Below are 57,223 nucleotides of genomic sequence, written 5' to 3'. Positions count from 1 at the left end.
TCGCGGATCGCCTTGCCGCGGTGAACCGGTCCTTCACCGAGGCGGCCGACGTCTGGACGCCCGGCACCGGTTTGAAGCCGTATCTTTCGGGACGGATCGCACAGCTCGTGCATATCGCCGCGGCCGCCACCGCGGACGAGCGGCTGCCGCTGGCGCCGCAATCGCTTGATCTCGCGCTGTCGGCGTTGGCGTTTCAGTTCGTCAACGATCTGCCTGGACTGCTGGTGCAGGTTCGCCGGGCCTTGCGCCCTGATGGTCTGCTGCTGGCGGCCATGATCGGCGGCGATACGCTGACCGAGCTCAGGCAGAGCTTCGCCGCCGCCGAGGCCGAATGCGAGGGCGGCGTATCACCGCGCGTCGCGCCGTTCGCCGATCTGCGCGACGTCGGCGGTCTGCTGCAGCGTGCAGGCTTCGCGCTACCCGTCACCGACGTCGACCGCGTCGTGGTCCGCTATGCCAGCGCGCTCGGCCTGATGCAGGATCTCCGCCGCATGGGCGCGACCAACAGCCTGGTCGAGCGCCGTCGCACGCCGACGCGCCGCGCCACCCTGCTCCGCATGGCCGAGATCTATGCCGAGCGCTTCGCCGATCCCGACGGCCGCATCCGCGCCACCTTCGATATCATCTGGCTGTCAGGCTGGGCCCCGCATGAGAGCCAGCAGAAGCCGCTGAAGCCGGGTTCGGCGACGGCGAGCCTCGAGGCGGCAGTGAAGCGGAGCCCTCGCGCGGGAGCGGATGAATAGCCACTCTCGTCATCGCCGGGCTTGACCCGGCGATCCATCCCTCTTGAAGAGTCCGAAATGTAGATGGATGCGCGGGTCAGGCCCGCGCATGACGCGTGAGCGTGAGGCTATCGCCGCGGCTCACATCAACAAGTCGATCAGATGCGGCAGCAGCGGGATGTCCGCGGGCGGCATCGGGTAGTCGCGCAGCTTGTTGGGCCGCACCCAGGCCAGTTGCTGGCCCTCGCGCGCGGTCACCAGGCCTTCCCAGCGCCGGCAGATGTAGAGCGGCATCAGCAGATGGAACGTCTCATAGGCGTGGCTGGCGAAGGTCAGCGGCGCGAGGCAAGCTTCGCGCACGGTGATGCCGAGCTCCTCGTCGAGCTCGCGGATCAGGCTGGCTTCCGGGCGCTCGCCGGGCTCGAGCTTGCCGCCGGGAAATTCCCAGAGGCCCGCGAGCGCCTTGCCGGGCGGCCGCTGCGCCAGCAGCACGCGATTGTCGGCGTCGACGAGCGCGCAGGCGACCACGAGCGTGAGTTTCAGGTCGGGCATGGTCCGATCGGGTTTCGAGAGGGATGGGCCGGTCCGAGAACCAGGCGCGCCTGTTGAGGGAGTTTTAACCTAGGCCGTTTTGAGCCCCGTTTCCACGGTTGAAATAAGCCAACCTTAATGGCCGCCCGCGTATTTTCACGGGTGAACGCCGTGACCCCCTCATGGTTCGTTAGGCATCATTCATGCGAATTGTATCCAGCCTGCTTGCCCGCCTTCGCCGCGACGTCAGCGGCAACGTCGCGGTGACGTTCGCCATCGTCTGCGTTCCGCTGATCACGGCGGTCGGCTGCGGCGTCGACTACAGCCGCGCCAACCAGATGCGCGCCAAGCTGCAGGCGGCGGTCGACGCCGCGTCGGTCGGCGCGGTGTCCCGGACGGCGCCGGCCTTCATCGCCGCGGGCGCGATGACCTCGGACGGGGTGATCGCCGCCGGCAATGACGACGCGGCGAAGATCTTCAACGGCAACATGTCCGGCACATCGGGCTATACGCTGACCAGCCTGACGCCGGAGGTGAAGAAGGCCGGCTCGGTGCTGAGCGCCACCGTGTCGTTCTCGGCCACCGTGCCCATGATGTTCATGAACATCGTCGGGTTCAAGACCATGACCCTGAACGGCTCGTCGACGGCGAAGGCCTCGATGCCGCGATACATCGATTTCTACCTGCTGCTCGACAATTCGCCGTCGATGGGCGTGGCGGCGACGCCGGCGGACGTGACCAAGATGGTCAATGCGACCTCGGACAAATGCGCCTTCGCATGCCACGACTACAACGACTCCAACAACTACTATAATCTCGCCAAGACGCTCGGCGTGACCACCCGGATCGACGTGCTGCGCAGCGCCACCCAGCAGCTGATGGACACGGCGCAGCAGACGCAGACCTATACGAACCAGTTCCGCATGGCGATCTACGATTTCGGCGCGGCGTCGAAGACGATCGGATTGCGGGCGCTGTTCTCGCTGTCGTCGAGCCTGTCCAGCGCCAAGAGCGCCGCAGGCAACATCGACCTGATGGGCGTCTACGGCAACAACGACTCCTACACGGCCGACAAGGATACGCCATTCACCACGGTGTTCCCCGCCATCAACAACGAGATCTCGACGCCGGGCGACGGCACCACCGGCTCGCCGCTGAAATACCTGTTCTTCGTCTCCGATGGCGTCGCGGACGAGAGCAACGCCGCCTGCCTGAAGCCAAAGGCCAGCGGCAATCGCTGCCAGTCGCCGATCAATCCGGCGCTCTGCACCACGCTCAAGAACCGCGGCATCAAGATCGCAGTGCTCTACACCACCTATCTGCAGCTGCCGACCAACAGCTGGTACATGAGCTGGATCGATCCCTTCAACAAGGGGCCGTTCGGCCCGTCGCCGAACAGCGAGATCGCGCAGAAGATGCAGGCTTGCGCCTCGGACGGGTTCTATTTCGAGGTGTCGCCGACGCAGGGCATCGCGGAGGCGATGAAGGCGCTGTTCCAGAAGGCGGTCGCCGACGCACGGATCGCGAGCTGATCGACTCGGCCCCCGGAAGCGCGCCGGCATCTGCGCGCTTCCTGGCCGCGGTCGGTTGCGGAATTAGGATCGGTAGTCGCCGTTGATCGCGACATACTCCTTGGTCAGGTCGCAGGTCAGCACGCGGTCGCGGCCCTTGCCGAGCCCGAGCGCCACCTTGATCTGCACCTTCTGCGCCTTCATCGCCTCGGAGACTTCCGTCTCGTCATAGGCCGGATCGCGCGCACCCTTCGATGCGACGCGGATGCCGTTGAAGGAGATCGAGAGCTTGTCGCGGTCGGCCGGCTCGCCGGCCTTGCCGACGGCCATCACGACGCGGCCCCAATTGGCGTCCTCGCCGGCGATCGCGGTCTTGACCAGCGGCGAGTTGGCGATCGACATCGCGATTCTGCGCGCCGACGGCTTGCTCTTGGCGCCCTCGACGATGATCTCGACCAGCTTGCGGGCGCCCTCGCCGTCGCGCGCGACCTGCTCGGCGAGGTCGGCCAGCACGGCATTGAACGCCTTCACGAACGCTTTCGCGCGCGGATCGCTGGCGCGGCTGATCTTCGGTGCGCCCTTCGCCGCGGCGGTCCCGGTGGCGAAGGCGAGCAGCGTGTCGGATGTCGAGGTGTCGCCGTCGATCGTCACCGCGTTGAAGGTGTCCTCGACGCCGGCCTTGAGCAGGGCCTGCAGCGCGGGTGCCGAAATCGGCGCATCGGTGAAGATGAACGACAGCATCGTCGCCATGTCGGGCGCGATCATGCCGGCGCCCTTGGCCATGCCGTTGATCGTCACCTTGGCCTTGCCGAGCTTGACGGTCGCGGTCGCGACCTTCGGGAAGGTGTCGGTGGTCATGATGGCGCGCGCCGCGCCCATCCAGTCCTCTGGGCTGGCGGTGCCGGCGAGCCCCTCGAGCACGCCGTCGAACTTGGTCGCATCCAGCGGCTCGCCGATCACGCCGGTCGAGGCGAGAAAGATCTCGTCCTGCTTGCAGCCGACCGCCTTGGCGGCGATCGCCGCCGTCAGCGCCGTCGACTGCTTGCCTGTCTTGCCGGTGAAGGCGTTAGCGTTGCCGGAGTTGACCACCAGCGCGCGCGCCTTGCCGCCCTTCAGCTTGGCCCGGCACCATTCGACCGGCGCCGACGGGCATTTCGACAGCGTGAACACGCCGGCGACGGCGGTGCCGGGATCGAGCAGCGCCAGCAGCACGTCGGTGCGGTTCTTGTAGCGGATGCCGGCCGCCGCGGTCGCGAGCTTGACGCCCGCAACGGCGGGCATGTCGGGGACATCGGTGGGGGCGAGCGGGGAGACGGCTGAGGACATCGAGGGCTTCCGGCAGGAATGAGCGGGAAGCGCTCTGTATCATCTCGGTCGTCGTTGTGGGAGTGGATGTCACTGCACCCACTGCTGTCATCCCGGCGAACGCCGGGATCCATAACCACAGGGTCCAGTTGGGAGCCCCGGTATCGGCCACGTGCCTGTTTCAAACATCACGCGGTATGGGTCCCGGCTTTCGCCGGGACGACACCATTTATGACGCGACCATGTCGCGCCTCAAGCCAAGTAGCCGAGCCGCTTACTTCTTCGCCGGCTCGGCCGGCTTCGCCTCCGCCGGCTTGGCGGCGTCGCCAGCGGGCTTGTCCAGGCGCTCGATCTTGGCGGTCTCGCGCAGCTTGCCGACATAGTCGGCCTGGGCCTTGCGGGTGACGTAGGTCTCGATCTGGCTCTTGACCTGGTCGAACTCCGGCGGCTTGCGGCTGCGCTTTTCCTCGACCTTGATCACGTGCCAGCCGAACTGGGTCTTCACCGGGTCCGAGATCTTGCCCGGCTCCATCGCGAAGGCGACGTTGGCGAATTCCGGCACCATCTGCTCCTTGGTGAAGAAACCGAGATCGCCGCCGTCCGAGGCGCCGGGGTCCTTGGACTTCTTCTTGGCGAGTTCTGCGAAATCGGCGCCCTTGGCGAGCTCGGCCTTGACGGCCTTGGCCTCGTCCTCGGTCTCGACCAGGATGTGGCGGGCGTGCACCTCCTGCTCGCCGCCGATCTGCTTGGCGGCCTCCTCGTAGACCTTCTTCATCGCGTCCGGCGTGGTCGCGGCCTTGCCCTCGCTGGCAAGCAGGCTGTCCATCAGCAGCCGGTTGCGGGTGAAGGCGAGGCGCTTCTTGAACTCCTCGCTGTCGGCGACCTTCTTGTCCTCGGCCGCCTTGGCGACCAGCTTCATGTCGATCAGGAACGACAGGACGTTCTCGTCCTTGGTCGCCGGATCCATCTGCGCGAGGCTCTGTCCGAGCTCCTCCTCGGCGAGCGTCACGTCGCTCTTGCGGATCTCGGCGCCGTTCACCTTGGCCAGCACCGGGTTGGCATCGTCGGCGGCGCGTGCGGGCGCGGCAAGCAGGGACAACGCGAGACTTCCGGCGAGAGCGGTGGCAAGGCCGAGGCGCAGGCCGGTTTTCGTAACCGGGAACGACGTGGTCATGGAAAATCCTTGTTGAGAAGAGGGGGCTCGAGGGGGGAGGCCTCAGGGCGGCCGGGACACTCGCCCAATCGCCGTGCCTTGGCAACGCGAAAAGTCTGTCAATTTCGTGAAATCGGCGACAGGTGGGCGGCGACGGCCCGGCTGTCGGGCGCCGTTGACAACGTTCCCCCCCAGCCATATCTCTCCCCGGTCGCTTCAAGGGCGATAGCGCTTATTTTGCTGCGTTTTTGGCCGTTGAACCCTGGTTTGCCTGTCTCCCACTCATCTGGCGGACGCCGCCCGGCGCCGAAGGTCGAGGCTGGCGCGGGTGCTGCGGTGCATCACGTCGGGAACAGCAAACCCAAACCATGAGTTACGGCTGCAACGCAGACCCATAGAGGCAGGATTTCAGCAATGATCGGCGCGCTCGCCCGTAAGCTATTCGGCTCCGCCAACGACCGTCGCGTCAAGGGCTATCAGTCCCGTGTCAACGCCATCAATGCGCTGGAGCCGGAGCTCGCAAACCTGACCGACGAGCAGCTCAAGGCGCGCACCGAGGAGTTCAAGAAGCAGCTCGCCGAGGGCAAGACGCTCGACGACATCCTGGTCCCGGCCTTCGCCACCGTCCGCGAGGCCTCCAAGCGCACCCTCGGCCAGCGCCATTTCGACGTCCAGCTGATCGGCGGCATGGTGCTTCACGAGGGCGACATCGCCGAGATGAAGACCGGCGAAGGCAAGACGCTGGTGGCGACGCTCGCGGTCTACCTGAATGCGCTGGCCGGCAAGGGCGTCCACGTCGTGACGGTGAACGACTACCTTGCCCGCCGCGACGCCGGCTGGATGAGCCAGATCTACGGCTTCCTCGGCCTGACCACAGGTGTGATCGTGCACGGCCTCGACGATGCCGAGCGCAAGGCGGCCTATGCCTGCGACATCACCTACGGCACCAACAACGAATACGGCTTCGACTATCTGCGCGACAACATGAAGTACCGCCTGGAGGACATGGTCCAGCGCGGACACTTCTTCGCGATCGTCGACGAGGTGGACTCCATCCTGATCGATGAAGCGCGCACGCCGCTGATCATCTCCGGCCCGCTCGACGACCGCTCGGAGTTCTACAACACCATCGACACCTTCGTGCCGAAGCTCGACAAGTCCGACTACGAGGTCGACGAGAAGCAGCGCACGGTGACGCTCACCGAAGCCGGCATGGAGAAGATCGAGACCCTGCTGCGCGATGCCGGCCAGCTCAAGGGCGAGTCGCTCTACGACGTCGAGAACGTCTCCGTCGTCCACCACATCAACCAGGCGCTGCGCGCGCACACGCTGTTCACGCGCGACAAGGACTACATCGTCCGCGACGGCGAGGTCGTGATCATCGACGAGTTCACCGGCCGCATGATGCCGGGCCGGCGCTATTCCGAAGGCCTGCACCAGGCGCTCGAGGCCAAGGAGCACCAGCCGGTGCAGCCCGAGAACCAGACGCTGGCCTCGATCACGTTCCAGAACTACTTCCGCATGTATGCCAAGCTCGCCGGCATGACCGGCACGGCCGCCACCGAGGCCGACGAGCTGTTCGACATCTACAAGCTCGAGGTGCTGGAGATCCCGACCAACCTGCCGGTCGCACGTCTTGACGAGGACGACGAGGTCTACCGCACCCAGCAGGAGAAATACGCCGCGATCCTGGCCGAGATCGAGCGGGCGAACTCCCGGTTGCAGCCGGTGCTGGTCGGCACCGCCTCGATCGAGAAGTCGGAAGTGCTGGCCGCCTATCTCAAGCAGCACGGCTACAAGCAGATCGACTTCGGCAGCGAGCGGGCGCTCGACAAGCTCTATGCGGCGGCCCGCGCCGGCAAGCCGGCCAAGCTGTTCGCGGTGCTGAACGCGCGCTTCCACGAGCAGGAGGCCTATATCGTGGCCGAAGCCGGCGTGCCCGGCGCGATCACGATCGCGACCAACATGGCCGGCCGCGGCACCGACATCAAGCTCGGCGGCTCGCTCGAGATGCGCCTGCAGCAGGAGACCGCCGGGATCACCGACGAGGCCGAGAAGGCCGCCAAGATCGAGCAGATCAAGGCCGACATCGCCCGCTTCCGCGAGATCGTGCTGAAGGCCGAGGAGACCGTCGAGATCGAGCCCGCCAAGGGCTCCAAGCCGGCCAAGACCGTGACCAAGCCCGGCGGCCTCTACATCATCGGCTCCGAGCGCCACGAATCCCGCCGCATCGACAACCAGCTGCGCGGCCGCTCCGGCCGCCAGGGCGATCCCGGCCGCTCGAAGTTCTTCCTGTCGCTGGAAGACGATCTGATGCGGATCTTCGGCTCCGACCGGCTCGACAGCATGCTGACCCGCCTCGGCCTCAAGGAAGGCGAGGCCATCATCCACCCCTGGATCAACAAGGCGCTGGAGAAGGCGCAGCAGAAGGTCGAGGCGCGCAACTTCGACATCCGCAAGAACCTCCTGAAGTTCGACAACGTCCAGAACGACCAGCGCAAGGTGATCTTCGACCAGCGCGTCGAGCTGATGCAGGACGAGAGCGTGGTCGAGACGATCACCGACATGCGTCACGCCTTCATCGACGACCTCGTCGCCAAGCACGTGCCCGAGCATGCCTATGCCGAGCAGTGGGACGTCGCCGGCCTGAAGGAGGAGCTGAAGCGTGTGCTCGACATCGACCTGCCGGTCGACGAGTGGGCGAAGGAAGAGGGCATCGCCGACGAGGAGCTGCTCAAGCGCATCGAGACCCATGCCGACGAGCGCATGGCCGCCAAGGTCGCGCAATGGGGCCCCGACGTGATGCGCTACGTCGAGAAGACCATCCTGCTGCAGACGCTCGACCACCTCTGGCGCGAGCACTTGGTGATGCTCGACCATCTGCGCCAGGTCATCGGCCTGCGAGGCTACGGCCAGCGCGATCCGCTGCAGGAGTACAAGTCGGAAGCCTTCACGCTGTTCGAGGCCATGATCGCGCATCTGCGCGAGGCGGTCACCGCGCAACTGATGCGCGTCGAGATCGTGCCGCCGGAGGAGCAGCAGCCGGTGCTGCCGCCGATGCAGGCGCACCACGTCGATCCGAACACCGGTGAGGACGAAATGGCCTTCGCCAACGTCTCCGTGGTGCCGTCCTCCGGCGTCGCTCCGGTCCCGGCCGAAGCGCGTAACCCGAACGACCCCACCACCTGGGGCAAGATCGGCCGCAACGAGGACTGCCCCTGCGGCTCGGGGAAGAAGTACAAGCACTGCCACGGCAGGTACGCTTAAGCGCGGACTGAGGCCGTCTCTCCATCGTCATTGCGAGCGCAAGCGAAGCAATTTCAGAGTCTCGCAATCAGCTCTGGATTGCTTAGCAACGCTCGCGTTGACGAATAATTCGTTCTGGGTTGGAATGGATGTCGAAGCCTGCCTAAGGAATGCGTCATAAGCCCTTGTGAAGGGCCACGAGTAGCGATGCGGCAGCAACCATCAGCGAGATTATTGAAGTAAGAGCTGCGATCCTGAGGGCGGAAGCTTGTTGGGTCTGCTGAGCTGCCTTCTCTGAAACCAAACGAAGAAGAGCGAATAGATCTTCAGTATTGAGCGGGGGGCGTTCCTGCTCTTCGTCAGCAACGACGAATCGAGAATGTCTCAAATGAAGTGAGTAGAGCGGTTCTCCATGATCTCGCGACACGCCTCTCGACTCTCGAAAGAGCCCTTTGAAGGTCCTTAACACACCGCGCACCGCATCGACATTCTCTATCGATAGATCTTTCGCAATGCCTTTCGGTTGGCGAGCTGGCCACTTGTTCACTGCAAGATGGGTGACTACCGCCATTAAAGTTTCGTAGTTCGCCGCGTAGTCGGGTCGTTGCATGATCCGTCAACTCACCAAAGAAGATTACAGAGGCCTCCGCCGAATATTGGCGGAGGGAGTCCGATCGCTGGAATACTGTGCAGTGGGGTCCTGCGGAGCTTGACTTGCCGGCCAACCGTTGGGTCCCAATCAATGCTGCGATCTACACTGCCATAAACTCTAACTCTGCCAGCAACAAGTCATGGAAGGTCAACAGTCGCGCTGCTGCGTCGCGTGCTTGCTCGTGGCATCAGCTGAGTTCGGATCAGGCGGCCTTCACCACCTCAACGCGCGCGCCTTCCGCAATCGTCCGCGGCGCCGCGTTCAACTGCTCGATGGCGAATCCCGCGGCCTTCTTGTAACCGGCCATGAACGCCTCGCGCTCGGCCGGTGGGATGACGTCGTCGATGTTGGTGAAGGTGCCGCCGCAGCGCTCGTCGACCAGGTTGAGCAGGCCGAACGGGCCGGCGCCGCGGTTGCGCAGGATGACTTGCGAGATCGGGCCGCACAGCTTGTCGTCATAGGCCGCGAGCGCGGCTGGCGTGACGCCGTGCGCCAGCAGCGAGGCGCCGAGCACGCGGGCGTCGACGATGGCCTGGCTGGCGCCGTTGGAGCCGGTCGGATACATCGCATGCGCGGCGTCTCCCATCAGCGCCACCGGGCCGTCGACCCAGGTCGGCACCGGATCGCGGTCGATCATCGGGTTCTCATAGGCGCCGTCGGCGCCGGCGATCAGCGCGGGCACGTCGAGCCAGTCATAGGTCCAGCCGGCGAAATGATGCGCGAACTCCTTGACTGGCACCTGGCGGAACCAGCCGGTCTGCTTCCAGCCCTCGGTGTTGTCCATCGTGACTTCCGCGATCCAGTTGATCAGCGCCAGCCCCGTTTTCGGGTCGGGATGCGAGATCGGATAGACCACGACGCGGTGGCGATGGGTGCCGAGGCCGACGAAGGACGATCCCGTGCGCATCGGCTTCGCCCAGGTCACGCCGCGCCACATCACGGCGCCGCCCCAATGGATCGGCGGCTGGCTGGGATGCATCTGGGCGCGCACCGCCGAGTGGATGCCATCGGCGCCGATCAGCAGCCGCCCGCGCGTCTCGATGCGCGATCCATCGGCATGCTCGATGCGGGCCGTTACCGATCCGTCCGAGTTCTTCTCGTAGCCCGCAACGCGGCTGCCGAGCCGCACGCTTCCAGCGCCGGCGCGTTCCACCAGCCGGCTGTACAGCAGCATGTGCAGCTTGCCGCGATGCACGGCATATTGCGGCCAGTCATAGCCGGCGAGCAGGCCGCGCGGCTCGGAATAGATGTCGTTGCCATTCAGCCCGACCAGCGCCCATTCGCGCGCGGGCACGCCGACCTGGTCGAGATCGTCGGCCGAGATGCCGAGGTCATACAATTCCCGCACCGCGTTGGGCTGCAGATTGATGCCGACCCCGAGCGGCCGCATCTCGCGCACGCTCTCGTAGACGATGCAGGGCACGCCGATCTGCTGCAATGTGAGTGCGGTCGCGAGGCCGCCGATGCCGCCGCCGGCGATGAGGACAGGAAGGTCGGTCATGGGCATGGTCCGTCGCACGTGAACTCGAAAGCAGAACGCGAAAGGAGGGGCAAAGGGATGCAGGCACGGCGCTGCTGCGCGTGCGGATCGCCTCCCTTCGATCCGTCCTTGGCCAGCGTTGTCGGCTGGTCCGATGGTGAAAGGCCTAGTTCAGATGCCCGGCGGAGACAAGGGGAATGGGCATTCCGCGCGGCCGTGGTAGGCTGGTGCCATGCACCGTCCCACCCTGTTCCTCACCGCCGCTCTGTTGCTGCTCGAGCTTGCGAGCCCTGCCATGGCCTTTGACATCGAGGCCCATCGCGGCGGGCGTGCGCTGTATCCGGAGAACACGCTGCAGGCCTTCAAGATGTCTCTGGCCTTTCATGTCGACACGCTCGAGCTCGATGTCGGCGTCACGAAGGACGGCGTGCTGGTGGTCTCGCATGAGCGACGGCTCAATCCTGATCTCGCCCGCTCCCCCGATGGCAACTACGTTGCGCCGCCGGGGCCGCTGCTGATCGATCTGCCGCTTGCGGAGGTGCAGTCCTACGATGTCGGCCAGATCCGTCCCGGCAGCGACTACGCCAGGCAGTTTCCCGAGCAGCAGGTGATCTCCGGGGACGTCCCGCCGCCGCGCATTCCGACCCTGAAGCAGGTCATCGATCTCGTCAGGGGCTCGGGCAAGGATCGCGTGCGCCTCAACATCGAGACCAAGCTCGATCCAGCGCTTCCCAATGAAGCGCCGGACCCCGAGCGGTTCGTATCCCTGCTGCTCGGCCTGATCGAGGCCGAGCACTTCACCGACCGGGTCATGATCCAGTCGTTCGACTGGCGCACCTTGCAACTGGTGTAGCAGCGCGCGCCAAGGATCTCCACCGTCTATCTGTCACGGCACAGCGGCAAGACGCCCACGGTGTCGCCGACCGAGGCGACGCGCTGGACCGCGGGCTTCAACCCCGCCGATCACGGCGGCTCGCTGCCGCGGACGATTCACGCGGCCGGCGGCAAGGTGTGGTCGCCCTTTTTTACCGATGTCACGCCGGAGCTGATTGCCGAGGCGCATGCGCTTGGCCTGGAGGTCGTGGTCTGGACGGTCAATAAGCCCGCGGACATGGCGCAACTGATCGATGACGGCGTCGACGGCATCATCTCCGACCGGCCGGATGTGCTGCGCAGGGTTGCTGCCGACAAGGGGGTGGCAAATCCGACAGGCGAGCTGCGGCTGCAATCGACGAAGCCAAAGGCGCATCCGGAGTAGCGGAGCCGAGAGTTCTCACGCGTCGGGGTGAGGCGCCGCCGCGCGGGGGATACTTTGTTGTCCGATCTTTCGTCACTCCCCCTGACTGCACGTTCGATGCATCCGGACACCCAAGCACCGTTCGGGTCAGCCTGGTCAAGCCACCAGCCGTTTGGTCATGAAGAGGCTGAGCGGATCGAGTCGGTAGATCCCGAACGGCCCGCAATCCTGATAGCCGGAGCTGCGATAGAGCTGGATCGCCTGCGGCTGTCTGATGCCCACTTCGAGGCTTACGCGGCCAAGCCCGCGACCTTGGGCCTCGTCTTCCAATGTCATGAGGAGCCTGCGTCCGAGCCCACAGCCGCGGGCGGTTTCGCGGACGAACAATCGCTTGATCTCGGCATGTCCTGGGCCAATGAGCCGAAGGGCGATCGATCCGAGCAGCGTCCCGTCACGGCGGGCGGCAAAAAATGCGGCTCCGGGCACCGAGAGCGCGTGGGCATCGACGGGATGATTGCTTTCAGCAGGGTATAGCGTCCGCAGATAGGCATTGGCCTCCGCGATGAGGTCGGCGACATCAGCCTGTCTGGCATCTTCGATCGCGATGGTGATGTCGGTTGGGTTCATCGTCTCTGGCCTGGCAAACGTGACGAAACGCGTCAGCATCGTGCCAGAGCACCACCGTCCCGATCAAATGCCGAGACGGCTGTCTCACGCCGAATCGCGGCTCACCCCATCACCACCTCGTGCCGGATCACGAACGGCGCCAGCAAGGTGTGCACCTCGTTCTCGACCGCCTCGCGGGTCTCCGCAGGCACGTTGCGCAACGTCACCGTCGCGATGCTGCCGTGGCTGCCGTGCGGGCCGACCTTCACACTGCAATCGATGCCGCGGTCGGTGACCTGCGACAGCACCTTGGTGAACACGCGCGTCGCCGCGTCCCAGCGCAGCTGCGGCTTGAACACCTTGCCCACGCCCGTCACCGGCATCGGATCGATCGGGATGATCTGCACCGGCACTGCGGCGCGCTCCGGCGTGCGGGCGCGTACCCAGTCCTCCAGCTCGCCCGGCTGCACGGCGGCGCCCGGCTTGAGCTGGACATAACCGATCGGCAGCTCGCCGGCATAGGCGTCGGGTTGGCCGACCACGGCGGCGAAGCCGACCGAGGGATGCTGAAACAAAATCTCCTCGATCGGCGCCGGATCGATGTTGTGGCCGCCGCGGATCACGAGGTCCTTGGCGCGGCCGGTGATCCAGAGGAAGCCGTCGGCGTCGAGCCGGCCGAGATCGCCGGAATTGACCCAACGGCCGTCGACGAAGGCGCCCTTGTTGTGGGTATCGTCGAGATACCCTGAGAACACGCCCGGCCCGGCCATGATGACGACGCCGATCTCATCCGCCGCGCAGTCGCGCTCGTAGCGCCCGTCGGCATCGAGCTTGACGATGCGCACCTGCGCATAGGGCAGCGGCAGGCCGACCGAGCCGAGCCGGATCGGCTGGTCCGGATAGGCCATGGTGTGCACGCTCGCAGTCTCGGTCATGCCATAGACTTCGATCACCGGCAGCTTCAGCTTGTCCATGATCGCCTGTCCGACCGCGACAGGGATGGCCGAGCCGCCGCCCGCGGCATAGCGCAGGCTGGAGATGTCGGCCGCGCCTTGCGGCACCGCCAGCGTCGCCGCCAGCACCGTCGGCACGCTCGACAGCGTCTCCGGCTTGAAGCGCTCGACCAGGCCCCAGATGTTGCGCACCGCATTCGGGTTGCGCCAGCCGGCACCGGAGAGCACGACGAGGCTGCCGCCCGCGGAGAGGGTCTGCAGCGCCTGCGTCAGTGATCCCCCGACATGGAATAGCGGCATGCCGAACAGCAGCGTCCCGCCGGGCTTGGCTTTCAGGACCAGGTTGATGCCCCAGGCCTGGTAGACTTGGTTGCCATGGCTGTGCCGCACCAGCTTCGGCGTGCCGGTGGTGCCGCCGGTGTGGAAATAGGCCGCGGTATCGCTGGCCTTGATCTGCCGGCCGCTGACGAGGTGATCGCCCGGCTGCGGCTTGATCAGGTCGTTGAAGGCGTGGATGCCGTTCGCCGGATCACCGCCGCCGCCATGGACCTGCACGATCGCCTTGAGGTGTTTGAGGCTGCCTCGGACCTTCTCGACCTTCTGCCAGATGTCGGTGCCGGGCAGGGGGCCCAGCGCCACCAGCACCTTGGTCCTGGCGGCATCGAGAATCTCGGCGATCTGGTGCGGCTCCAGCAGCGGGTTGACCGGGTTCGCGATCCCGGCGGCCTCCGCGCCGAACAGCGTCACGAAGGCGTCGGGCACCAGGGGCAGCATGAAGCTGACGACATCGTTGGGGCCGACGCCGAGCGCATGAAACATGTTCGCGGCCTGCGTCACCCTGGCGACGAAGTCGCGATAGGAGATCACGACCGGCGCGTCGGCCGGGTCGGCATTCTGCAGAAACTGGATCGCCGGCGCGTCCGGATTGGCGGACGCCCCACATTTGAGCGCCTCATAGGTGCTCTGCGCCGCGATCCGTTCGCTGTACGGCGTCTGCTCGAAGGCGCGGATGTCAGCCGTGCTGGCGAATGTCGGATAGTCGCTGCCAATGGCGCGATCGAGCAAATGAATGCCCATGGCCTGTCCTCCCTCTGGCGTGTCCTCGTCCGGCCGGACGACGGGTCCAACCGGGATCGCGCGCGGGCTCTGTTGGCGGCCCGTTCGTCGCGATCGTCACAGGACAGGATGAGGGAGGATTCGTCTTGCGTCTATCCCGGCGTTGCCGGGGCGAGCAGACACATTTGCCGCAGGCGGGATGCGGTAGGGTGGGCAAAGGCGCGTCCACCGGTGCTGCTCCGCGGTATGCAGTCAACGCGCCGTGCCCACCGTCCATCGGCGTGCTCGGTGTGCAATGGTGGGCACGGCGCGAGAGTCAGTCTTAGTCAAATCAGTAGCTCGGCGCGCCTTTGCCCACCCTACAGCAGCCGCTCAGCTCGCCGCGTCGATCAGATTCTCCAGCAGCCGCTTCAGCTCGCCGGTGGCCTTGTCGCCGTAATTCTCCAGGATGTGCGCCTCCTGGCTGGCGGCGAGCGAGTTCAGCCGCTTGCACAGCGCCTTGCCATGATCGCTGATGAACATCAGCACCTTGCGGCGGTCATGGGCGTCCTGGCGGCGGTAGACCAGCGAGTCCGACACCATGCGGTCGATCATCTTGGTCAGGGTCGGGTGGTTCAGCAGCACCGCGTCGGCGAGATCGCCCATCGAGTGCCCCTCGCCGTCCGAGAGCACCTTGAGGATGCGCCACTGCTCGACGGGCACGCCCTCGGTGCTCAGGCGCGACTCCAACTGCCGGTTGATCTCCCGGTTGGCTTGCGCGAGCAGGTAGGCGAGATGCTCGGTGAGGGGGGTGTTGGGATGGGGCGGTTTGGCCACGGTGAATTTCGCTTGCGGTCCCGACTTGAATGAATGTCCGGCAGTTGCTGCCCGATCTATATGCATCCCAATTCTTGAACATTCAACATTTTCGAATAGGATATTTGCCGAACACGTGCTGATTTTGACGGCGTATGACCGCCGGTCCACAATGGGCCAGACACGGTTGCGGCCAAGGAGTGGGTGTGCTCTCGACAGGATCTGTCACGGCCGGGCGTCTCCGTCTGCCGCCATCCCTGCTGTTCAGGAGCCCGCCCCGGCGGGCCGGCCTTCCCGCACTCGCCCCGTTCGATCCTGACCGTCTCCAGCGGCGCGGCTCCCAGAACAGGCTGCGCATCGGCAATTTCCTTACCTTCTCCGGCTCGCCCGGCATCTGGGGGCCGGCCGCGACCAACAGCGCGCTGCTCGCGGTGTCCGAGATCAACCGCCGCGGCGGCATCCTCGGGCGCGAGATCGAGTTGTCGTTCTACGATTCCGGCGGGCCGGTGGACGAGGTGACCGATCGTGCCAGGGACGCGCTCGAATTCGGCGACATCGACGTCGTCATGGGCTCGCATATCAGCGCCGTCAGGCTGGCGCTGCGCCGGCTCACGCGCGGCCGCACCCCTTATGTGTATACGCCGGTCTATGAAGGCGGCGAGCGCACGCCCGGCGTGATGGCGATCGGCGAGACGCCGCACAGCCAGACCCGCCCCGCGATCCACTGGCTGGCGGAGAACAAGCGCGCCCGGCGCTGGTATCTGATCGGCAGCGACTACGTCTGGCCCTGGCAGTCCCACCTTCAGACCAAGACCTACATCACCGAGGCCGGCGGCCAGGTGGTCGGCGAGGAGTTCGTGCCGGTCGGCGAGGATGATCACGAGGCGCATCTGGCGCGCATCCGCGCCGCCAGGCCTGATGTCGTGCTGATCTCGCTGATCGGCACCGACAGCATCACCTTCAATCGCGCTTTCGGCGAGTCCGGCCTCGCCGCGACCACCCTGCGTCTCGCCGGCGCGGTGGACGAAACGGTGCTGCTCGGCATCGGCGCCGACAACACCGAGAACCTGTATTCGGCCTCCGGCTATTTCAGTTGCATCGGCTCCAAGGCCAATGACGCGTTCATGAGCCGCTACACCGCGATGTTCGGCGCCGATGCGCCGCCGGTCGGATCGGTCGGCCAGTCGAACTACGAGGGCCTGCGCTTCCTGAAGGCGGCCGCCGAGCGCGCCGGCTCGCTGTCGCTGCGACCGCTCGCCGCCGCCGGCCGCAACATCGTCTATTCCGGCGCGCGCGGCGAGGTGACGATCCGCCAGGGCCGTGCCGGCATGGCGATGCATCTCGCCGCGGCTGACGGGCTCGATTTCAAGATCATCCGGACGTTCTGAGTAACGCTGCGCCGAGCTTGGCCGGGCTGCGTGCCGCGGTCACCCTCCAGGGGAGGGTGAGCCATCACATTCGCGGCCGCCTGTTCAGTTCAGCCGCAAGGCAATCACGATGACAAGATCTGCCGTCACGCGGCCGCAGCCTTCCTGGCCTGCACGTCGACGGCAGCCGCCGGCGTACCTCCGACCAAACGAATCATCCTGCTGATGGCCTCCTGCAGCATCGGCTTGCCGAAATCGTCCATCGCCACGGTGACGCCGATCGCCTTCGGGTTCCTGCAAGGAACTCGGGCAACTCCCAACGCCGGCCGCAGGGCTCGCCGGCACACGGCCTTTTGCGCCCCCAGTGGCCGGAACGGGTTGCCGCTCCGTGACGGAATTAATACGATCGGATGTCAGTCACATGAAAGTTGGAGTGCCCGGATGCGTGCGCAGTCGCGAGCCCTGTCGAACCCGGTCGGTCTGTGGTGGGCCATGCTGACGCTCGTCAGCCTCGCCAACATCGTGTTCTGGTTCATCCTGTACCGCCAGCTCAACGGCGGCAGCAATACCCTGGGCCAGGCTTCCCAGACCGGTTCGATGCTGGTGCTATCGGCGGCCTATGTGTTCGGCTGCGCCTTCCGCTCGGTGCTGCCGCGCGCCGACGTGCAGCGCATCTGTCTGGTCGACAGCTGGCTGTCGAGCGTGTTCGTCGGCCGCACCGTGGCGACCATCGCCGAGATCGCCTTCGCGGCGCAATGGGCCATCATCCTGGCGCAGCTCGGCGCGATCGCGGATGCCGAGACCGCGGTCAACATGGCCCGCATCATCGTGCCGCTGATCGTCGTTGCCGAGATCTGTTCCTGGTATGCGGTCGTCACCAGGAATTTCCTCTACAACGCGATCGAGAACTCGCTGTGGGCGGTGGCCTTCCTGTTCGTCGGCATCGGCCTCGGCCGGCTGCTGCCGGAGTTCGACGGCCTGGTGCGCAGCCTTCTGATCGCGGGCCTCGTCGGCGTCGCCTGCTATCTCGCCTTCCTCGTCGTGATCGATGTCCCGATGTATGTGAAGCGCTGGCGCATCGAGCGCGCCGCCGGCACGCCGCTGCTGCATCCGCTCGTCGGCCTGCGCGACTCCGCGACGCGCTGGACCGTCACCCACGAGTTCGAGCACTGGAAGGAAGAGATCGCCTGGATGTCGCTGTATTTCAGCGCCGCTGTCTGGGGCTCGCTGGCGCTGTGTGCGCTCTCGGCGATGAACGATCAGCCGCATGATCGCGCGCAGGCGATCGGCGCGCCGCCGGCCATCGTCCAGCACGCCGCCGATCGGTCCTGACGCGACATCCCGCCGTGACGGTCACGGCGGGATGCCTGCCGGCTGAGCGCCGGTGTCTCAGCCATGCATCGCGAAGTGATGCGAATCGTCCATCTGGACGATGTGGCTGTAGTCGGCGTGCGGCGCGTCGTGCACGGCCACCGGCGCGTGGTCGAAATTCGGCGGCACGATGCCGGTGTTGCCCGCATGGCCATGGTCGCCGAAATTGTCGACGATGATCGGGTTGTGCGACGAGCCCTCGCCGTGCAACGGGCCGGGGAAGCCGGGGCCGGGGCCCTGGCCGCCCTGGACGTTGTCGCCGGACTGATGGATCGCCTGCGCGATCGAGTCCCAGAACCCGCCATGGCTGCCGCCGTCCTGTCCCGCATGAGCGATCTGGATGCTGCCGTCGCTGCGCAGGCCGTCCTGGGCCAGCTTGAAGACGTCGCCGATCGCCGCGCCGAGATCGCCATGGCTGAGGTCGTTGACCAGCGAGCCCAGGTCGTGGCCGATCGCGTCGAGCTGCTGACCCAGCGAGTGGCTCAGCTCGCCGGCGGTCTGCGCCAGCCCGTTGAGGCCTTCGCCGACGAAATGGCCGACGCCATCGACGATGCCGGTGCCGACCGCATCGGCGCCGTGGGCGATGCCGGAGATCGCCTCGCCGATCGGTCCGCCGATCAGGTGGCCTGCCGCCGACGCCGTGTCGGTGACCACGCCGATTGCGCCGTCGGCCACCGCCACGCCGGCGTCGAAGCCGCCCTTCACCACCGCGCCTGCGGCGTCCAGTGCGTCCATTCCGACCTCGCCGGCCGTTCCGACGATGGTGCCGGCCATGCCGAGCGCGCCGTGGCCGACTGCGCCGGCCGCCTCCAGCCCGGCCTCGCCGAGGCCGACCGCGGTGTGTGCGAGGTCGCCGGCGACGTCGAGGGCGCCATGCGCCACGTCGCCCCCGACCTTGAGTCCGCCATCGACGATGTCGCCGCCTATATGCTTCACGTCATTGATGGCGCCGTCGATGTCGCCGTGCACCAGATGGCCCACCCCGGACGCCACGTCGCCGGCGACGTTGATCCCGGTATGGAGGACGTCGCCGCCGACATGGACCACGGTCGAGGCCACGTCGCCGACGGTGTGAAGCAGGCCGCCGCCGATCGCCTCGGCACCGTGCCCGATCGCGCCGAGTACGCCGCCCACGGTATGGATGGCCTCGCCGCCGAGCGCGCCGATGCCATGCACCACGCTGCCCACGGCATGGGCCGCATCGCCGGCGACGTGCTCGACCGTATCGACCACGGCGCCCGCCGCACCGCCGACCGCACCCGCCACATCCTTCGCGACGTCCTTCACGTCGTCCACGGCGGAACTGACGGCATCTCCGATATCATCCCAAAAGCTCATGACCTGCTCCTCTCGGTTGCGTCACCTCGCCTCGGGTGACGGCGCCGTTTGTCGCAGATCGCGGCCCCGCGCTCCGTGCGCGACGTCACGCAAGCTGAGACGTGGCAGGGCTCCGGTGCCGAAGCCTGTCCGTAAGCCGCGTCATCCACCTCTTCGGGGGTCGCAGGGAGGGACATGCGTGGATGCCGGCGCAGGCCGGGCAACTAATTAGCAGGCCCTGATCGCGATCGTTCAGGGGGCATCAGTGTGATGCTCAGCGGCGGTTCAGGCGTGGCCGATCCAGCCATGCCAGGTCAGCGCTGTGAAGAATGGACGAGCATCGCGAAAGCCGCCGTCACGCAGGATGGCTTCATCCTCCCCTGGGCTCAGCATGTTGACGCTGGCATCGACGGTCGCGCGCATCGTCCTGGCCTGCTCGGGGTCTGTGCCGGACGCAACGGCATAGGCCGCGTACCGATCCAGCCACAGCGACCTCTCGACCGGCTCGTTGGGCAGGCAGCTATGGGCCACCACGAAAGGCGCTCCAGGGCGGAGCCGGTCGTGCACGGCGCGGACTGTCCGCAAACGTTCCGATGCTGCCAGAAAATGCAGCGTCAGCAGGCATGTCGCCGCGTCAAACGGGCCGGCCGGCGCGTCGTCGATGGTGCCCTCGATCAGTTCGACCCGGCTCGTCCGCGTGCCGAGCGTGCGTTCGGCGAGTCGCAGCATCTGCGGCGCCGGATCGACGCCGACGAAGGTCCACGATGGTTGCGCTTCCGCCAACGCGTTGAGCTCGAGCCCGCCGCCCGCGCCCAGCACGAGCACCCTCGCATGTTCGGGCGCACGCTCGGCCAGCAGGACCGCCGTCATGCGGTGCAGCCCGTCGAGACCGGGCACGAAGCGCCGCGGACCATCCGTGTAGCGCGCGACGAATTCGGGATCGGAAAACGCGCGGATGAACTGCTGGGCGCCGTCGGCGATGTCAGCCGGCATGACAAATGTCTCCTTTGCGGGGTCGCTTGCGTCGTTCGAGGCGGTCGTGGAAATCAGCGCTCAGCGCCGCCAGCGTGATGGCGCCGAGACGGGACAGCAGCAAGGTCTCGGCGGCCCGGATGGAGGTGTCGAGCGCCGCATTGACCGCCTGCTCGACGAGGCAGTCGGGAGTCTCGCTCCGATGGCCGATGGCGAACAGCGATGGACGCCCGAGTGAATCATAGACGTCGCGCAGGGTGACGGTCGCCAGATCGCAGGCGAGCGTCCAGCCGCCGCCATGGCCTTTCTCGGAGCGCACATAGCCGCTGTCCCGGAGGCCCGCCATGATTCTGCGGATCACGACCGGATTGGTCTGCATCATCGATGCGAGGGCCTCGGACGTGACCGGACCGTCGTGCTCCGCCATGTGGAGCAGGACGTGCAGGATGCCGGACAGCTGGCTGTTGGATCTCATGTAACTTTTAATATGACATGATATTCCAGCCGTCAACCGGCCGGCTTGGCCATGAAGGCTTGGGCGACGACGCTAGCGCCTCTGCCCGTCGGGCGATTCGGTCCTGCGTCCCGCGTGCGGCGGGCGGGTCCATGCCTCGCAGCGATGAGAAACGCGCTGCGCGTAAAAACTGAATTTTCCTGCGCGTTCAAGCTGATTTGGGCTGTCCAGTCCCGTTAGCAAAAATATGCCGCTTCTCGTTTTCGGAATTTCGTGATTTATTCCGTTCGTCCCGCCTCATCGACGAGGGGCGCTGCGCGGTCGTCACGAAGCGTGGAGTGCGGGATGCGATGGGCGGGCCGGTTTGCAGCGTGATCATTCGCGCGGACGAACAACATCGGCTCGCACGGTCAAGTCGCGTGGGTGCGCCCCGAAGGCGCGTCTTATCAGTGGAGGCAGGTTCCACACGGACAATTGTCGATTGGTCCGTTAGCTGACGAGCGGTTCAACCGGGCGACTGGTGGATCGGAGCCTCGTGACGAAGGCCGCGATATGGCGGCTGAGCGATCCCGTGGGCCGTAATGCGAGTGAAGCCTGAGCAGGCCTCGAAAGGACCAATGCGAACGCCGACCCTCCCCACACGAGGGGAAGGCTGTACGAACAGGCAAGCAATCGACGCGTGCCCCTGTTCGGTTCGCCGGGGTAATGGGCACGGCACGCTGGAAGGGTAAGGCGGGTAATCGGGGGAGACCCGTTCGGCCGGAGTTCGCAACTTCAACATCGCGGTCAGGCGATGGGCCGGACGGGAGTCGGACAGGGTCGTACGACCTGCGATGTCGGGTAATGCCGGCGGAGGAAAGGACCCTGACTTCTGGCGTGCTTTCGAAGACGGTGAGGATCAGGGGGATTGGCGATGAGCCTCGAAACGCCCGATAAGATCAGAAGCCTTCAGAGGAAGCTGTATTGCAAGGCGAAGGCAGAGCCCGCCTTCCGCTTCTACCTGCTCTACGACAAGATCTGTCGCGAAGACATTCTTGGTCACGCTTATGCGCAGGCCCGCGCCAATGCGGGTGCGCCGGGGGTCGACGGGGTGAGCTTCGACCAGATTGAAGCGTTGGGCCTGGAAGGCTGGTTGGTGGGCTTGCGAGAGGATCTCGTCTCGAAGAGGTACCGGCCCGATCCGGTGCGGCGGGTGCTGATCCCGAAGCCGGGGGGCGGAGAACGTCCGCTCGGCATCCCGACGGTTCGGGACCGGGTGGTGCAGACCGCGGCCAAGATTGTGCTGGAGCCGATCTTCGAAGCGGACTTCGAGGACAGCGCCTACGGCTATCGACCGCGCCGCAGTGCGATCGATGCAGTCAAGGAAACGCACCGGCTGATCTGCCGGGGCTATACCGACGTGATAGATGCCGATCTGTCGAAATACTTCGACACGATCCCGCACGCGGACCTCCTTAAATCGGTGGCCCGTCGTGTCGTCGACCGGCATGTCCTATGGCTGATCAAGCTATGGCTGCAGGCTCCGGTCGAGGAGCGGGGTGCTGATGGCAAGCGGCGCATGAGCGGCGGCAAGGGCACCAAGCGAGGCACGCCGCAGGGCGGCGTCGCAAGTCCGTTGCTGGCCGTCATCTACATGAATCGCTTCCTGAAGCATTGGCGTCTGACCGGACGTGGCGAGGCGTTCCGAGCGCACGTCATCAGCTATGCCGACGACTTCGTGATCCTCAGCCGCGGCCACGCGGAGGAGGCCCTGACGTGGACACGGATGGTGATGACGAAACTTGGGCTCACTCTCAACGAGGCGAAGACCTCGCTGAAGGATGCCCGGCGCGAGAGCTTCGACTTCCTTGGCTATACGCTGGGACCACGACACCATCCCAAGGGTGGTGACTGGTACCTGGGCGCAAGCCCATCCAAGAAGAGCGTTCAGCGGATCAAGACGAAGATCGGAGAGCTTCTGAGGCCGCGCAACAAAGGCGCTTGGCCCGAGGTAAGACAGCGCTTGAACCGCCTGTTGGGCGGCTGGAGCGCGTACTTCTGCCATGGCTCTCTGAGCTCGGCCTATGGGGCTGTCGATCAGCATGTCCAAGACCGCGTGAGAAACTTCCTCCGCAGACGGCACAAGGTGCAAGGACGTGGCTTGGTATGGTTCTCACGAGACTACATCTACGGAGAACTGGCCGTGCACCGTCTTCGAAGCGGGCACCGACGGTCGCCGCCGCGGGCCTTACGGTGAAGCCGGTCGGAAAGCCGGATGCGGGAGAACCGCACGTCCGGTTTGATGAGCGGGGAAGAGAAACGGGGCAGTTGCAAACGCTCAAGCCACCGCGCTCTTCCTCGACTCTACTCCTGGCCTCCCGATGCTGAGGTCAAGTCGGCTGATGATGCCCCGCGCATCTCGCCGGTGATGGGGGCAAGACAGCCCGGTCCCCAGGGAGATCGCGAAGCAGCCGTTAAGACTATCGCGCAGGGAGGGCCGGGTCGTCCGGCTGGACCTGTGGTACCTGCCGCCTGCATTTTTTTCGCAGGCGGGCCACGGGCCTCAGTCGAGGTCCGGCCTTCCCTGCACCCTCGCTTCGGAGGAGGGTGAGATCGATGCATCACTCGGACGCCAAGGGCGCCGCGAGGACAATGACGCGCATCCCCAAATGCAGTTTGAGATTGCTGACCACGACGACACCACAAACGCGGTGCTCACCCTCCCCTGGAGGGGGAGGGTCGCCTCACGAGGAGCGAAGCGAAACGTGAGGCGGGGTGGGGTGATGTCTCCGCGCGCAAAAGCATGCGTGGAGAGATCACCCCACCCCGCTCGCCCGCTTCGCGTGCGATCGACCCTCCCCCTCCAGGGGAGGGTGGCACCGAGCGCGCGGCTAGCTTGCGCGTGTCCGGCGGCCCTCGGTGTCTCGCAAAAAAGCGGCGCTCGATGGACGGCTTACTATTTGAATCCTGCGAACCGGCTGTCGAACGAGTTCGACTGCAGCACCGGGACGGCGCCGGAGACCAGCGCGGTCTGGGTCTGGGCGGGGGCCGAGGCCGTGGTGGCGGGCGCGTCGCCGGCGGCGGGCTTGAACGGCGGCCGCGCGGCAGCCTGCCTGGTCTCGGCCGGCTTGGCCGCGATCGGCTTGGGCGCAGGTTTGATCTCGGCGGGCTTGATCTCCGAGGGCCTGGCCTCCGCGGTCCTGGTCTCGGGCTTCGCCGTCGCAGCCTTGGTGTCGGCCGCCGCATTGCCGCCAATCCCAACCTTGCGGGCGAGGCTCGACATGAAGCTCGGCTTCTCCGGCGCACTGACGGCTGCCACGCGAGTGGAGGGCGCCGCTGCGGGAGCCGGAGCCGGACTGGCCGGCATCGCGGCGACCTCGTCGGCGCCGGGCGCGCGCGGCGGGTTGACATGACCGGGGATCGTGCCTGGCGCCGGCGAGAAGTTGGCGAGCGACAGTCCCGGCGCTTCGCCGGCATCGGACAGGCCGGTGGAGGCGCCCGGCACGCGGCTGGCGAAGATCGGATTCATGCCGCCATCGATACCGGTGTTGAGCTTGGCGACCGGCGTGCCCTTGGCGACGAGCTTGGCGTATTCCACCTCGTCCGCCTGCTGCTTGTCGCGCACGGCGGCGGTGATCTCGTCGGGAACGACATAGGCCGGGCACTTGGCGGCGGCGTCGAACACCGGATCATGCGTCGCGCCCGGCGGCTTCTGGGCGTCGAAGACGTACTTCTTCTCGCAGAAGTCGACCTTCGGCTCCTGCCGGGTGACTTCGAAATGGTCGTAGCCTTCCTTGATCATGCGCCAGAACGGCATGTTCGGATTGTTGCGGTGCCTGGCCATGTTCACCGGCGTCATCCGGAACGGATAGGCCTGGAACTGGAAGGCCCGCTGGCCGCCGAAGAACGACTCGCGCCCAAGCGCATAGATCTCGGCGATCTGCTCGTCGGTCATGGCGAAGCAGCCGCGCGAGGAGCAGTCGCCATGCACCATCAGCTGCGAGCCGCTGCGGCCCAGCGCCTTGTCGAAGGCGTTCGGATAGCCGGTGTTGAAGGACAGGTAGTAGGCCGACTGCGGATTCATCTGGCTCGGATTGATCGAGTAGAAGCCCTCCGGCGCCTGGCGGTCGCCCTCGCGCACCTTGGGTCCGAGGTCGCCGGACCAGCGGCAGATCGGATAGGTCTTGAGCAGCGCGAACTTGCCGGAGCGGTCCTGCTTCCAGACCTCGAGCTCGGCCTCCTGCTTGAACACGCGGACCAGGATCGGCGACTGCAGATCCATGTCCTTCTCGCCCATCGTCGCGACGAGCTTCGGCGACACCGGCTGGTTGGCCTTGGCGTTGGTGGCGAGCGCGACCTGATCGCTGTTGCAACCCGTCAGCAGCGCACCGGCGGCCAACACCGCCGAGGTCATCAGAACCCGGACGAAAGCGCGGTTGATCAAGACAATGCTCCCCGCAAACCCGGCATGCCGCAACACCCCAGTCTCATCTCACCCGATCGGCCCGAAAGCTGGATAAATCACGGGTCGACCCTGCGTCATGCCGTCAAACCATTGATTAAAATTGTAGCCTTTGACCCCACGACCCGCAACCCGCGCTCCGGTGGAGCCGCGAGGCCCTGGCCGCTTTGGTCAACAACTTCTAAACAGCAGAGCCCGCCGGCGGGGCCGAAATGCGGCCAAACGGCTGGAAAGACTCACAAAACCGCGAGCGCCGAGGGCTCGGCTCCCGCCCGCTCAGCCGAGCTTGCGGCCGATCTCGATGAACTTCTGCCGGCGCTGCTTGCGGATGGCGTCGGCGTCGAGGCCCTTCAGCTCGTCAAGCGCCTGGGCGATCGCCTCGCCGGTGGCCGCGATCATCGCCGCGGGATCGCGGTGGGCGCCGCCGACCGGCTCCTTCAGGATGGTGTCGACCACGCCGAAGCGCAGCATGTCCTGGGCGGTGATCTTCATGCTGTTGGCGGCTTCCTGCGCCTTGGTGCCGTCGCGCCAGAGGATCGAGGAGGCGGCTTCCGGCGAGATCACGCTGTAGATCGCATGCTCCAGCATCAGCACGCGATTGGCGGTGGTCAGCGCGATGGCGCCGCCCGACATGCCCTCGCCGGTGATGATCGCGACGTTGGGCACGCCGAGTGCCAGGCAGGCATCGGTCGAGCGCGCGATGGCCTCGGCCTGGCCGCGCTCCTCGGCGCCGATGCCGGGATAGGCGCCGGCGGAATCGACCAGCGACAGCACCGGGATGCCGAACCGCTCGGCCATCTCCATCAGGCGGACCGCCTTGCGGTAGCCTTCCGGACGGGCCATGCCGAAATTGTGCTTGAGGCGGGATTCGGTGGTGGCGCCCTTTTCCTGGCCCATGACGCAGATCGGCTCGCCGCGGAAGCGGCCGAAGCCGCCGAGCAAAGCGGCGTCTTCGCCGAACTTGCGGTCGCCGGCGAGCGGGGTGAACTCGGTGATCAGCCCGCCCACGAAGTCCGTGAAGTGCGGCCGCTGCGGATGGCGGGCCACCATGGTCTTCTGCCACGGCGTGAGCGTGGCGTAGAGCTCGGCCAGCGCCTGGCCGGCCTTCTCCTCGATCCGGCTGACCTCCTCGCCGATATCGGTGCCGGAGGCGGCCATCGCCCGGAGTTCGTCGACCTTGGAATCGAGCTCGGCAACAGGCTTTTCGAAATCGAGGTAGCTGCGCATGGGATCCGGCATGGAAGAGCTGAAGGAAGAGCGCTGGGAGACGAAATCGGTTCGGCCTTCGGACCTGAAGCCGAAGGACTTCAGGAGCTTAGGGTACGATCGGTGCCCAGCCTCCCGGCATCGCGCCGGGATCGCGGGCAGGATGGCGCTCTTTCAGGGCAGACGGGCGCGAAGTCAAGCCGGCCGGGCGTCACGCCGGCGGATTTGGTTTCGGGAAGGTGTGAAGCGAGGTCAGGTCTCGGCCAGCGGGTGCAGGTCGCGCACCAGGCTCTTGAGCCGTTCCTCGACCACATGGGTGTAGATCTGGGTGGTCGAGATGTCGGTGTGGCCGAGCAGGGTCTGGACGATGCGCAGGTCGGCGCCGTTGTGCAGCAGATGGCTGGCGAAGGCATGGCGCAGCACGTGCGGCGACACCAGCCGGGCTGGCAGGCCGCTCGCCACCGCGAGCTCCTTGAGGTCGCGGGCGAAGTGCTGGCGGGTGAGGTGGCCGCTCTCGCCGAACGAGGGAAACAGCCATTTGCCGAACGTCGCGCTGGCCTTCTTCTCGGGCTTCAGCGCATCCAGGGCGGCGAGATAGTCGGCCATCGCCTGGCGCGAGGCCTGGTTCAGCGGCACCAGCCGCTCCTTGTTGCCCTTGCCGCGCACCACGATCATGCGGGCATCGTTGCGGGCGGCCGTCCGCGGCAGCGCCACCAGCTCGGAGACGCGCAAGCCGGTCGCGTAGAGCACCTCGAGCAGGCAATACAGCCGCAGCGCGCGCAGCCGCTGCGCCGGCGAGGCGTCCGTGCCCTCGCTCAGCTCCTTCGCGCGGGTCAGCATCCGGTCGACATCGCCGATCGACAGCACCTTGGGCAGCGGCCGGCCGCGTTTCGGGCCGGACAGGATCGCGGCGGGATCGTCGCTGCGGATGCGCTCGCTCAGCAGGAAGCGAAACAGGTGTCGCATCGCCGACAGCCGCCGCGCCACGCTGGAGGACTTGAAGCCCCTGGTGTCGAGATCGGCGAGATAGTCGCGCAATGCCTGGGTGTCGGCCGTGGCGAAGCCGTTGGCCTTGCCGCCGAGAAAGTCGGAGAGATCGGTGAGGTCGCGGCGATAGGCGTCCAGCGTGTTCTGACCGGCGCCCTGCTCGGCGGCCATCATGTCGAGGAACAGGCTCATCAGCCTGGCGTCGGAGGCCTTGACCTTCATGTCGTGAAATCCGCTGCGTCCGAGGCGATCGAATCACTACGAGGTATTCGTGCCGGCACGTCGAGCGGTGACTGCAAATCTGGCCGATATCGCGGCGCCCGGCCGCCTCAGACAATCGTAAAATTCTTAATCAATGCCCTGTGGCTTTTCGGTTCGCCGCAGCGGTGCCGATCATCTCTTCTGGAACCTGTCCGGCGGGATCGTCACCGTCATCTCGCGCGGCTTCGGGTTGACGAAATTCGCCAGCGCGTAGATCGCGCCATAGACCACGCCGACGATGATGGCGATGACGGTCAGGAAGCGGAACAGGCTGGGCATGTCGGTCGCGCAGGCCACCAGAAAGGGAATGGTTTCATCCAACATGTTCGCATCGGCCTTGCAAGCCCGTCGGGCAGACCGGGCAGCTCGCCTTGGCTCGGGGAGCGGAACAGGATGCCTTTGAAAGCAGCAGGGCCTGGGTTAGAAGCGGAGAAATGACCGAACCGACGCAACCAGCATCTGGACCTGTCGCCCAGGAGGCCGCGATTCTCGCAGGCCTCGGCAAGCGGCTGATCGTGCTGGTCGGCATGATGGGGGTCGGCAAATCGACCGTGGGCCGGCGGCTCGCGGCGCGGCTCCGGCTGCCGTTCGTCGATGCGGATACCGAGATCGAGACCGCAGCCGGCATGACCATACCGGAAATCTTCGAATCGCGCGGCGAGGACTATTTCCGCAATGGCGAGGCGCGGGTGATCGCCCGCCTGCTCGAAAATGGTCCGGCGGTGCTGGCAACCGGTGGCGGCGCCTTCATGCGCGAGGATACACGGCGGCGCATCCAGGAGAAGGCGGTCTCGGTGTGGCTGAAGGCCGATGCCGACGTGATCATGCGCCGCGTCCGGCGGCGGGCCGACCGCCCGCTGCTGCAGACGGCTGATCCCGAAGGCACGGTCGCGCGGCTCCTGACCGAGCGCGAGCCGGTCTACCAGCTCGCCGACCTCACGATCTTCTCGCGCGACGTGCCGCACGACCGGGTCGTCGAGGACTGCCTGGAGGCGCTGCAGGCGTTCTTCTCTCCACCGGAGACCGCGGCGAGGCCCACCGGACCACAACCCGATCCAGTTCAATCCGATCCTCCGCAGGCGATGGGCGCGCTCCGATGACGGCACCACTGAAGCATTCCGATCCGATGATCGTCGACGTCGCGCTCGGCGAGCGCGCCTATGACATCGTCATCGGCCGTGGCGTGCTCGCCTCGCTTGGCCAGCGCATCTCGGCGCTGCGGCCGGGTGTCCGGACGGCCATCGTCACCGACCGCACCGTGGCCGCGCACTGGCTGAAGCCGACCGAGGCGATCCTGGCGGAGGCGGGAATCCCGTCGTCCACGATCGTGGTCGAGGAGGGCGAGGGCTCCAAGACCTATGCCGGCCTCGAGAAGGTCAGCGAGGCACTGATCGCCGCCAGGATCGAGCGCAACGACCTCGTCGTCGCGCTCGGCGGCGGCGTGGTCGGCGATCTCGCCGGCTTCGCGGCCGCCATCCTGCGTCGCGGCGTCGACTTCGTGCAGGTTCCGACCTCGCTGCTGGCGCAGGTCGATTCCTCCGTCGGCGGCAAGACCGGCATCAACTCGCCGCAGGGCAAGAACCTGCTCGGCGCCTTCCACCAGCCGGTGCTGGTGATCGCCGACACCGCGGTGCTCGACACGTTGTCGCCGCGCCAGTTCCGCGCCGGCTATGCCGAGGTCGCCAAATACGGCCTGCTCGGCGATGCCAGCTTCTTCGCCTGGCTGGAAGCCAACCACGCCGACATCGTCAAGGGCGGTGCGGCGCGCGAGCACGCGGTCGCGACCTCCTGCCGCGCCAAGGCGGCGATCGTCGCCCGCGACGAGCGCGAGACCGGTGATCGGGCGCTGCTCAATCTCGGCCACACGTTCGGCCATGCGCTGGAGGCCGTGACCGGCTTCTCCGACCGGCTGTTCCACGGCGAGGGCGTCGCGGTCGGCATGGTGCTGGCGGCGCAGTTCTCGGCCGAGCTCGGCATGCTGCCGCCCGACGACGTCACACGCATCGAGCGTCACCTTGCCGCGGTCGGTCTGCCGACCCATCTGCAGGATATCGCCGGCTTCGCCCAGGAGGGGATCGGCGACGCCGACCGGCTTTTGGCCTTGATGGCGCAGGACAAGAAGGTCAAGCGGGGCAAGCTCACCTTCATCCTGATGGAAGCCATCGGCCGCGCCGTCATCGCGAAGGACGTCGATCCGGCGCGCGTTCGCGACTTCCTGCAGGCCAAATTGCGCAGCAGAAGCTGATCCCGGACTTTACGCCGTGTTGAGCAGTGCCAGCGGATCATCGGCGGCCTCCCTACAGAGCGACATCGGCGTCATGGACTGGATCACACTCTCCGTCGTCATCATCCTCCTCGCCGCCTCCGCCTTCTTTGCGCTGAGCGAGACCGCGCTGACCGGTGCCTCCCGCGCCTCGATGCTGCGGCTGTCGAAGCAGGGCAATCGCGACGCCGACGTGGTGTCGAGCCTGTTCGACATGCGCGAGCGGTTGATCGGCGCGCTGCTGCTCGGCAACAACATCGCCAATATCGGCGCTTCCGCATTGGCGACCGGCATCTTCACCGCCTGGTTCGGCGAGGTCGGCGTGCTCTATGCGACCGGCGTGATGACCGCGCTGGTGGTGATCTTCGCCGAGGTGCTGCCGAAGACGATCGCGATCAATGCGCCCGATCGCGTCTCGCTCACGGTTGCCAGACCAATGCGGGCCGCCGTGATCGTGCTTGGTCCGGTGCTCGCCGTGATCGAGGCGATCGTGCGTGGGCTGATGCGGCTGATCGGCTTCAAGGTCGGGGCCAATCAGCCGATCCTGTCGCCGACCGAACGCCTGCGCGGCGCAGTCGATCTCCTGCATCATGAAGGCAAGGTCGAGAAGCAGGACCGCGACATGCTCGGCGGCCTGCTCGATCTGCGCGAATTGCAGGTGTCCGACGTGATGGTCCACCGCACCGAGATGGTGATGGTGAATGCGGACCTGCCGCAGGAGGAACTGGTGCGTGAGGTGCTCGCCACCGAGTATACCCGCATCCCGCTATGGCGCGGGACGCCGGAGAACATCATCGGCGTGCTGCATGCGAAGGACCTGCTGCGTGCGATCCGCGCCGCCGAGGGCGACGTGTCGCACATCGACGTCGCCTCGCTGGCGCTGCCGCCTTGGTTCGTGCCGGAGATGCGTTCGGTGTCGGAACAGCTGAAAGCGTTCCGCCGCCGCAAGACGCATTTCGCGCTCGTGGTCGACGAGTATGGCGAGGTCGAAGGCATCGTCACGCTCGAGGACATCCTGGAAGAAATCGTCGGCGACATCTCCGACGAGCAGGACGTGCAGGTCGCCGGCGTGCGCGTGCAGCCGGACGGATCCGTCGTCGTCGATGGATCGGTGCCGATCCGTGATCTCAATCGCGCGATGGACTGGACGCTGCCGGACGAGGAGGCGACCACTGTCGCAGGTCTCGTGATTCACGAGGCGCGCTCGATCCCCGAGCGCGGCCAGAGCTTCACGTTCTACGGCTTCCGCTTTCGCGTGCTGCGCCGGGAGCGCAATCGCATCACCGCGCTGCGCATCGTACCGGTGCCCCGCGGCGAAACCGAGGAGACGCGGCCGCGCCGTGCAGGCACGGCGTTCTAATTGGGGATCAAGCCTCGCCCGGCGCCTTCGCATGCAGCGCGAGCGCGTGCACCGAGCCGGCAAGTTCCGCTGCCAATGCGGCGTTGATCAGGCGGTGGCGATCGACACGGCTCTTGCCGGCGAAGGCCTGCGACACAATATACACGCGGAAATGGGTCTCACCGCTCGGCTGATGGCCCATATGGCCTTCGTGCAGATGTGATTCGTCCTGAACATCGAGGCTTTCCGGCGAGAAAGCTTCGCGCAACTTTTTGATGATAGCATCTCGGGTCCGCATGGTCTCTGGAAATACGCATCAAATTATTTTTCGTCAATCGGCGGTCCCCGCCAGAGGTATTCGCAATGTCAAGACTTGAAGCTTTTCGCGTTGCGTAGTCAAAGTCCGCCATGGCGATCGATTCAAACAAATTCTTCGACTCCATCCGCATCAAGCCCAAGAAGCAGGCTGCGCGGCAGCCGGTGGTGCGCGAGGAGGCCCAGCCCTGTCAGTGGCCGGACTGCAAGAACAAGGGCTCGCACCGCGCGCCCAAGGGACGCGAGAACGTGCGCGAGTATTGGCACTTCTGCCTCGACCACGTGCGCGAGTACAACCAGTCCTATAATTTCTTCTCGGGGATGAACGCCGAGGCGGTCGCGCGCTATCAGAAGGATGCGCTGACCGGACATCGCCCGACCTGGAAGATGGGTGCCAACACGTCGGCCAAGCGCGGCACCGGCAGCGCCGAGGGCGATCTCGGCGATGCCGCCGATCCGTTCAGCGTCTTCGCCGAGATCAACGGCCGCGGCAGCTGGCGTCCGGATCCCCAGTCGGCCCCCAAGGCCGAGACGCGCAAGGTCTTCAACGCCGAGCGCAAGGCGCTGCAGGTGATGGGCCTTGGTCCCGATGCGACGCTCGAAGACGTCAAGGTCAAGTACAAGGCGCTGGTGAAGCAGCACCATCCCGACGCCAATGGCGGCGACCGCTCCACCGAGGATCGCCTGATCGAGATCATCAAGGCCTACAACTATCTGAAGACGGTGGTGAAGGGCTGACGCGCGGCAGCGCGCGAGGCTGCCGCGCGTCGCGCTCGACGGTTCAGGGCTTCGGCCCGATATAGGCCGAGCTGGGCCGGATCAGCCGCCCCGTCCGCTGCTGCTCGCGGGCATGCGCCGTCCAGCCTGCCGCACGCGCCACCGCGAAGATCGGCGTGAACGCCTGCCGCGGAATCTTCAGTGCATCGAGCAGGATGGCGGTGAAGAACTCCACATTGGTGTCGAGCACCCGCTCCGGATTCTTCTGCCGCAGCGCTTGGCGGATGTAAGCCTCCACCTCGCTCGCAAACGGCAGATCAGCCCCGCTGCCCGCCAGCCGCTCGATCGCGCCCTTGAGCACGTCGGCGCGCGGATCGCGCACGCGATAGATCCGATGCCCGAACCCCATCAGCCGCTCGCCGCGGCCGAGCGCCGCGTCGACCCACGGCTTGATGTGGTCGCGCGTCCCGATCGCGTCCAGCATCTCCAGCACCGGCTCCGGCGCCCCGCCATGCAGCGGGCCGGTGAGCGCGCAATAGCCGGCGGTCACCGACGCGAACAGGTCGGCCTGGGTCGAGGCCACGACCCGCGCGGCGAAGGTCGAGGCGTTCATGCCGTGATCGCAGACGGTGACGAGATAGGTGTCCAAGGCCGCCACCTCCCCGCTCTCGGGCCTATCGCCACGCACCATCCGCAACGTATCGGCGGCGTGGCTGGCATCAGGGTCGGGGGCAATCGGCTGCGCTTCCTGTGCGCGCTGGACCAAGGCGCCGGCGATCACCGGGCAGGCGCCGACGATCGTGGCTTCGTCGTCGAGCCCGGGTTCGTGGCGCAGCGCCGCGACCGCGGCGCGGAAGCCGTCGATGATCGACAGGCCGGAGGTCGCGGCGAGCAGCTCGGGCAGCCGGGCAAAGGCACGCTCGCGGGCACGACCAAGGCTGGCGCGGACCTCGGCCTCGCCGACGGTGCGCTTCGTGGCCGCGCTCCATAGCCGGGCGGTCACGCCCTCGAAGCCGTTGGCGGCGGCGAGATCGGCCACACGGGCGCCGGCGATGATGAGCTCTCCCTGCTGGCCGTCGACGTGGCTGAGCACGGTCTCGGCGGCGGCGATGCCGTCGAGGCCGATCGGGGTCTTGCCGAGGTGGATGGTCATGGCGGGTCTCCTTCACGAGTGGTCACGCCGGCAAGATCCGCCCAGTCGACAACTTGATCAATCTTGATTAAGCTGATCAATATGAAAAAAGACAGCGGACTTTACCTATCTGCCCGTGAAGCTTCGGCCGAGCTCGCGATCTCGCCGGCCACCCTCTACGCCTATGTCAGCCGCGGCCTGGTCCGCTCCGAGCCGTCGCCGAACTCGCGCAGCAGCCGCTATCGCGCCGAGGACATCCGCGCCCTGAAGGAGCGTCGTGCGCCGGCCCCCGAGCCGCGCGCTTTCCGCAGCTTCGATGCGGATCTCCCCGTGTTCGATTCCGCCGTGTCGACGATCACCGAAGCCGGTCCGATCTATCGCGGCGTCAATTGCGTCGACCTGGCCGCGCGCGACACGCTGGAGCATGCCGCGACACTGTTGTGGGACGTGACCGCGCTCGATCCGTTTGCGCCAGACAACCTTCCGGCCGTGTCGGAGGAGATGAGTCTCATCGCCGATGCCGCGCGGCGCGCGGCGCCGATCGACCGCGCCATCGCGGTGCTGGCGCTGGCGACACATGCTGATCCCGCGGCCTTCAACCGCGCACCCGACGGTCGGGCGCTGGTCGGCGCCCGCATCGTTCGGCTTGTGGTCGCAACCATGCTGAACCAGCCCGCGTCAGCCGATCCGCTCCATGTTCAGGTAGCGCGGAGCTGGGCGCCCGGACACGAACATGCGCCGGACCTGATCCGCCGCACCTTGGTGCTGCTTGCCGATCATGAGCTGAACGCGTCGACCTTCACCGTCCGCTGTGCGGCGTCGACGGGCCTCAGCCTCTACGATGCCGTCATCGCGGGTCTTGCGGCGCTCAAAGGGCCGCAGCACGGCGGTGCCGGCGTGCTGGCGTCGCAACTGGTGAAGGCACTCATCGATCGCGATGTCGCGCCGCTGATCCGCGAGCGGGTGGCGCTGGGCGAGCGCTTCGCCGGGTTCGGGCATGGCGTCTACAAGCGCGGTGATCCGCGCGCGATCTCGCTGCTGGAGGCGCTGACGCGGGCCGGCGCGCCGCGCAAATTCACCCGCGAGGTGCCGGAGCGGATCGCAGAGGCGACCGGCGAGTTCGTTAACATCGACTACGCGCTTGCGGTGCTGGTGCATAGTCTGCGTCTGCCCGCCGGCAGCGAGCTGGCGCTGTTCGCGATGGCCCGCTGCGTCGGCTGGATCGCCCACGCCTGCGAGCAGCTGCAGCATGGCCGCCTGATCCGCCCGCGCGCCCGCTATATCGGACCCGCACCCGGCCGCGGCGCCATGTTGGATTCGCTGTAGCCGTTCTAATCCGCGGCGCCGGCCGCCAGCTGCGTCTCGCGCCGCTTCCGCATCAATCTGAGGACCAGCCAGACCACGATCGTTCCGGCGATCGCCGCGATGATCCAGGTGGATTTGGCGATATGGCTATGATGCGGAATGCCGCCATAGCGGTGCAACAGCTGCACGGCGAATACTCCGGGCAGGACATGGGCGCAGGCCCACAGCACGATGGCAGGGATGTTCACGGCGTAGAAGCGCGGCGGAGGGATGTCGAGCGCGCCGGCCGTGATCGGCACGACGGCGCGGATCGGCGCGACAAAGCGGGCGAAGAAGATCGCCAGGGTGCCGAAACGGTGGAAGAAGGCCTCGCTCTGCGCCACCAGGCGCGGATAGTTCGAGAACGGCCAACTCGTCAGGATCTCGCGCTGCCTGCGATGGCCGACCCAGAACGCCCCGCCGTCCCCCAGCACCGCGCCCAGGATGGCCGCCGCCAGCACCCATTGCAGGGTCAGCTCGCCGCCCGGAATCAACGCGCTCAGCGCCAGGATGATGGTCGTGCCTGGAACCACCGAGCCCATGATCGGGATCGCCTCCAGCAGGGCGGCCAGAAACAGGGTGAGATAGGCCAGTCCCGCATGCGCTGAGACGAAGGCAATGAGGGGATCGAACAGATGGGCCACGCGGTTCCTGTTGGTGGAGAGGGTGGGCGGGAGCTCCTCGATAAGTAGGAACCCCGGCTCCGGGTGCCACGTCGAGATCCTGGGAAGAGCCGGTGGGCGAAAAGGTGGCACGATTCGCAGGGCAGCCTTTCGAAAACGGCCACTCATGCCTATCTCGATGATATAACGACGGAACTTTGATCAAGGCTTAGGCTTCTGCCCGCGCGTGCTCTCTGCTAGGCTGGCGTCGAAGCCCTTCAACCGCAGCCAAACATGAAATCTGGTTTCGGGAATGCCCGGGACCCCGGAGGATGAATGACGACCGCCGCTACGACCAATGCGCAGGAGATGACCGGTGTGCCCGACATGAAGGTGTCGGTGCGGCAGGTGTTCGGGATCGACAGCGACCTTGAGGTGCCGGCTTTTTCCGCAAGCGACCCGCATGTCCCCGAGGTCGACGCCGACTACCGCTTCGACCGCGCCACGACGCTTGCGATCCTGGCCGGCTTCGCCAAGAATCGCCGTGTGATGGTGACCGGATACCACGGCACCGGCAAGTCGACCCATATCGAACAGGTCGCGGCGCGACTCAACTGGCCCTGCGTGCGCGTCAACCTCGACAGCCACATCAGCCGTATCGACCTCGTCGGCAAGGACGCGATCGTGGTCAGAGACGGCAAGCAGGTCACCGAGTTTCGGGATGGTATCCTGCCCTGGGCGCTGCAGCACAACGTCGCGCTGGTGTTCGACGAATATGATGCCGGCCGTCCGGACGTGATGTTCGTGATCCAGCGCGTGCTTGAAGTGTCGGGCCGGCTGACCCTGCTCGACCAGAACAAGGTGATCAAGCCGCACCCGGCGTTCCGTCTGTTCGCGACCGCCAACACCATCGGGCTCGGCGACACTTCGGGCCTCTATCACGGCACCCAGCAGATCAACCAGGGCCAGATGGACCGCTGGTCGATCGTCACCACGCTCAACTACCTCGCCCATGACGAGGAGGTCGAGATCGTGCTGGCCAAGGCCAAGCACTATCAGAACGCACAGGGCCGCGACACCGTCAACAAGATGGTGCGGCTCGCCGACCTCACGCGCAACGCCTTCGCCAATGGCGATCTGTCGACGGTGATGAGCCCGCGCACGGTGATCACCTGGGCCGAGAACTCCGAGATCTTCGGCGACATCGGCTTCGCCTTCCGTGTGACGTTCCTCAACAAGTGCGACGAGCTCGAGCGTCCGCTGGTCGCGGAATTCTATCAGCGCTGCTTCAATGCGGAGCTGCCGGAATCCTCCATCAACGTGGCGCTGAGCTGACACACCGGCGTCGTCCTGGCCTCGGGCCGGGACCCATACGCCGCGGCCTCTCTCGTCGGGTGATGCGGGAGAGCGAGTGCGAACAAACGAACGCCGGTGGTTATCGGGCCTGGCGTTCGCCGGGACGATAGCCGCAGGAATCAGATGACCACACCGAGCAACAAGCCCCGTCCTGGCGTCAAGGAAGCACCAACCGAACCTTTCAAGAGGTCGGTCACGGGGTGCCTGCGCGCGATCGCCAGGGCGTCCGAGCTCGAAGTCTCCTTCGCGGCCGAGCGTCCCGGCCTTGCGCCGGGCAAGGCCCGGCTGCCGGAGCCGGCGCGCAAGATGACCAAGCGCGACGCCGCCGTGGTGCGCGGCCATGCCGACTCGATCGCGCTGAAGCTCGCCTGTCATGATCCGAAAATCCATCGCAAGCTGATCCCGGGCAATCCGCAGGCGCGTGGCGTGTTCGAGGCGGTCGAGCAGGCCCGCGTCGAGGCGATCGGTGCAAAACGCATGGCCGGCGTCGCCAGGAATCTCACGGCGATGCTCGATGATCACTTCCATCGCGGCAAATATGACGAGATCACCGACCGTGCCGACGCGCCGCTGTCGGATGCGCTGGCCATGATGGTGCGCGAGCGCCTCACCGGCATGGCGCCGCCGAATGCGGCGCGTAAGGTGGTCGATCTCTGGCGTCCGTTCCTGGAGGACAGGATCGGCCAGCGTCTTGATGAGCTCGGCCGCTTCACCGAGGACCAGGCCAAGTTCGGCGACCTCGTCCACGATCTCTTGTCGGCGCTCGATCTCGGCGATGAACGCAACGCCGATTCGGAAGAGGACGAGGACAACGACGACAACCGCGACGGCGACAATGAGCAGTCCGGCGCCGAGGGCTCGCCCGAATCCGACGCTGCGCAGGAGATGAGCGCAGACCAGGCGCAGACGACGTCGGACGAGATGTCGGAGAGCGCCATGGAGGCGGCACAGGCCTCGGCGTCCGACACGCTCGATGACGGCGAACTCGGCGACGACGAGACGCCGGGTGAGGCGACGCGTCCGAACCGCGGCGGTGCGAACGAGCCGCGCGGCCCCGAATATCACGCCTTCGCGCCGAAGTTCGACGAGATCATCGCGGCGGAGGACCTGTGCGACCACGACGAGCTGGAGCGCCTGCGCTCCTATCTCGACAAGCAGCTTGCGCACCTGCAAGGCATCGTGGCGCGGCTCGCCAACCGGCTGCAGCGCCGGCTGATGGCGCAGCAGAACCGCGCCTGGGAGTTCGATCTCGAGGAAGGCGTCCTCGATCCGGCGCGGCTGTCGCGCGTGGTCATCGATCCCTATCAGCCGCTGTCGTTCATGCGCGAGAAGGAGGCGACCTTCCGCGATACGGTCGTCACGCTGCTGCTCGACAATTCCGGCTCGATGCGCGGACGCCCGATCACGGTGGCCGCGACCTGCGCCGACATTCTCGCCCGCACGCTCGAGCGCTGCGGCGTCAAGGTCGAGATCCTCGGCTTCACGACGCGGGCCTGGAAGGGCGGGCAGTCGCGCGAGGCGTGGCTCGCCGCCGGCAAGCCGGCCAATCCCGGCCGCCTCAACGATCTCCGCCACATCATCTACAAGTCGGCCGATGCGCCGTGGCGGCGGGCGCGCAAGAATCTCGGCCTGATGATGCGCGAGGGGCTGCTGAAGGAGAACATCGACGGCGAGGCGCTCGACTGGGCGCACAAGCGCCTGCTCGGGCGTACCGAGCAGCGCAAGATCTTGATGATGATCTCGGACGGTGCGCCGGTCGATGACTCCACGCTGTCGGTCAATCCGGGCAACTATCTGGAGCGGCATCTGCGCCACATCATCGAGGAGATCGAGACTCGCTCGCCGGTCGAGCTGATCGCGATCGGCATCGGCCACGACGTCACGCGCTACTACCGTCGCGCGGTGACCATCGTCGACGCCGAGGAGCTCGGTGGCGCCATCACCGAGAAGCTCGCCGAATTGTTCACGGAGACCCACGCGGCGCCGCAGCCTGCGCCGGGGCAAAAGCGCAGGCTGCATTCGTAAGCGGCCGTCGGCCGGCTGCGTCCCTCCTCCGCCTCGGAGGAGGTGGGGGAGGGGGCTCCGCTGACGATGTCGCTGCAGGCGATTGCCGACCGCAGGCGCTTTCTCGCGCTGACCATCGGCGGAGTGTCGGCATTCGCATGGTCCACGACGGCTCGTGCGCAACTCGCGCCGACGCCTGTCCGCAGACGCGCAGCTTCCGACGAGCACTCCGTCACGTCGCCGGTGAAGATCGAGGTCAATGCGCGACCGCTGCCTGCGTTCGACCTCCGCGATAGGACCCATCTGCGCTTCGGGATGCTGCAGTATCGCAGCGGCGTGGCGCTGACCTCGTCCTATCCCGGCTTCGGCGGCCTGTCCGGCATCCGGCTCGATGCCAAGGGTGAACGCTTCCTCGCGGTCAGCGACAAGGGCGGCTGGTTCACCGGCCGCATTGCCTATTCCGGCCGCGAAATCGCGGGGCTCGCCGATGTCGAAGCGGCGCCGCTGCTCGGTCCGGACGGACGGCCCATCACCGATCGCGGCTGGTATGATTCCGAGTCGCTCGCTCGCGATGGCGACGTCGTCTATGTCGGCCTCGAGCGCGTCAACCAGCTCCTGCGCTACGATTTCGCCAAGGGCGGAACCGGCGCGCGCGGCGAGATCGTGCCGCTGCCGTCGGCCGCCAAGCGGCTACCCCACAACAAGGGACTGGAAGCGTTGGTAGTCGTGCCGAAGGGCCTGCCGCTCGCCGGCGCCCTGATCGCGCTCTCCGAGCGCGGTCTGGACCCGAACGGCAATCTGCTCGCCTTCCTGATCGGCGGACCCGCGGCGGGACAGTTCAGCATCGTCCGCAGCAACGAGTTCGACGTCAGCGATGCCGTGCTGCTGCCGTCGGGCGATCTGCTGGTGCTCGAACGCAAGTTCTCGCTGTTCAACGGGGTCGGCATTCGAATCCGCCGGCTGATGCTTGCGCAGATCGCGCCGGGCGCGCTGGTCGATGGTCCGGCGATCTTCTCCGCCGATCTCGGGCAGGAGATCGACAATCTCGAGGGCATCGATGCGCATGTCACGCCGGAGGGCGAGACCGTGCTGACGCTGGTGTCCGACGACAATTTCTCGATGATCCAGCGCACGCTGCTGCTGCAGTTCACGCTGGTGGGGTGAGCCGCGGCGCCGCTGCGGCGGCTCGCGTTGACCGCGCCTCGTCCATGATCGACACTCGCCGCCATCAGATCATCGCGTCAACCGTCGCAACCTGGAACTCAGCATGAGCGCCCTGTTCACTCCGATCAAGCTGCGCAGTCTCGAACTCGCCAACCGCATCATGGTGTCGCCGATGTGCCAGTACTCGGCCGAGAATGGTGCGGCCAACGACTGGCACTTCACCCACATCAACACGCTGGCGCTGTCGGGCGCGGCGATGTTCTGCATCGAGGCGACGCATGTCGAGCCGATCGGGCGCATCACCCCCGGCTGCCTCGGGCTGTGGGACGATGCGACGGAAGCTGCGCTGAAGCCGATCCTGGCCTCGGTTCGCAAACATGCGAAGGCTGCGGTTGCGATGCAGCTCGCCCATGCCGGCCGCAAGGGCTCCAGCCACAAGCCGTGGGATGGCGGACAGCAGATTCCGCTCGCGGACAGCGGATGGCAGACGGTCGCGCCCTCGGCCCTGCCGCACAAGGATGGCGAGCTCGCGCCGCAGGAGCTCGATGCAGCCGGACTGAAGCGGGTGTGCGATGCGTTCGTTTCCGCAGCCCAACGAGCCGCGCGCCTCGGCATCGACGCGATCGAGCTCCACGGCGCGCATGGCTATCTGCTGCATCAGTTTCTGTCGCCGATCGCCAACCAGCGCAGCGACGCCTATGGCGGCTCGCTCGAAAACCGCATGCGGTTTCCGCTCGACGTGTTCGATGCGGTGCGGGCGGTATTTCCGGCGGACAGACCGGTCGGCGTGCGCGTCTCGGCGACCGATTGGGTCGACGGCGGCTGGGATCTCGATCAGACCATCACGTTTGCGCAAGAGCTGAAGCGCCGCGGCGCCGATTGGATCGACGTCTCCTCGGGCGGCGTGTCGCCGTTGCAGAAGATCACGCTCGGACCCGGCTATCAGGTGCCGTTCGCCGCGGCCGTGAAACAGGCGACGGCGCTTCCCACCATTGCGGTCGGTCTCATCACGCAGGCGCAGCAAGCCGAGGAGATCGTGGCCTCGGGCAAGGCCGACATGGTCGCGCTGGCCCGCGGCATGCTCTATGACCCGCGCTGGGGCTGGCACGCCGCAGCGGAGCTCGGCGGACAAGTCGCCGCACCTCCGCAATATTGGCGCTCGCAGCCGTCGACGCAGAAGGAGCTGTTCGGCAGGACGACGTTCGGCGCACGCTGACGTGCAATTGATGACCGCAATGTTGCGCATCAGCGTTGCAAAATTCTGCGGTCATCATTCCGCCCGCGACACGGCTGACGATTGTCGCTGTCGGACGAAGTGCTAGACTTCGCAGACCACGTGCGGCGATGCCGACTCGTCTGGTCGTGTTTCGTCTCGCGTGAAGATGAGCGCATCGCAAAGATGCGCCGCAATATAAACGCGAGAGGAAAGCGCCATGGAAATCGGATATTTCACGATGCCCTCGCATCCGCCGGAGTGCGGATTGAAGGAGGGGCAGGAGTGGGACCTGCAGGTCCTGCGGTGGCTCGACGAACTCGGCTATCAGGAAGCCTGGATCGGCGAGCATCACACCGCGCCGTGGGAGCCGCATCCGGCGCCCGACCTGATTCTGGCGCAGGCCTTCCGCGAAACCAAGAACATCCGGCTCGGGCCCGGCGGCTTCCTGCTGCCCTATCATCACCCGGCCGAACTCGCCAATCGCGTCGCGATGCTCGATCACCTCTCCGACGGCCGCCTCAATTTCGGCATTGCCGCATCCGGCCTGCCGAGCGACTGGGCGATGTTCAACGTCGACGGCATGAGCGGCCAGAACCGCGAGATGACGCGCGAGGCTCTGGAGATCATCCTGAAGATGTGGTCCGAGGACGCGCCATGGACGTACAAGGGCAAGTACTGGACGGTGACCAAGCCCGACGTGATGTTCGACTTCCTCAAGCCGCACATCAAGCCGGTGCAGGCGCCGCATCCGCCGATCGGCGTCGCCGGCCTATCGAAGAACTCCGACACGCTGAAGCTCGCCGGCGAGCGCGGCTTCATCCCGATGAGCCTCAACCTCAACCCCGCCTATGTGTCGTCGCACTGGGACTCGGTCGAGGCCGGCGCCGCCAAGTCCGGCCGCAAGCCCAGCCGCAGCGATTGGCGGCTGGTGCGCGAGGTATTCGTCGCCGATACGGACGAGGAAGCCTGGCGCTTGTCCTCCGGCGACATGATGGGACGGATGATGGGCGAATACTTCCTGCCCCTGCTCGGTCATTTCGGCTTCAAGGACTATCTGAAGCACTCACCCGATGTGCCCGATTCCGACGTGACGGTGGATTATTGCGCCAAGCGCAACTGGATCGTCGGCTCGCCGGCCACGGTGACCGAGAAGATCGAGAAGATCTGGCATGAGGTCGGCGGCTTCGGCACGCTGTGCGTGTTCGGCTTCGACTACAAGCACAGGCCGGAAGCCTGGCACAACTCGCTGCGCCTCTTGAAGCAGGAGGTCATGCCGAGGTTGAGCCACCTCAATGCCGACCTGACCAGGGCCGCCTAGTATGTTGGCGCCAGCATTCGCCCTCCCTTTCGGGCAGTGCTGGCATCAAAAGAAATGTAGCTAAAATTTTCGCGCGAGTGCAGCTTCAGATTTGACGTTTGGGTGACGGTCTTGCCGTTAGGACGGTCCAGGCGTCGAATCCGCTGCATGCGCGTGGCGGGTCTGACATTTGGGGGCAGGTCATGCGGTTTCGCGTCAGGAAGTTTGCCCATATCCTCGAACGCTCGGGTTTGGCTCTGGCGGGGGCCGCCTGCGGCGTCTTCGTCGGGGCGCATGTCGGCTCCAGCGTTCCGTTGCTGACCACGCAGGGCTTCCTGATCGTGATGATGCTATCTGGGGCACTGGGCTTCTATCTCGGCATCGACACGCCGCAACTCCCTTTTCATCCGCATGACGAGGACTCACCTGCGGAGACGAAGATCGATACGGCCGAATTCCTGAGCGCCGTCGGGACCTTCCTTGCGACCCTGACGGCGTTCTTCGCCGTCGCCATCATCATCCTGCGCGAAGATCCGCACATCGTCTGGACGTCGCTGATCATGGTCGGCTGGATCATCGGCGTGATCATGCAGATCGTTTCCGGCGCGATCGCGCGTCTGCGGCGCTGATTTTCCCTGTTCAATTTTTGGGCTAACGCTGTCGCGAGTTTCATCTTGCGGCCGCGATTGCGATCGTGTGAGCCTTTGCATCAAGGGGCTCGACCTGTGAGCCGCGTCGTCCGGGGGCGCATTGCGCGACTGACACAGGTCCTGGCGACGTTTCCAAAGCGTTGCCCGCGGTCGTATTGGAGCCCGTTCTACGGCGCTGCGCGCGGACGATCCAACAGCCCATGCGCCCAGAGCAGGCATCACATCAGAAGCCGCATGGCGATATCGCGCACCTTGGCGCGCTTGATGCATCGCGGCCCGCAATGACATTTGGGAAGTTCATCATGTTGAAACGGGTGCTGCTGGGTGTAGTCATTGGCTGCGGACTGTCCGCGGCGCAAGCGGAGGAGCCGAAGGTCGGCGGCGTGGTCAATGCGGTGATTCAGCCCGAGCCGCCGGGCCTGATGCTCGCGATGGTCCAGAACGGCCCGACGCAGATGGTCGCCGGCAACATCTTCGAAGGCCTGCTGCGCTACAGCCCCAAGCTCGAACCGCTGCCCGGCCTCGCCGAGAGCTGGACCATCAGCCCGGACGCCAAGGTCTACACCTTCAAGCTCAAGAAGGGCGTGACCTGGCACGACGGCAAGCCGTTCACCTCGGCCGACGTGCTGTTCTCGATCGAGATGCTGAAGCAGACGCATGCGCGCGCCCGCAACAACCTCGTGATGGTCGAGAAAGTCGAGGCGCCGGATGATCTCACGGTGGTGTTCACGCTGAAGGAGCCGTTCGGTCCCTTCATCGGCATCTTCGAGGTCGGCTCGATGCCGATGGTGCCGAAGCACCTGTATGAGGGCACCGACTACAAGACCAATCCGAACAACAACGCGCCTGTCGGCACCGGCCCCTTCATGTTCAAGGAATGGCAGAAGGGCTCCTTCATCCGGATGGTGAAAAATCCGAACTACCATGAGAAGGGCAAGCCCTATCTCGACGAGGTCTACTGGCAGATCATTCCCGACGCCGCCGCGCGCGCGGTCGCCTTCGAGACCGGCAAGGTGGACGTGCTGCCGGGCGGCTCGATCGAGAATTTCGACGTGCCGCGCGTCTCCAAGCTGCCCGGCGCCTGCGTCACCGGCGCCGGCTGGGAGTTCTTCTCGCCGCTGGCCTGGATGTGGCTCAACAACCGCAATCCGATCCTGGCCAACAAGAAGGTGCGTCAGGCGATCATGTACGCCATCGACCGCGACTTCGCCAAGGACGTGATCTGGAACGGCCTCGGCAAGGTGGCCACCGGCCCGTCGGCGTCGACCATCAAGTTCTACAGCGACGACGTGCCGAAATATCCGTATGACCCGGCCAAGGCGAAGGCGCTGCTCAAGGAGGCCGGCTACAAGGGCGAGAAGATCCGCATGCTGCCGCTGGCCTATGGCGAGACCTGGCAGCGCTGGGGCGAGGCAGTGAAGCAGAACCTGCAGGATGTCGGCATGAACATCGAGACGATCGCGACTGACGTCCCGGGCGGCAACCAGAAGATCATGGAGTGGGACTACGACATCGCCTTCACCTATCTCTATCAGTACGGCGATCCCGCGCTCGGCGTCTCCCGCAACTACATCACCTCGGCGATCGCCAAGGGCCAGCTGTTCAACAACGTCGAGGGCTACTCCAACTCGGAGGTCGACAAGCTGTTCGCGGAGGGCGCCACGGCGCCGACCGACGCCAAGCGCAAGGAGGCCTATGACAAGGTGCAGAAGATATTGGCTGAGGACATACCCGTGGCCTGGCTGCTCGAGCTGCAGTTCCCGACCATCACCAAGTGCAAGGTGAAGAACCTCATCACCACCGGCATCGGCGTCAACGACGGCTTTCGCGATGCCTGGCTCGACAAATAGCGGTGCACTCCGGGGCGCGGCCATGATCCCCGCGCTCCGGTGTTTCGCTGTCTTGCCGAGCTGACCTCCACGGACCTTTCATGCTCTCCTTCATCGCCCAGCGCGTCGTGAAAGGCGTCATCGTCCTTCTCGCCATCATCGTGCTGAATTTCTTCCTGATCCGGCTGGCGCCGGGCGATCCGGCCGTCGTCATGGCCGGTGAAGCCGGCGCCTCCGACCAGATTTTCGTGGCGCAGTTGCGCGAAAAATTCGGCCTCGACCGTCCGCTGCCCGAACAGCTCCTCATCTACGTCAAGGGCATTGCCAGCCTCGACCTCGGCTTCTCGTTCCGCCAGCAGGCGCCGGTCGCCAGGCTGATCGCCGAGCGGCTGCCGGCGACGCTGCTGCTGACGCTCACCGCGTTCGCGATCTCGCTCGGTCTCGGCATCCTGTTCGGCGCCCTCGCCGCGCGCTTCGCCGGCACGATCCTCGATACTGCAATTACTGTGCTCGCGCTGATCTTCTACGCGACGCCGCTGTTCTGGATCGCCCTGATCGCGATCCTGCTGTTCTCGGTCTGGGTCGATTGGTTGCCGAGCTTCGGCTATGAAACGGTCGGTGCCGGCTATACGGGAGTCCGCCATGCGCTCGACGTCGCCGCACATCTCGCCATGCCGGCTGCCACGCTCGGCCTGTTCTTCATGGCGACCTACACCCGCATGACCCGCGCCTCGATGCTCGAGGTCAAGCGGCTCGACTTCGTCAAGACCGCGCGCGCCAAGGGCCTGCGCGATGGCGTCATCCTGCGCCGCCACGTGCTGCGCAACGCGCTGCTGCCGGTGGTGACCCTCGCCGGCGTTCACGCCGGCACCCTGGTTGGCGGCGCGGTGCTGACCGAGACGGTCTTCGCCTGGCCGGGCATCGGACGGCTGATGTACGACGCGCTGATCCAGCGCGACTACAACCTGCTGCTCGGCGTGTTCGTGGTCTCCTCCGCCATGGTGCTGATCTTCAATCTCGTCACCGATCTCGTCTACCGACTGGTCGATCCGCGCATCGAGTACGCCTCATGAGGCAGTTGTGGCGCACCATGCTGCGCAGCCCGAGCGGTATCATCGGGCTGATCATTCTCGCTCTGGCGATCGTGATCGCGGTCGCCGGGCCGTTGTACTTTCCCAACTCGCCGTGGCGCATGGTGCAACGGCCGTTCGTTCCGCCGTTCACGCTGTCGAAGGTCCCGCTCGGCACCGATGCGCTGGGACGCGACGTGCTCGCCGGCCTGATCTTCGGCGCCCGCGTCTCGTTGCTGGTCGGTCTCGTCTCGACACTCGTTGCGCTAATCGTCGGCGTGCCGCTCGGCGCCATCGCCGGCTATTTCGGCGGCCGCGTCGATGATGCGCTGATGCGCTTCACCGAGTTCTTCCAGACCATCCCGAGCTTCGCGCTCGCCATCGTGCTGGTCGCGATCCTGCAGCCGTCGATCTATTCGATTGTCGCCGCCATCGGCCTCGTTAGCTGGCCGCCGGTGGCGCGGCTGGTGCGTGGCGAGGTGCTGTCCTTGCGGACCCGCGAATATGTCCAGGCGGCCATCGTCACCGGACAGAGCAATGCCTGGATCATCTGGCGCGAGATCCTGCCCAACGCGCTGTCGCCGGTGATCGTGCTGGCCTCGCTGATGGTCGCGACCGCGATCCTCCTGGAATCCTCGCTGTCGTTCCTCGGCCTCGGCGATCCCAACCTGATCTCCTGGGGCTACATGGTCGGCGCCGGTCGCACCGTCATTCGTCAGGCGTGGTGGATCACGGTGTTTCCTGGCGTCGCGATCCTGCTGTCGGTGCTCGGCCTCAATCTGATCGGCGAGGGGCTGAACGATGCGCTCAACCCGCGCCTGTCGCGCGAGGGCAGGTGAGAAGATGGCCGATCCCGTCGTTGCCATCAGGAACCTCCGCATCGCCTTGCCGACGGGCGCAGAGCGCGCCCATGCGGTCGACGGCGTCTCGTTCGATCTCGCCGCCGGCAAAATCGTCTGCGTGGTCGGCGAATCCGGCTCGGGCAAGTCGATGTGCGCGCATGCGCTGCTCGGCCTGCTACCGGATACTGTCAGAGTCGAAAGCGGCGAGATCCGCTTCGAGGGACGCGACCTGCTTGCCGTCGATGCCGAAGGCTGGCGCGATCTGCGCGGCCGCCGCATCGCCATGGTGTTCCAGGAGCCGATGACCGCGCTCAATCCGCTAATGCGGATCGGCGAGCAACTGATGGAGGTGTTCGAAGCGCATGATCTGCTGAGCCCCCGGGAGCGCCGCGCCAAGGCGCTGGCGCTGGCGCGTGAGGTCGGGCTGCCAGATCCGGAGCGCATCATCCGCGCCTATCCTCATCAGCTCTCCGGCGGCCAGCGCCAGCGGGCGATGATCGCGATGGCACTCGCGCTCGAGCCGGCCGTGCTCGTCGCGGACGAGCCGACCACCGCGCTCGACGTCACGACCCAGGCGCAGATCCTCAAGCTGATCCGCAACCTGCAGGCCAGCCACAACATGGCGGTGATGTTCATCACCCATGATTTCGGCGTCGTCGCCGATATCGCCGACCAGGTCGTGGTGCTGCGCCATGGCAAGGTGGTGGAGGAGGGCACGGCCGCCGCCGTGCTCGGCCATCCGCAGCATGACTACACCAAGGCGCTGCTCGCCGCGGTGCCGTCGTTCGATCCGCCGCCACGGCAGTCACGCGAGGATGCGCCTCGGGCGGTGGAGGTGATCGGCCTCGACAAGACCTATGTGACGACGACCGGCTGGTTCCGTCCGAAGCGCGAGACGCGCGCGGCGCATGCGGTCAACTTCGCGATCCATCAGGGCGAGACGCTCGGACTCGTCGGCGAGTCCGGCTCAGGAAAGTCGTCCGTTGCGCGTCTGGTGATGCGGCTGATCGAGGCCGATCGCGGCACGGTGCGGATCGGCGATGTCGATCTCACGGCGCTGGACGGCCGCGCATTGCGCGCGCAGCGTCATCGCATCCAGATGATCTTCCAGGATCCGTTCGCCTCGCTCAACCCGCGCCGCAAGGTCGGCCGCATCATCGCCGACGGCATGGTCGCCCGCGGCACCGCGCTCGACGCAGCGCTGAAACGCGCGCAGGAATTGCTCGGCATGGTCGGGCTCGACGCCGGCGCCATCGGCCGCTACCCGCATGAATTCTCCGGCGGCCAGCGTCAGCGCATCGGCATTGCGCGCGCGCTCGCGCTCGATCCGGAGATCATCGTCGCGGATGAAGCGGTGTCGGCGCTCGACGTGTCCGTCCAGGCGCAGGTGCTGCGGCTGCTGGAAGATTTGAAGGCGCGCCTTGGTCTGTCGATGCTGTTCATCACGCATGACCTGCGGGTGGCCGCGCAGATCTGCGATCGGATCGCTGTCATGCAGAAGGGCGAGATCGTCGAGCTGAAGCCGACCGCGGCGCTGTTCGCCAATCCCGAACACGCCTATACGCGCGAGTTGCTCGCTGCCGTGCCCGGCCGCAAGCACGGGATGGCGTGATTGTGCGTAAGCCGTCGGCCGGTCGGAACGATGGAGCACCGGGTCGGGTTCAATTCCTTGCAACATCTTCGGCGTATTTGGATTATAATAGAAAGGGCCCCGATGAGGCCGCAGGGTGGTCGTCCAAGCCGGTCCGCGCCAAGACAGCGGGCTCCGTCTACCCGAGGCCGTCATTGAACCGTGCCCATGCTATGCCAGTCTCGACAGGATGTCGCAGCGGCGTTCACCATTCCAACGAGGACTGTCATCATGTCGGAGCGCAAGCCAACGGCCGCCGTGCGCGAGGCTCACAAGGCCTTCAAGCCGGCCGAGCCGCCGAGGAGCGACTATGAAAAGGCTCAGACCGCGTTCGATCAGAACCGCGAGCGACTGAAGGCCGAGCGCCTGGCGCGCGAAGCGGCCGACAACGCCGGTAAACAACCGAAAAAGCTGGCGTGAACGCCAGCCTCTTTCCGTCGGGTCCGTCGTTTTCGGCGGACATGCCGTCGTTCGCTCAGCTGCGCGGCGTTGCAGAGGTGAGTGAATCCCGCGGCCGATCACGATCGGGGCGCGTCGAGGTCGTGGAGGGCAGCACGCCCGGCCGCGACGCAGGTACCTTCTTGACCGGCGCAGGCAGCAAGCCTTCGCGGATGGCCAGCTTGCGCGCGACTTTGCGTTGGCGCCTGATTGCATCGGATTTCTCGCGCGTCTTGCGTTCCGATGGCTTCTCGTAGGATCTGCGGCGCTTCATCTCGCGGAATACGCCTTCGCGCTGCATCTTCCGCTTCAGGATGCGCAACGCCTTCTCGACGTCGTTGTCACGAACAAGAACCTGCAAAAGTGTCCTCCTTGTCTTCATCTCTATCGATGAAATTAGGTTGGCGAAGCCGATCGGCGCTGCGGCGGGGGAGCGGCGCGCTCAGCAGAGCGGCGTCAATGAAACGTGTTGCTCACAATGTGATGAGCACAATACGTGCGAGACACGATGATCCCCTTCGTCGGAAGGCGGGAGCACGAGTGTCTCTCAGCCATCGATGGCCAGGCCGTTACCGATGGTCCAGTGAAGATAAGGGCAATTTGCTGATATTGCCAGCGTGAGCCGACTCACGGTTCCGGCTCTCGGCAAACTATATTTGCCCCGTGGCCTTGTATTCCCCCAGAAAATCTCTACCTTGAGGTAGTTCGATTAGCCGCTGTGCCTTTCTGAATGTGCCTGTGGGCTATTTCCAAAAGTCATCGCTCAGTTGAATGAGGATCGCGTGATGGTCGCGCGATTAATGATTTGGAGATAGACATGCAGGGTACCGTCAAGTGGTTCAACGGCCAGAAGGGCTTTGGTTTCATTCAGCCGGAGGATGGCGGGAACGACGTGTTCGTTCACATCAGCGCGGTTGAACGCGCTGGTCTCGCTGGCTTGGCTGAAGGCCAGAAAGTCAGTTTTGAGGTCAAGACGGACAAGATGCGCGGTAAAACCAGCGCAGAAAATCTCGCGCTGGTCTGATCGTACTGATCTGACGTCTTGGGCCATTTCACGGATGTACTGAAATGGCTGGTTTGCCCGCTCGATCCTGTATTGAGCGGGCTTTCTGCGTCTCGACGGTAACCCGCATCTCCGGAAGGATCAGTCGATGGCCACCAAGAGGATGTCAGAACGCTCCCCCGAAAGCATTGCGCGGTCAGAGCGCCAGCGCGTCGCCGCCGAGGACGGGGCGAAGGCGCGCGCCGAATGGGACCAGCGCGCGATGGCGGTCCGCAAGAACATGGAGCGGCTGCGCGTGTTGCGGCTCGCCAAGGAAGCGGAAGCTGCGCAAGCGGGTCCTGTTGCTGCGCCTGCGCCGAAGCGGCGGAAGAAGGTCGCTCGCTAGGGCTGCTTCATCTCGCCTTCCGACGTCGGCTGCCCGGTGGAACTATCGGAACTTCAGATCCGTTGCTGGTGCTCGAACAAACGGGCGATCCATGCCTGATCATTACGCCTCAACCGCGTCCCGCGTACAGATCCGACCTTCGTACCGAGGAGGCTGACGTGGCCAAGTTGACAGCTACAGACGTTCGCATTGCAAAGGACGAGACGCAGCGTGGAGGCCAGACGATCGCATTTGCGCTTGCAATCGGCGCCACGCGGCAGGTCTGTCATCTCGAGACCTGCTTCGGCACACGCAATCAGGCGTTCGCTTATCTGCAGCGAAACCGCACGGCGTTCGAGCAGATGGCGCGCGAGCAGTTCGCCCGTGGCGAGGTGACCGACGGCGTCATCCATCTGCGCATGATCTGAGGCGATCCGCCACGCGCGAGCCTCCGAAGACGCTGCTCGACCCGCAACGCGCTGTTGCTGCTACTCCGCCTTCTGTTTGACCGGAAGCGGTACGCGCTCATAGGACGCGGGCAGATTGACGGGCCGGTAGTCCTGCGATTCCGCGATCCGCATCAGCACGCTCTCGTGGATGAACGCGCCCTCGGGAATGAAGCGCGGCTCGCAATTCGGAATGTAGAATCCGAAACGCGCCTTGCGCTCCGGCCACTCCTTGTACGTCGCGCTCTTCGGCAGCCATTCGAGCAGCCGCCAGGCCGGCCTCATCGAATCGTGCAGGGGGCCCTGGATGCTCGGCGCCACATAGGAGAACGGGCTGTTCTTGCGCTGCACGCCCCAGGCGAGCTGGTTCACCGTGCGCGGATTGACCGCCAGCCCCGCCTCGACCGCCTCGTCGATCATCCACAGCAGCGGATACTTCGAGACCGCCGACTGCGCCTCGGGATAACCGCCGCCGACGTCGCAATGTACGCCGGCGAACCACACCTGCTTGGCGTCCTGCGGTCCCGCATGCGCCTTGTTGAAGCGGTTCGGCGTGAAGGTCTGCGGCATGTTCCACGGCTTCAGCCGGAACATGCAGCGCCGTTCGTCGATCGCAGCGGCCTGCCGGAAAATCTTCACGCTCGGGTTCTCGATCGAGAAGGCGAGCTCCTCGAGGCTGGGGAGGGCGAGGAACCGGTCGGTGCGCGGCACGATGACGCTGGCCACCGTGTCCCACACGCCGACGAAATGGATCGTTGGCCAGCGTGTCGAGGTGATGCGCGCGAATTGCGCGGCCTGGTCGTCGCGGCTCTCGGGAATCGGCCCGTCGTCCTCGGTGCTCTCGACCTCGGTGGTGATGCCGCGTCCGGCCTTCGGATTGTCGGAGGAGTACTTCTTGTAGGCGATCACGCCCGAGCCGGCGAGATTGATCTGATCGGGCGAGATCAGCCCGACCTTGTGGATCAGTCCGGCAAGCACGCGCACGGTGTAGGCGCCGCGTGAGAAGCCGAACAGGAAGATGCGGTCGCCTTGCTGGTAATGCGTGGCGAGGAAGCAGTAGGCCCTGATGATGTTGTCGTCGAGGCCGTACCCGGTGGCGAGCCCCAGCACCATGTTGAAATTGGCCCTGAAGCGATGCCAGCTGTCCGGCTGTGTCAGGGTGCCGACGCCGGGATCGTAGAACACGGCCTGGAGTGGCGTCGTCTTGTCGGTCTTGCGCAGACAGCGATAGAGCTTGAGCACGTTCGAGATGTTTTCGCTGATCTCGTTGCCGGTGCCGTCGCAGCAGATGACAATATTCTTCATGACAAAGGAATGTCCGCGATAATGCTACCGCAACGAGTGTAGAGCATCGGGCTGGTGTTGGGGAGGTCGGTTCCTATGGCACTTCGTCTGGGTCGCTGTTGCGCGCCGCGCGACGGACATAGCGAAGTGATCGAATGGCGCCGCCGTACGAACGGATGGTCACTCGACGTGTCCGGTCGCCCCGCGCCGGCTGCCGTGTCCAGAGTTGTCGGCTGGTCACGGCATCCGCAAGCAAAACGGCCGGATCTCTCGATCCGGCCGTTTCGATATCTCGCTTCGCTCGAAGCCCCGCCTGTGACGCGTCCGGCTTCTGCATCAATCGTGGATTTCGGCTTGCTCTCTCAGCTCGCCTTGGCGACCGGGGCAGCGTCCGCCGCTTTCTTCTCGATGGCGCGCTTCAGCTCCAGCGCGCGCGGCGACAGCGCCGCAGCGTTAGCCTTGAGCAGATAGGCGTCGAGGCCGCCATTGTGGTCGACGCTCTTGAGCGCGTTGGTCGAGACGCGCAGGCGCACGTTGCGGCCGAGTACATCCGAGATGAAGGTCACGTTGCACAGGTTCGGCAGGAAGCGCCGCTTGGTCTTGATGTTGGAGTGGCTGACCTTGTGGCCAACCTGGGGGCCCTTGGCCGTCAGTTCACAGCGCCGCGACATGGCAGTAAATCCTCTCTCATCCCCGCACCCTTCCGTCCGCCTGTGTCGGCGGGCCGCGGGGGTCCAAAACTCGTCCAGCTCGTCTCTGGGAGATGCGGTCCTATAGGGGGGATGCGGCTTTTCGTCAAGGTTTTGAGGGATGGGGCCGGTGGCACCTTAGCCACGCGCCGAATCGCAGGGCTGCCTCGCTTCACGGCGGCGGTATTTGCGCCCGCGGCAGGGCGTCCGGCCATAGGCGTCCGCGTGGCCGTTTTTCTCTGAAAGACGTCGTACAATCAACATCATAGCCGATCGCCGGAGACCACATAAAGGGCGCATTCGGGCGTGATGAGTGGACGTTCGCGCGATGGCGCGTCAAACCGGCCCGTCGAGCCCGGCGGATTGCAGGGGCTCACGGGGAGTTGGGCCGCCCGATGCGGCTTCGCCGGAAGCGGAGCCGGACGTAAAGCGCTGGACAATCGGCCAGGATGTGACCGGTTCGCGTTGTTCAGGAGCGTTTTTGGCGTAAGTAACAGCAGTGGCGCGGCACAGGGGCCGGGGCCCGACAAGCGGATCGGCAGGACCATTTCGACGTGACCAACAGCACGGCCTTCTTCCGTTTCCGGCGCCTGGCGGTGGCCGGCTCCATCGCGGCGCTCCTGCTGCTGGCCCCCCACGGCGCCTGGGCACAGGCCCGGCTGGACGCCCAATATGAGGCTTCGCTGGCTGGCATCCCCGTCGGCAAGGGCACCTGGGCGGTCGAAATCGGGGATGATCAGTACGGCGCCGCAGCTCAGGGCGGCACCGCGGGCCTGCTCAAGAGCTTCTCCCAAGGATCGGGCACCGGGTCGGTGCAGGGGCGCGTCGTCAACGGCGCCCTGGTCGGGCAGAGCTACCAGGCCTCGACCACCACGGGAAAGAAGTCCGAGCAGATCCGCATCAATCTGCAGAACGGCACCGTGAAGGATTTCGCCATCGAGCCGACGCCGCCGGTCGATCCCGACCGCATCCCGGTAACGGATGCCCACAAGCGCGGCGTGCTCGATCCGATGACGGCCTCGCTGGTGCGGGTGCCGGGCAATGGCGAGCTGCTGTCGCCGGACTCGTGCCGCGGCGCTGCGCCCGTGTTCGACGGCCGCATGCGCTACGAGCTCAAGCTCGACTACAAGCGCATGGAGAACGTCAAGGCGGACAAAGGCTATCGTGGCCCGGCGCTGGTCTGCGCGGTCTACTTCACGCCGGTTGCGGGTTACATCCCGGACCGGCCGGTGATCAAATATCTCGCCCAGGCCCGCAACATGGAGATATTCTTCGTGCCGCTCGCGGGCACGCGCATCCTGGTGCCGTTCCGGGTCGTGATTCCGACCTCTTTCGGCAAGGCGATGCTCGAGGCGACCTCCTTCATCACCCAGGCTTCGCCGCACGTCGCGAAAACGCAGTAGCGCGCGGCGGAATCCTCGTTGTCCGGCCGGCGCCGTCATTGCGAGGCCGTCCGGAAAGCCAGCATGTGTGATCCGGCGCGCGGCCTGAACGACGGCTCGCGTGAATCCGTTTGACTCTTCGCCGATTCTGATTCGACTCGGGCGTGCTCGAAAACAGCGCCAGTTCCCTCGCGAAAGCGTTGCTTGTCGAGACCGTGAAAACTTGATCTAGTGCTGCCTTGATCGCGTGGCGCGAGATGTTGCGGTGAACGAAGCCGGAAAGGCGCTGGAGTCAGCGATTCGGGCGTGATTCGTTCTCAAGGCGTTCCGAAGCTTAAGCTGCGTCCCTATATGCGTAGCAATGTGACACAGGTGTGAGGATCGCAGCCTCTCAGAACGACGATAATTCCAGCATCCATCGCGCCTGACCCGCGCGCCTGCAACGCCGGCCTCGAGACCCAATTTAACGAATGGCTTTTTCGTCTTCTTCGGCAGCCTCGCCTTTCGAGCGCGCGTCCGACCGTGCTCCCGGAAGCGGCGTCACCGCCGTGCTCGGCCCCACCAACACCGGCAAGACGCATCTGGCGATCGAGCGCATGCTCGCGCATTCCTCCGGCATCATCGGACTGCCGCTGCGGCTGCTCGCGCGCGAGGTCTACAACAAGATCGCCGATCGCGTCGGCAGCGAGGCCGTTGCGCTGATCACCGGCGAGGAGAAGATCAAGCCGAAGAACCCGCGCTACTGGGTGTCGACCGTCGAGGCGATGCCCAGGGATCTCGACGTGTCGTTCCTCGCGGTCGACGAGATCCAGATCGCCGCCGATCTCGAGCGCGGCCACGTCTTCACCGACCGCATCCTCAACCGGCGGGGCCGCGACGAGACGCTGCTGCTCGGGGCTGCGACGATGCGCCCCATCATCGAGCGGCTGCTGCCGGGCGTATCGACCGTGACGCGGCCGCGGCTGTCGCAGCTCGAATTCGCCGGCGACCGCAAGATCACGCGACAGCCGCGCCGGACTGCCATCGTGGCCTTCTCGGCCGACGAGGTCTACGCCATCGCCGAGCTGATCCGCCGCCAGCATGGCGGCGCCGCTGTGGTCCTGGGATCGCTGTCGCCGCGAACCCGCAACGCACAGGTGGCGATGTTCCAGAACGGCGACGTCGACTATCTCGTCGCCACCGACGCGATCGGCATGGGGCTCAACCTCGACGTCGACCACGTCGCCTTTGCGTCCGACCGCAAATATGACGGCTATCAGTTCCGCCGGCTCACGCCGTCGGAGTTTGCCCAGATCGCGGGCCGTGCCGGACGGGCGACGCGCAACGGCACGTTCGGCACCACCGGGCGTTGTGCGCCGTTCGAGCCCGAGCTGGTCAATGCGCTCCAGAACCACACCTTCGATACCGTGAAGGTGCTGCAATGGCGGAACTCCAGGCTTGATTTCGCGTCCTTGAGCGCGCTTCAGGTCTCATTGGCGATCGCGCCGGGGCATGAGGCGCTGACGCGCGCGCCGATCGCGGAGGATCTGCGCGTGCTCGATCATGCCGCGCGCGACGCCGAGGTGCGCGACATGGCGCATGGCGCGGCCGCGGTCGAGCGTCTCTGGGAGACCTGCCAGATCCCCGATTATCGCAGGCTGTCGCCGGCCGCCCATGCGGAGCTGGTGACCACCGTGTTCGGCTTCCTGATGCAGAAGGGGCGTATTCCGGACGCCTGGTACGCCGCACAGGTCGATCAGGCCGACCGCGTCGATGGGGACATCGACACGCTGTCGGGGCGGATTGCACAGATTCGTACCTGGACCTTCGTGGCCAACCGGCCAGACTGGCTGCGCGACCCTGATTATTGGCAGGGGATTACCCGCGAGCTCGAAAATAAATTGTCAGACGCCCTTCATGAACGGCTCACGGAGCGTTTCGTTGATCGTCGTACCAGTGTATTGATGCGGCGCCTGCGGGAGAACAGTGTTTTGAATACGGAAATCGGCAAGACCGGCGAAGTGATCGTTGAAGGGCACGCGATCGGCCGTCTGGATGGATTCACCTTCGCGCCCGACGCCGCCGAAGCCGGCTCGGAGGCCAAGGCCTTGCAGGCTGCTGCCCAGAAGGCGCTGGCCGGCGAGATCGAGGCGCGCGCCGAGAAGCTGTCCAGCGCGCCCGACGAGCACATCGTGCTCACCGCCGACGGCACGGTGCGCTGGACCGGCGACGCGGTCGCGAAGCTGGTCGCGGCCGACGACGCGCTGCATCCGCGCCTGCGCATCATCGCCGACGAGCGGCTGACGGGTGCTGCGCGCGACAAGGTGCAGGCGCGGCTCGATCTCTGGCTGAAGACGCATATCGAGAAGCTGCTCGGCCCGCTGTTCGAATTGTCCAAGGCCGAGGACATCACCGGTATCGGCCGCGGCATCGCGTTCCAACTGGTGGAGGCGCTCGGCGTCATCGAGCGCGCCAAGATCGCGGCCGAGATGAAGGATCTCGACCAGCCGTCGCGCGCCACGTTGCGCAAATATGGCGTGCGCTTCGGCGCCTATCACATCTACGTCCCGGCGCTGCTCAAGCCGGCGGCGCGCGCGCTCGCTGCGCTGCTGTGGGCCGAGAAGCAGGGCAATGTCGACATGTCCGCGCTGACCGGCGCGCAGCATCTGGCGAGCTCGGGCCGGACCTCGTTCCCGGTCGACAAGGCGCTGCCGCGCGATGCCTATCGCGTGCTCGGCTACAAGCAGGCGGGCGAGCGCGCGGTGCGCGTCGACATCCTGGAGCGGCTGGCCGACCTGATTCGTCCCGCCCTGGCCTGGCGCGACAATGCACCGGGCGAAAAGCCCGCCGGCGCCTTCGACGGCCGCGGCTTCGTAGTGACGCAGGCGATGACCTCGCTCACCGGTTCGGCCGGCGAGGACTTCGCCTCGATCCTGCGCGCGCTTGGCTATCGCATGGAGAAGCGTCCGCCCCTGCCGCCCAAGCCGGCTGAGAAGCCCGTCGAGGCTGCTGCTGCCGAGGCCGCTGCTGTGGAGACCGCCCCGGCTGAGCCGGCAGAAGCGCAGGCCGTGCCGGGCGAGGACCTCGCGCTTGTCGCCGGCGAGCCGGCCGACGAGCAGGTTCCTACCGTCGCGGAGGCCGCCGTCGCTCCGGTGACCGAGCAGACCGTCGCCGTGCCCGCGGCGGTCGGCGAGGAGCAGGCGGAAACCGCGTCGGTGTCGGCCCTGGCATCGCTGCCGACCGTC

At 65.9% G+C, this 57,223-nt stretch carries 49 protein-coding genes and 1 pseudogene (2 of these 50 cut by a window edge); 28 read left to right on the top strand and 22 right to left on the bottom strand.

Annotation, left to right across the window (positions count from 1 at the left end):
* Positions 1-743: the 3' portion of a methyltransferase domain-containing protein gene (locus tag QX132_RS11330; protein ID WP_316161186.1), read on the top strand. Its footprint begins 115 nt before the window's first position; only the last 743 of its 858 coding nucleotides appear in the window; the start codon falls outside the window, past its left edge; the stop codon is at positions 741-743.
* 120 nt (positions 744-863) lie between these two features.
* On the opposite strand, the gene QX132_RS11325 is transcribed toward QX132_RS11330, so the two are convergent.
* Positions 864-1,274, bottom strand: a complete 411-nt coding sequence (locus tag QX132_RS11325) for a (deoxy)nucleoside triphosphate pyrophosphohydrolase (RefSeq protein WP_315735232.1) — start codon at positions 1,272-1,274, stop codon at positions 864-866.
* 182 nt (positions 1,275-1,456) lie between these two features.
* Between QX132_RS11325 and QX132_RS11320 the strand changes: the two genes are divergently transcribed.
* Complete coding sequence (locus QX132_RS11320; RefSeq protein ID WP_315773186.1) at positions 1,457-2,785, top strand: TadE/TadG family type IV pilus assembly protein; 1,329 nt, start codon at positions 1,457-1,459, stop codon at positions 2,783-2,785.
* A 63-nt stretch (positions 2,786-2,848) separates the two neighbouring features.
* On the opposite strand, the gene argJ is transcribed toward QX132_RS11320, so the two are convergent.
* Both argJ and QX132_RS11310 read right to left on the bottom strand, forming a co-directional pair.
* Positions 2,849-4,090, bottom strand: a complete 1,242-nt coding sequence (argJ, locus tag QX132_RS11315; protein WP_315797280.1) for a bifunctional glutamate N-acetyltransferase/amino-acid acetyltransferase ArgJ — start codon at positions 4,088-4,090, stop codon at positions 2,849-2,851.
* 253 nt (positions 4,091-4,343) lie between these two features.
* Positions 4,344-5,243, bottom strand: coding sequence for a peptidylprolyl isomerase (locus QX132_RS11310; RefSeq protein WP_315797281.1), 900 nt, complete (start codon positions 5,241-5,243; stop codon positions 4,344-4,346).
* 393 nt (positions 5,244-5,636) lie between these two features.
* Between QX132_RS11310 and secA the strand changes: the two genes are divergently transcribed.
* Positions 5,637-8,489, top strand: coding sequence for a preprotein translocase subunit SecA (gene secA, locus QX132_RS11305; protein ID WP_316161183.1), 2,853 nt, complete (start codon positions 5,637-5,639; stop codon positions 8,487-8,489).
* Positions 8,490-8,643: 154 nt separating this feature from the next.
* Here the strand turns inward: secA and QX132_RS11300 are convergent, their stop codons facing one another.
* Together QX132_RS11300 and QX132_RS11295 are read right to left on the bottom strand one after the other, a co-directional pair.
* Positions 8,644-9,078 carry a hypothetical protein gene (locus QX132_RS11300; protein WP_315775699.1) on the bottom strand — a complete coding sequence of 145 codons (435 nt, stop codon included), beginning with the start codon at positions 9,076-9,078 and terminating at the stop codon, positions 8,644-8,646.
* Positions 9,079-9,322: 244 nt separating this feature from the next.
* A complete protein-coding gene (locus QX132_RS11295; protein WP_316161181.1) occupies positions 9,323-10,621 on the bottom strand; it encodes a flavin-dependent oxidoreductase in 1,299 nt (432 codons plus the stop codon).
* 274 nt (positions 10,622-10,895) lie between these two features.
* Here QX132_RS11295 and QX132_RS11290 point away from each other — a divergent pair.
* Positions 10,896-11,858 (top strand): annotated as a pseudogene (locus QX132_RS11290) (glycerophosphodiester phosphodiesterase).
* Between the two features lie 135 nt (positions 11,859-11,993).
* On the opposite strand, the gene QX132_RS11285 reads toward QX132_RS11290, so the two are convergent.
* From QX132_RS11285 to QX132_RS11275, 3 genes are all read right to left on the bottom strand, one after another.
* The gene (locus QX132_RS11285) at positions 11,994-12,503 is read right to left on the bottom strand and encodes a GNAT family N-acetyltransferase (protein ID WP_315775696.1); all 510 of its coding nucleotides are present in this window, start codon (positions 12,501-12,503) and stop codon (positions 11,994-11,996) included.
* Between the two features lie 62 nt (positions 12,504-12,565).
* Entirely contained in the window at positions 12,566-14,473 is a 1,908-nt protein-coding gene (locus QX132_RS11280) for an acyl-CoA synthetase (RefSeq protein ID WP_316161180.1), read from the bottom strand.
* Between the two features lie 351 nt (positions 14,474-14,824).
* A complete protein-coding gene (locus QX132_RS11275) occupies positions 14,825-15,268 on the bottom strand; it encodes a MarR family winged helix-turn-helix transcriptional regulator (RefSeq protein WP_315735215.1) in 444 nt (147 codons plus the stop codon).
* Positions 15,269-15,453: 185 nt separating this feature from the next.
* Between QX132_RS11275 and QX132_RS11270 the strand changes: the two genes are divergently transcribed.
* Positions 15,454-16,635 carry a substrate-binding domain-containing protein gene (locus QX132_RS11270; protein ID WP_316161179.1) on the top strand — a complete coding sequence of 394 codons (1,182 nt, stop codon included), beginning with the start codon at positions 15,454-15,456 and terminating at the stop codon, positions 16,633-16,635.
* A 125-nt stretch (positions 16,636-16,760) separates the two neighbouring features.
* Here QX132_RS11270 and QX132_RS11265 read toward each other — a convergent pair whose 3' ends face one another.
* Positions 16,761-16,883, bottom strand: a complete 123-nt coding sequence (locus tag QX132_RS11265; RefSeq protein ID WP_315775693.1) for a hypothetical protein — start codon at positions 16,881-16,883, stop codon at positions 16,761-16,763.
* 172 nt (positions 16,884-17,055) lie between these two features.
* Here QX132_RS11265 and QX132_RS11260 point away from each other — a divergent pair, with 172 nt between their 5' ends.
* Complete coding sequence (locus tag QX132_RS11260; RefSeq protein WP_316161177.1) at positions 17,056-17,946, top strand: hypothetical protein; 891 nt, start codon at positions 17,056-17,058, stop codon at positions 17,944-17,946.
* A 57-nt stretch (positions 17,947-18,003) separates the two neighbouring features.
* Here the strand turns inward: QX132_RS11260 and QX132_RS11255 are convergent, their stop codons facing one another.
* The 3 genes from QX132_RS11255 to QX132_RS11245 all read right to left on the bottom strand — a co-directional run bounded on the left by QX132_RS11255 (position 18,004) and on the right by QX132_RS11245 (position 20,749).
* Positions 18,004-19,323: a hypothetical protein gene (locus QX132_RS11255; protein ID WP_316161175.1), complete on the bottom strand. Its 1,320-nt coding sequence runs from the start codon at positions 19,321-19,323 to the stop codon at positions 18,004-18,006.
* 264 nt (positions 19,324-19,587) lie between these two features.
* Positions 19,588-20,295, bottom strand: a complete 708-nt coding sequence (locus tag QX132_RS11250; protein WP_315783317.1) for a class I SAM-dependent methyltransferase — start codon at positions 20,293-20,295, stop codon at positions 19,588-19,590.
* Positions 20,285-20,749 carry an Rrf2 family transcriptional regulator gene (locus tag QX132_RS11245; RefSeq protein ID WP_315783315.1) on the bottom strand — a complete coding sequence of 155 codons (465 nt, stop codon included), beginning with the start codon at positions 20,747-20,749 and terminating at the stop codon, positions 20,285-20,287. Before QX132_RS11245 ends, QX132_RS11250 begins: the two co-directional genes overlap by 11 nt.
* Before the next feature lie 892 nt (positions 20,750-21,641).
* On the opposite strand from QX132_RS11245, the gene ltrA reads away from it, so the two are divergent.
* On the top strand, positions 21,642-22,964 hold the full coding sequence (gene ltrA, locus QX132_RS11240; RefSeq protein ID WP_316161173.1) for a group II intron reverse transcriptase/maturase: 1,323 nt from the start codon (positions 21,642-21,644) through the stop codon (positions 22,962-22,964).
* A 699-nt stretch (positions 22,965-23,663) separates the two neighbouring features.
* Here the strand turns inward: ltrA and QX132_RS11235 are convergent.
* The 4 genes from QX132_RS11235 to QX132_RS11220 all read right to left on the bottom strand — a co-directional run bounded on the left by QX132_RS11235 (position 23,664) and on the right by QX132_RS11220 (position 27,902).
* Positions 23,664-25,151, bottom strand: coding sequence for a L,D-transpeptidase family protein (locus tag QX132_RS11235; RefSeq protein WP_316161172.1), 1,488 nt, complete (start codon positions 25,149-25,151; stop codon positions 23,664-23,666).
* A gap of 294 nt (positions 25,152-25,445) precedes the next feature.
* Positions 25,446-26,408, bottom strand: coding sequence for an acetyl-CoA carboxylase carboxyltransferase subunit alpha (locus QX132_RS11230; protein ID WP_315756907.1), 963 nt, complete (start codon positions 26,406-26,408; stop codon positions 25,446-25,448).
* Positions 26,409-26,627: 219 nt separating this feature from the next.
* On the bottom strand, positions 26,628-27,584 hold the full coding sequence (gene xerD, locus QX132_RS11225; RefSeq protein WP_315735196.1) for a site-specific tyrosine recombinase XerD: 957 nt from the start codon (positions 27,582-27,584) through the stop codon (positions 26,628-26,630).
* Positions 27,585-27,755: 171 nt separating this feature from the next.
* Positions 27,756-27,902, bottom strand: coding sequence for a histidine kinase (locus QX132_RS11220; protein ID WP_315735738.1), 147 nt, complete (start codon positions 27,900-27,902; stop codon positions 27,756-27,758).
* Between the two features lie 155 nt (positions 27,903-28,057).
* Between QX132_RS11220 and QX132_RS11215 the strand changes: the two genes are divergently transcribed.
* From QX132_RS11215 to QX132_RS11205, 3 genes are all read left to right on the top strand, one after another.
* A complete protein-coding gene (locus QX132_RS11215) occupies positions 28,058-28,723 on the top strand; it encodes a shikimate kinase (RefSeq protein WP_315735194.1) in 666 nt (221 codons plus the stop codon).
* Positions 28,720-29,868, top strand: a complete 1,149-nt coding sequence (aroB, locus tag QX132_RS11210) for a 3-dehydroquinate synthase (protein WP_316161170.1) — start codon at positions 28,720-28,722, stop codon at positions 29,866-29,868. The genes QX132_RS11215 and aroB overlap by 4 nt, the downstream gene beginning before the upstream one ends.
* Positions 29,869-29,941: 73 nt before the next feature.
* Complete coding sequence (locus QX132_RS11205) at positions 29,942-31,246, top strand: HlyC/CorC family transporter (protein ID WP_316161354.1); 1,305 nt, start codon at positions 29,942-29,944, stop codon at positions 31,244-31,246.
* A 7-nt stretch (positions 31,247-31,253) separates the two neighbouring features.
* Here the strand turns inward: QX132_RS11205 and QX132_RS11200 are convergent, their stop codons facing one another.
* A complete protein-coding gene (locus tag QX132_RS11200) occupies positions 31,254-31,523 on the bottom strand; it encodes a BolA family protein (protein ID WP_315752308.1) in 270 nt (89 codons plus the stop codon).
* Between the two features lie 110 nt (positions 31,524-31,633).
* Here QX132_RS11200 and QX132_RS11195 point away from each other — a divergent pair, with 110 nt between their 5' ends.
* Positions 31,634-32,278: a J domain-containing protein gene (locus tag QX132_RS11195; RefSeq protein WP_315756912.1), complete on the top strand. Its 645-nt coding sequence runs from the start codon at positions 31,634-31,636 to the stop codon at positions 32,276-32,278.
* 43 nt (positions 32,279-32,321) lie between these two features.
* Here the strand turns inward: QX132_RS11195 and QX132_RS11190 are convergent, their stop codons facing one another.
* The gene (locus QX132_RS11190; protein WP_316161168.1) at positions 32,322-33,410 is read right to left on the bottom strand and encodes a citrate synthase/methylcitrate synthase; all 1,089 of its coding nucleotides are present in this window, start codon (positions 33,408-33,410) and stop codon (positions 32,322-32,324) included.
* A gap of 81 nt (positions 33,411-33,491) precedes the next feature.
* Here QX132_RS11190 and QX132_RS11185 point away from each other — a divergent pair, with 81 nt between their 5' ends.
* Positions 33,492-34,715 carry a citrate synthase family protein gene (locus QX132_RS11185; RefSeq protein WP_315775684.1) on the top strand — a complete coding sequence of 408 codons (1,224 nt, stop codon included), beginning with the start codon at positions 33,492-33,494 and terminating at the stop codon, positions 34,713-34,715.
* A 5-nt stretch (positions 34,716-34,720) separates the two neighbouring features.
* Here QX132_RS11185 and QX132_RS11180 read toward each other — a convergent pair whose 3' ends face one another.
* Entirely contained in the window at positions 34,721-35,377 is a 657-nt protein-coding gene (locus QX132_RS11180) for a DedA family protein (RefSeq protein WP_316161166.1), read from the bottom strand.
* Between the two features lie 294 nt (positions 35,378-35,671).
* Here QX132_RS11180 and cobS point away from each other — a divergent pair, with 294 nt between their 5' ends.
* From cobS to QX132_RS11125, 11 genes are all read left to right on the top strand, one after another.
* Positions 35,672-36,670, top strand: coding sequence for a cobaltochelatase subunit CobS (cobS, locus tag QX132_RS11175; protein WP_315735178.1), 999 nt, complete (start codon positions 35,672-35,674; stop codon positions 36,668-36,670).
* A gap of 144 nt (positions 36,671-36,814) precedes the next feature.
* Positions 36,815-38,716 carry a cobaltochelatase subunit CobT gene (gene cobT / locus QX132_RS11170; protein WP_316161165.1) on the top strand — a complete coding sequence of 634 codons (1,902 nt, stop codon included), beginning with the start codon at positions 36,815-36,817 and terminating at the stop codon, positions 38,714-38,716.
* Positions 38,717-38,782: 66 nt separating this feature from the next.
* A complete protein-coding gene (locus tag QX132_RS11165; protein ID WP_316161164.1) occupies positions 38,783-39,859 on the top strand; it encodes an esterase-like activity of phytase family protein in 1,077 nt (358 codons plus the stop codon).
* A 103-nt stretch (positions 39,860-39,962) separates the two neighbouring features.
* Positions 39,963-41,075: an NADH:flavin oxidoreductase/NADH oxidase gene (locus QX132_RS11160; RefSeq protein WP_316161163.1), complete on the top strand. Its 1,113-nt coding sequence runs from the start codon at positions 39,963-39,965 to the stop codon at positions 41,073-41,075.
* A gap of 217 nt (positions 41,076-41,292) precedes the next feature.
* Complete coding sequence (locus QX132_RS11155) at positions 41,293-42,393, top strand: LLM class flavin-dependent oxidoreductase (protein ID WP_315775680.1); 1,101 nt, start codon at positions 41,293-41,295, stop codon at positions 42,391-42,393.
* Between the two features lie 182 nt (positions 42,394-42,575).
* Positions 42,576-43,001 carry a hypothetical protein gene (locus QX132_RS11150; RefSeq protein WP_315735167.1) on the top strand — a complete coding sequence of 142 codons (426 nt, stop codon included), beginning with the start codon at positions 42,576-42,578 and terminating at the stop codon, positions 42,999-43,001.
* Positions 43,002-43,324: 323 nt separating this feature from the next.
* Positions 43,325-44,872: an ABC transporter substrate-binding protein gene (locus QX132_RS11145; RefSeq protein WP_316161161.1), complete on the top strand. Its 1,548-nt coding sequence runs from the start codon at positions 43,325-43,327 to the stop codon at positions 44,870-44,872.
* A gap of 80 nt (positions 44,873-44,952) precedes the next feature.
* The gene (locus QX132_RS11140; RefSeq protein ID WP_315735163.1) at positions 44,953-45,924 is read left to right on the top strand and encodes an ABC transporter permease; all 972 of its coding nucleotides are present in this window, start codon (positions 44,953-44,955) and stop codon (positions 45,922-45,924) included.
* Positions 45,921-46,760, top strand: coding sequence for an ABC transporter permease (locus tag QX132_RS11135; protein WP_316161159.1), 840 nt, complete (start codon positions 45,921-45,923; stop codon positions 46,758-46,760). Before QX132_RS11140 ends, QX132_RS11135 begins: the two co-directional genes overlap by 4 nt.
* A gap of 4 nt (positions 46,761-46,764) precedes the next feature.
* The gene (locus QX132_RS11130; RefSeq protein WP_316161158.1) at positions 46,765-48,375 is read left to right on the top strand and encodes an ABC transporter ATP-binding protein; all 1,611 of its coding nucleotides are present in this window, start codon (positions 46,765-46,767) and stop codon (positions 48,373-48,375) included.
* A 249-nt stretch (positions 48,376-48,624) separates the two neighbouring features.
* A complete protein-coding gene (locus tag QX132_RS11125) occupies positions 48,625-48,813 on the top strand; it encodes a hypothetical protein (protein ID WP_315735157.1) in 189 nt (62 codons plus the stop codon).
* 55 nt (positions 48,814-48,868) lie between these two features.
* Here QX132_RS11125 and rpsU read toward each other — a convergent pair whose 3' ends face one another.
* The gene (gene rpsU, locus QX132_RS11120) at positions 48,869-49,192 is read right to left on the bottom strand and encodes a 30S ribosomal protein S21 (protein WP_315773200.1); all 324 of its coding nucleotides are present in this window, start codon (positions 49,190-49,192) and stop codon (positions 48,869-48,871) included.
* Positions 49,193-49,648: 456 nt separating this feature from the next.
* Between rpsU and QX132_RS11115 the strand changes: the two genes are divergently transcribed.
* From QX132_RS11115 to QX132_RS11105, 3 genes are all read left to right on the top strand, one after another.
* The gene (locus tag QX132_RS11115) at positions 49,649-49,855 is read left to right on the top strand and encodes a cold-shock protein (protein ID WP_315735153.1); all 207 of its coding nucleotides are present in this window, start codon (positions 49,649-49,651) and stop codon (positions 49,853-49,855) included.
* Positions 49,856-49,982: 127 nt separating this feature from the next.
* Positions 49,983-50,219: a transcriptional regulator gene (locus tag QX132_RS11110; protein WP_315735151.1), complete on the top strand. Its 237-nt coding sequence runs from the start codon at positions 49,983-49,985 to the stop codon at positions 50,217-50,219.
* 62 nt (positions 50,220-50,281) lie between these two features.
* Positions 50,282-50,626: a hypothetical protein gene (locus QX132_RS11105; protein WP_315756922.1), complete on the top strand. Its 345-nt coding sequence runs from the start codon at positions 50,282-50,284 to the stop codon at positions 50,624-50,626.
* A gap of 60 nt (positions 50,627-50,686) precedes the next feature.
* On the opposite strand, the gene QX132_RS11100 is transcribed toward QX132_RS11105, so the two are convergent.
* Together QX132_RS11100 and rpmB are read right to left on the bottom strand one after the other, a co-directional pair.
* Positions 50,687-51,949 (bottom strand): DUF2235 domain-containing protein, encoded by a 1,263-nt coding sequence (locus tag QX132_RS11100; RefSeq protein ID WP_316161157.1) that lies wholly within the window; start codon positions 51,947-51,949, stop codon positions 50,687-50,689.
* A 341-nt stretch (positions 51,950-52,290) separates the two neighbouring features.
* On the bottom strand, positions 52,291-52,599 hold the full coding sequence (gene rpmB / locus QX132_RS11095; protein WP_315735146.1) for a 50S ribosomal protein L28: 309 nt from the start codon (positions 52,597-52,599) through the stop codon (positions 52,291-52,293).
* Between the two features lie 641 nt (positions 52,600-53,240).
* Between rpmB and QX132_RS11090 the strand changes: the two genes are divergently transcribed.
* Both QX132_RS11090 and QX132_RS11085 read left to right on the top strand, forming a co-directional pair.
* Complete coding sequence (locus QX132_RS11090) at positions 53,241-54,020, top strand: DUF3108 domain-containing protein (protein ID WP_315735736.1); 780 nt, start codon at positions 53,241-53,243, stop codon at positions 54,018-54,020.
* Positions 54,021-54,469: 449 nt separating this feature from the next.
* Positions 54,470-57,223: the 5' portion of a helicase-related protein gene (locus tag QX132_RS11085; RefSeq protein WP_316161156.1), read on the top strand. The gene runs 804 nt beyond the window's last position; only the first 2,754 of its 3,558 coding nucleotides appear in the window; the start codon lies at positions 54,470-54,472; the stop codon falls past the right edge of the window.

It is taken from the genome of Bradyrhizobium sp. SZCCHNRI20481 (genome assembly GCF_032485055.1).
In the GTDB taxonomy this organism is placed as follows: domain Bacteria; phylum Pseudomonadota; class Alphaproteobacteria; order Rhizobiales; family Xanthobacteraceae; genus Bradyrhizobium.
The sequence above is the reverse complement of the archived record's forward strand: the minus strand, read 5'-3'. Positions and strand labels throughout refer to the sequence as shown.

Bases quoted from the DNA above. Each gene is read 5' to 3' on its own strand.
- QX132_RS11325 (WP_315735232.1), bottom strand. From the start codon at position 1,274: ATGCCCGACCTGAAACTCACGCTCGTGGTCGCCTGCGCGCTCGTCGAC.
- QX132_RS11320 (WP_315773186.1), top strand. From the start codon at position 1,457: ATGCGAATTGTATCCAGCCTGCTTGCCCGCCTTCGCCGCGACGTCAGC.
- argJ (WP_315797280.1), bottom strand. From the start codon at position 4,090: ATGTCCTCAGCCGTCTCCCCGCTCGCCCCCACCGATGTCCCCGACATG.
- QX132_RS11310 (WP_315797281.1), bottom strand. From the start codon at position 5,243: ATGACCACGTCGTTCCCGGTTACGAAAACCGGCCTGCGCCTCGGCCTT.
- secA (WP_316161183.1), top strand. From the start codon at position 5,637: ATGATCGGCGCGCTCGCCCGTAAGCTATTCGGCTCCGCCAACGACCGT.
- QX132_RS11300 (WP_315775699.1), bottom strand. From the start codon at position 9,078: ATGCAACGACCCGACTACGCGGCGAACTACGAAACTTTAATGGCGGTA.
- QX132_RS11295 (WP_316161181.1), bottom strand. From the start codon at position 10,621: ATGACCGACCTTCCTGTCCTCATCGCCGGCGGCGGCATCGGCGGCCTC.
- QX132_RS11285 (WP_315775696.1), bottom strand. From the start codon at position 12,503: ATGCTGACGCGTTTCGTCACGTTTGCCAGGCCAGAGACGATGAACCCA.
- QX132_RS11280 (WP_316161180.1), bottom strand. From the start codon at position 14,473: ATGGGCATTCATTTGCTCGATCGCGCCATTGGCAGCGACTATCCGACA.
- QX132_RS11260 (WP_316161177.1), top strand. From the start codon at position 17,056: ATGCGTGCGCAGTCGCGAGCCCTGTCGAACCCGGTCGGTCTGTGGTGG.
- QX132_RS11255 (WP_316161175.1), bottom strand. From the start codon at position 19,323: ATGAGCTTTTGGGATGATATCGGAGATGCCGTCAGTTCCGCCGTGGAC.
- QX132_RS11250 (WP_315783317.1), bottom strand. From the start codon at position 20,295: ATGCCGGCTGACATCGCCGACGGCGCCCAGCAGTTCATCCGCGCGTTT.
- QX132_RS11245 (WP_315783315.1), bottom strand. From the start codon at position 20,749: ATGAGATCCAACAGCCAGCTGTCCGGCATCCTGCACGTCCTGCTCCAC.
- ltrA (WP_316161173.1), top strand. From the start codon at position 21,642: ATGAGCCTCGAAACGCCCGATAAGATCAGAAGCCTTCAGAGGAAGCTG.
- QX132_RS11230 (WP_315756907.1), bottom strand. From the start codon at position 26,408: ATGCCGGATCCCATGCGCAGCTACCTCGATTTCGAAAAGCCTGTTGCC.
- xerD (WP_315735196.1), bottom strand. From the start codon at position 27,584: ATGAAGGTCAAGGCCTCCGACGCCAGGCTGATGAGCCTGTTCCTCGAC.
- QX132_RS11220 (WP_315735738.1), bottom strand. From the start codon at position 27,902: ATGCCCAGCCTGTTCCGCTTCCTGACCGTCATCGCCATCATCGTCGGC.
- QX132_RS11215 (WP_315735194.1), top strand. From the start codon at position 28,058: ATGACCGAACCGACGCAACCAGCATCTGGACCTGTCGCCCAGGAGGCC.
- aroB (WP_316161170.1), top strand. From the start codon at position 28,720: ATGACGGCACCACTGAAGCATTCCGATCCGATGATCGTCGACGTCGCG.
- QX132_RS11205 (WP_316161354.1), top strand. From the start codon at position 29,942: ATGGACTGGATCACACTCTCCGTCGTCATCATCCTCCTCGCCGCCTCC.
- QX132_RS11200 (WP_315752308.1), bottom strand. From the start codon at position 31,523: ATGCGGACCCGAGATGCTATCATCAAAAAGTTGCGCGAAGCTTTCTCG.
- QX132_RS11195 (WP_315756912.1), top strand. From the start codon at position 31,634: ATGGCGATCGATTCAAACAAATTCTTCGACTCCATCCGCATCAAGCCC.
- QX132_RS11190 (WP_316161168.1), bottom strand. From the start codon at position 33,410: ATGACCATCCACCTCGGCAAGACCCCGATCGGCCTCGACGGCATCGCC.
- QX132_RS11185 (WP_315775684.1), top strand. From the start codon at position 33,492: ATGAAAAAAGACAGCGGACTTTACCTATCTGCCCGTGAAGCTTCGGCC.
- cobS (WP_315735178.1), top strand. From the start codon at position 35,672: ATGACGACCGCCGCTACGACCAATGCGCAGGAGATGACCGGTGTGCCC.
- cobT (WP_316161165.1), top strand. From the start codon at position 36,815: ATGACCACACCGAGCAACAAGCCCCGTCCTGGCGTCAAGGAAGCACCA.
- QX132_RS11165 (WP_316161164.1), top strand. From the start codon at position 38,783: ATGTCGCTGCAGGCGATTGCCGACCGCAGGCGCTTTCTCGCGCTGACC.
- QX132_RS11160 (WP_316161163.1), top strand. From the start codon at position 39,963: ATGAGCGCCCTGTTCACTCCGATCAAGCTGCGCAGTCTCGAACTCGCC.
- QX132_RS11155 (WP_315775680.1), top strand. From the start codon at position 41,293: ATGGAAATCGGATATTTCACGATGCCCTCGCATCCGCCGGAGTGCGGA.
- QX132_RS11150 (WP_315735167.1), top strand. From the start codon at position 42,576: ATGCGGTTTCGCGTCAGGAAGTTTGCCCATATCCTCGAACGCTCGGGT.
- QX132_RS11145 (WP_316161161.1), top strand. From the start codon at position 43,325: ATGTTGAAACGGGTGCTGCTGGGTGTAGTCATTGGCTGCGGACTGTCC.
- QX132_RS11140 (WP_315735163.1), top strand. From the start codon at position 44,953: ATGCTCTCCTTCATCGCCCAGCGCGTCGTGAAAGGCGTCATCGTCCTT.
- QX132_RS11135 (WP_316161159.1), top strand. From the start codon at position 45,921: ATGAGGCAGTTGTGGCGCACCATGCTGCGCAGCCCGAGCGGTATCATC.
- QX132_RS11130 (WP_316161158.1), top strand. From the start codon at position 46,765: ATGGCCGATCCCGTCGTTGCCATCAGGAACCTCCGCATCGCCTTGCCG.
- QX132_RS11125 (WP_315735157.1), top strand. From the start codon at position 48,625: ATGTCGGAGCGCAAGCCAACGGCCGCCGTGCGCGAGGCTCACAAGGCC.
- QX132_RS11115 (WP_315735153.1), top strand. From the start codon at position 49,649: ATGCAGGGTACCGTCAAGTGGTTCAACGGCCAGAAGGGCTTTGGTTTC.
- QX132_RS11110 (WP_315735151.1), top strand. From the start codon at position 49,983: ATGGCCACCAAGAGGATGTCAGAACGCTCCCCCGAAAGCATTGCGCGG.
- QX132_RS11100 (WP_316161157.1), bottom strand. From the start codon at position 51,949: ATGAAGAATATTGTCATCTGCTGCGACGGCACCGGCAACGAGATCAGC.
- rpmB (WP_315735146.1), bottom strand. From the start codon at position 52,599: ATGTCGCGGCGCTGTGAACTGACGGCCAAGGGCCCCCAGGTTGGCCAC.